General features: G+C 74.6%; 62 protein-coding genes (2 of these 62 running past the window's edge). 25 read left to right on the forward strand and 37 right to left on the reverse strand.

Going from position 1 to position 54929, the window contains the following annotated elements:
* Positions 1–268 carry the start of an aldo/keto reductase family protein gene (locus FHX32_RS26240; RefSeq protein WP_167188626.1) on the reverse strand. Its footprint begins 518 nt before the window's first position, so only the first 268 of its 786 coding nucleotides appear in the window; the start codon lies at positions 266–268; its stop codon lies beyond the left edge, outside the window.
* Between the two features lie 118 nt (positions 269–386).
* On the opposite strand from FHX32_RS26240, the gene FHX32_RS26245 reads away from it, so the two are divergent.
* Positions 387–1436, forward strand: a complete 1050-nt coding sequence (locus tag FHX32_RS26245) for a DNA polymerase ligase N-terminal domain-containing protein (protein WP_167188630.1) — start codon at positions 387–389, stop codon at positions 1434–1436.
* Positions 1437–1452: 16 nt separating this feature from the next.
* Entirely contained in the window at positions 1453–2643 is a 1191-nt protein-coding gene (locus FHX32_RS26250) for a threonine synthase (protein WP_167188633.1), read from the forward strand.
* Here the strand turns inward: FHX32_RS26250 and FHX32_RS26255 are convergent.
* The 5 genes from FHX32_RS26255 to FHX32_RS26275 all read right to left on the reverse strand — a co-directional run bounded on the left by FHX32_RS26255 (position 2576) and on the right by FHX32_RS26275 (position 6486).
* Positions 2576–2971: a hypothetical protein gene (locus FHX32_RS26255; RefSeq protein ID WP_208419204.1), complete on the reverse strand. Its 396-nt coding sequence runs from the start codon at positions 2969–2971 to the stop codon at positions 2576–2578. The two genes, FHX32_RS26250 and FHX32_RS26255, sit on opposite strands and share 68 nt — an antisense overlap.
* A gap of 240 nt (positions 2972–3211) precedes the next feature.
* Positions 3212–5008: a glycoside hydrolase family 15 protein gene (locus FHX32_RS26260; protein WP_167188636.1), complete on the reverse strand. Its 1797-nt coding sequence runs from the start codon at positions 5006–5008 to the stop codon at positions 3212–3214.
* A gap of 99 nt (positions 5009–5107) precedes the next feature.
* A complete protein-coding gene (locus FHX32_RS26265; protein WP_109901079.1) occupies positions 5108–5500 on the reverse strand; it encodes a cupin domain-containing protein in 393 nt (130 codons plus the stop codon).
* Positions 5501–5760: 260 nt separating this feature from the next.
* Positions 5761–6165, reverse strand: coding sequence for a hypothetical protein (locus FHX32_RS26270; protein WP_167188639.1), 405 nt, complete (start codon positions 6163–6165; stop codon positions 5761–5763).
* A 183-nt stretch (positions 6166–6348) separates the two neighbouring features.
* On the reverse strand, positions 6349–6486 hold the full coding sequence (locus FHX32_RS26275; RefSeq protein WP_208419205.1) for a hypothetical protein: 138 nt from the start codon (positions 6484–6486) through the stop codon (positions 6349–6351).
* Between the two features lie 126 nt (positions 6487–6612).
* Between FHX32_RS26275 and FHX32_RS26280 the strand changes: the two genes are divergently transcribed.
* Positions 6613–7755: a beta family protein gene (locus FHX32_RS26280; RefSeq protein WP_208419206.1), complete on the forward strand. Its 1143-nt coding sequence runs from the start codon at positions 6613–6615 to the stop codon at positions 7753–7755.
* Here FHX32_RS26280 and FHX32_RS26285 read toward each other — a convergent pair.
* Together FHX32_RS26285 and FHX32_RS26290 are read right to left on the reverse strand one after the other, a co-directional pair.
* Positions 7739–8020, reverse strand: a complete 282-nt coding sequence (locus tag FHX32_RS26285) for an iron-sulfur cluster assembly accessory protein (protein WP_167188641.1) — start codon at positions 8018–8020, stop codon at positions 7739–7741. The genes FHX32_RS26280 and FHX32_RS26285 overlap by 17 nt on opposite strands.
* Positions 8021–8194: 174 nt before the next feature.
* Positions 8195–9268 (reverse strand): flavin-containing monooxygenase, encoded by a 1074-nt coding sequence (locus tag FHX32_RS26290; protein ID WP_167188644.1) that lies wholly within the window; start codon positions 9266–9268, stop codon positions 8195–8197.
* Positions 9269–9467: 199 nt separating this feature from the next.
* Between FHX32_RS26290 and FHX32_RS26295 the strand changes: the two genes are divergently transcribed.
* Positions 9468–9905 (forward strand): hypothetical protein, encoded by a 438-nt coding sequence (locus FHX32_RS26295; RefSeq protein ID WP_167188647.1) that lies wholly within the window; start codon positions 9468–9470, stop codon positions 9903–9905.
* 175 nt (positions 9906–10080) lie between these two features.
* On the forward strand, positions 10081–11664 hold the full coding sequence (gene dacB / locus FHX32_RS26300; protein WP_167188650.1) for a D-alanyl-D-alanine carboxypeptidase/D-alanyl-D-alanine endopeptidase: 1584 nt from the start codon (positions 10081–10083) through the stop codon (positions 11662–11664).
* 39 nt (positions 11665–11703) lie between these two features.
* Here the strand turns inward: dacB and FHX32_RS26305 are convergent, their stop codons facing one another.
* The 5 genes from FHX32_RS26305 to FHX32_RS26325 form a co-directional block, all read right to left on the reverse strand.
* Positions 11704–12024: a hypothetical protein gene (locus FHX32_RS26305; protein ID WP_088995736.1), complete on the reverse strand. Its 321-nt coding sequence runs from the start codon at positions 12022–12024 to the stop codon at positions 11704–11706.
* A gap of 42 nt (positions 12025–12066) precedes the next feature.
* On the reverse strand, positions 12067–12462 hold the full coding sequence (locus tag FHX32_RS26310; RefSeq protein WP_167188652.1) for a hypothetical protein: 396 nt from the start codon (positions 12460–12462) through the stop codon (positions 12067–12069).
* A 100-nt stretch (positions 12463–12562) separates the two neighbouring features.
* Positions 12563–13516 (reverse strand): hypothetical protein, encoded by a 954-nt coding sequence (locus FHX32_RS26315; protein ID WP_486481324.1) that lies wholly within the window; start codon positions 13514–13516, stop codon positions 12563–12565.
* Between the two features lie 236 nt (positions 13517–13752).
* Positions 13753–14202: a pyridoxamine 5'-phosphate oxidase family protein gene (locus FHX32_RS26320; protein ID WP_167188654.1), complete on the reverse strand. Its 450-nt coding sequence runs from the start codon at positions 14200–14202 to the stop codon at positions 13753–13755.
* Positions 14203–14247: 45 nt separating this feature from the next.
* On the reverse strand, positions 14248–14832 hold the full coding sequence (locus FHX32_RS26325) for a pentapeptide repeat-containing protein (protein ID WP_167188656.1): 585 nt from the start codon (positions 14830–14832) through the stop codon (positions 14248–14250).
* An 82-nt stretch (positions 14833–14914) separates the two neighbouring features.
* On the opposite strand from FHX32_RS26325, the gene FHX32_RS26330 reads away from it, so the two are divergent.
* Positions 14915–16147: a serine hydrolase domain-containing protein gene (locus FHX32_RS26330; protein WP_167188658.1), complete on the forward strand. Its 1233-nt coding sequence runs from the start codon at positions 14915–14917 to the stop codon at positions 16145–16147.
* Between the two features lie 4 nt (positions 16148–16151).
* On the opposite strand, the gene FHX32_RS26335 is transcribed toward FHX32_RS26330, so the two are convergent.
* Complete coding sequence (locus tag FHX32_RS26335; RefSeq protein WP_167188660.1) at positions 16152–17018, reverse strand: hypothetical protein; 867 nt, start codon at positions 17016–17018, stop codon at positions 16152–16154.
* A gap of 189 nt (positions 17019–17207) precedes the next feature.
* On the opposite strand from FHX32_RS26335, the gene FHX32_RS26340 reads away from it, so the two are divergent.
* Positions 17208–17849 carry an NAD(P)H-binding protein gene (locus tag FHX32_RS26340; protein WP_167188662.1) on the forward strand — a complete coding sequence of 214 codons (642 nt, stop codon included), beginning with the start codon at positions 17208–17210 and terminating at the stop codon, positions 17847–17849.
* Positions 17850–17883: 34 nt separating this feature from the next.
* On the opposite strand, the gene FHX32_RS26345 is transcribed toward FHX32_RS26340, so the two are convergent.
* Together FHX32_RS26345 and FHX32_RS26350 are read right to left on the reverse strand one after the other, a co-directional pair.
* A complete protein-coding gene (locus tag FHX32_RS26345; RefSeq protein WP_167188664.1) occupies positions 17884–18348 on the reverse strand; it encodes a PPOX class F420-dependent oxidoreductase in 465 nt (154 codons plus the stop codon).
* A gap of 56 nt (positions 18349–18404) precedes the next feature.
* Positions 18405–19046: a DUF6642 family protein gene (locus tag FHX32_RS26350; protein ID WP_167188667.1), complete on the reverse strand. Its 642-nt coding sequence runs from the start codon at positions 19044–19046 to the stop codon at positions 18405–18407.
* Between the two features lie 306 nt (positions 19047–19352).
* On the opposite strand from FHX32_RS26350, the gene FHX32_RS26355 reads away from it, so the two are divergent.
* A complete protein-coding gene (locus FHX32_RS26355) occupies positions 19353–20141 on the forward strand; it encodes a M15 family metallopeptidase (protein WP_167188670.1) in 789 nt (262 codons plus the stop codon).
* 95 nt (positions 20142–20236) lie between these two features.
* Here the strand turns inward: FHX32_RS26355 and FHX32_RS26360 are convergent, their stop codons facing one another.
* From FHX32_RS26360 to FHX32_RS26375, 4 genes are all read right to left on the reverse strand, one after another.
* Positions 20237–20704 carry a hypothetical protein gene (locus FHX32_RS26360; RefSeq protein ID WP_167188673.1) on the reverse strand — a complete coding sequence of 156 codons (468 nt, stop codon included), beginning with the start codon at positions 20702–20704 and terminating at the stop codon, positions 20237–20239.
* Positions 20705–20859: 155 nt separating this feature from the next.
* On the reverse strand, positions 20860–21069 hold the full coding sequence (locus FHX32_RS35435; RefSeq protein WP_167189275.1) for a DUF234 domain-containing protein: 210 nt from the start codon (positions 21067–21069) through the stop codon (positions 20860–20862).
* Positions 21070–21404: 335 nt separating this feature from the next.
* On the reverse strand, positions 21405–22151 hold the full coding sequence (locus FHX32_RS26370) for a response regulator transcription factor (RefSeq protein WP_167189278.1): 747 nt from the start codon (positions 22149–22151) through the stop codon (positions 21405–21407).
* The gene (locus tag FHX32_RS26375; RefSeq protein WP_167188676.1) at positions 22130–23371 is read right to left on the reverse strand and encodes a histidine kinase; all 1242 of its coding nucleotides are present in this window, start codon (positions 23369–23371) and stop codon (positions 22130–22132) included. Before FHX32_RS26375 ends, FHX32_RS26370 begins: the two co-directional genes overlap by 22 nt.
* 133 nt (positions 23372–23504) lie before the next feature.
* On the opposite strand from FHX32_RS26375, the gene FHX32_RS26380 reads away from it, so the two are divergent.
* The 5 genes from FHX32_RS26380 to FHX32_RS26400 all read left to right on the forward strand — a co-directional run bounded on the left by FHX32_RS26380 (position 23505) and on the right by FHX32_RS26400 (position 28184).
* Entirely contained in the window at positions 23505–24458 is a 954-nt protein-coding gene (locus FHX32_RS26380) for an ATP-binding cassette domain-containing protein (protein WP_167188679.1), read from the forward strand.
* Complete coding sequence (locus FHX32_RS26385; RefSeq protein WP_167188682.1) at positions 24455–25249, forward strand: ABC transporter permease; 795 nt, start codon at positions 24455–24457, stop codon at positions 25247–25249. The genes FHX32_RS26380 and FHX32_RS26385 overlap by 4 nt, the downstream gene beginning before the upstream one ends.
* 2 nt (positions 25250–25251) lie before the next feature.
* Complete coding sequence (locus FHX32_RS26390) at positions 25252–25992, forward strand: YqeB family protein (RefSeq protein ID WP_167188685.1); 741 nt, start codon at positions 25252–25254, stop codon at positions 25990–25992.
* Positions 25993–26031: 39 nt separating this feature from the next.
* Positions 26032–26580: an SOUL family heme-binding protein gene (locus FHX32_RS26395; protein WP_167188689.1), complete on the forward strand. Its 549-nt coding sequence runs from the start codon at positions 26032–26034 to the stop codon at positions 26578–26580.
* A 110-nt stretch (positions 26581–26690) separates the two neighbouring features.
* Positions 26691–28184, forward strand: coding sequence for an amino acid permease (locus FHX32_RS26400; RefSeq protein ID WP_167188692.1), 1494 nt, complete (start codon positions 26691–26693; stop codon positions 28182–28184).
* Here the strand turns inward: FHX32_RS26400 and FHX32_RS26405 are convergent.
* From FHX32_RS26405 to FHX32_RS26445, 9 genes are all read right to left on the reverse strand, one after another.
* A complete protein-coding gene (locus FHX32_RS26405) occupies positions 28076–29140 on the reverse strand; it encodes a hypothetical protein (RefSeq protein WP_167188696.1) in 1065 nt (354 codons plus the stop codon). The genes FHX32_RS26400 and FHX32_RS26405 overlap by 109 nt on opposite strands.
* Positions 29141–29246: 106 nt before the next feature.
* Positions 29247–29879: a 4Fe-4S single cluster domain-containing protein gene (locus FHX32_RS26410; RefSeq protein ID WP_486481325.1), complete on the reverse strand. Its 633-nt coding sequence runs from the start codon at positions 29877–29879 to the stop codon at positions 29247–29249.
* A 34-nt stretch (positions 29880–29913) separates the two neighbouring features.
* Positions 29914–30777, reverse strand: coding sequence for a helix-hairpin-helix domain-containing protein (locus FHX32_RS26415; protein ID WP_167188703.1), 864 nt, complete (start codon positions 30775–30777; stop codon positions 29914–29916).
* The gene (locus tag FHX32_RS26420; protein WP_167188706.1) at positions 30761–30973 is read right to left on the reverse strand and encodes a DUF2997 domain-containing protein; all 213 of its coding nucleotides are present in this window, start codon (positions 30971–30973) and stop codon (positions 30761–30763) included. The genes FHX32_RS26415 and FHX32_RS26420 overlap by 17 nt, the downstream gene beginning before the upstream one ends.
* Complete coding sequence (locus FHX32_RS26425; RefSeq protein WP_167188709.1) at positions 30973–31425, reverse strand: hypothetical protein; 453 nt, start codon at positions 31423–31425, stop codon at positions 30973–30975. The genes FHX32_RS26420 and FHX32_RS26425 overlap by 1 nt, the downstream gene beginning before the upstream one ends.
* Before the next feature lie 31 nt (positions 31426–31456).
* Positions 31457–33097: an AAA family ATPase gene (locus FHX32_RS26430; RefSeq protein ID WP_167188712.1), complete on the reverse strand. Its 1641-nt coding sequence runs from the start codon at positions 33095–33097 to the stop codon at positions 31457–31459.
* 131 nt (positions 33098–33228) lie between these two features.
* A complete protein-coding gene (locus FHX32_RS26435) occupies positions 33229–35358 on the reverse strand; it encodes a M6 family metallopeptidase (RefSeq protein WP_167188715.1) in 2130 nt (709 codons plus the stop codon).
* Positions 35359–35544: 186 nt separating this feature from the next.
* On the reverse strand, positions 35545–37986 hold the full coding sequence (locus FHX32_RS26440) for an FtsX-like permease family protein (protein ID WP_167188718.1): 2442 nt from the start codon (positions 37984–37986) through the stop codon (positions 35545–35547).
* Positions 37980–38723, reverse strand: a complete 744-nt coding sequence (locus FHX32_RS26445) for an ABC transporter ATP-binding protein (RefSeq protein WP_167188721.1) — start codon at positions 38721–38723, stop codon at positions 37980–37982. The genes FHX32_RS26440 and FHX32_RS26445 overlap by 7 nt, the downstream gene beginning before the upstream one ends.
* A gap of 168 nt (positions 38724–38891) precedes the next feature.
* Here FHX32_RS26445 and FHX32_RS26450 point away from each other — a divergent pair, with 168 nt between their 5' ends.
* Both FHX32_RS26450 and FHX32_RS26455 read left to right on the forward strand, forming a co-directional pair.
* Positions 38892–40049 carry a sensor histidine kinase gene (locus FHX32_RS26450; protein ID WP_486481326.1) on the forward strand — a complete coding sequence of 386 codons (1158 nt, stop codon included), beginning with the start codon at positions 38892–38894 and terminating at the stop codon, positions 40047–40049.
* Entirely contained in the window at positions 40046–40720 is a 675-nt protein-coding gene (locus FHX32_RS26455; protein ID WP_167188727.1) for a response regulator transcription factor, read from the forward strand. The genes FHX32_RS26450 and FHX32_RS26455 overlap by 4 nt, the downstream gene beginning before the upstream one ends.
* A 46-nt stretch (positions 40721–40766) precedes the next feature.
* On the opposite strand, the gene FHX32_RS26460 is transcribed toward FHX32_RS26455, so the two are convergent.
* Together FHX32_RS26460 and FHX32_RS26465 are read right to left on the reverse strand one after the other, a co-directional pair.
* Entirely contained in the window at positions 40767–42236 is a 1470-nt protein-coding gene (locus FHX32_RS26460) for a serine hydrolase domain-containing protein (RefSeq protein ID WP_167188730.1), read from the reverse strand.
* A 114-nt stretch (positions 42237–42350) separates the two neighbouring features.
* Positions 42351–42857, reverse strand: a complete 507-nt coding sequence (locus tag FHX32_RS26465) for a helix-turn-helix domain-containing protein (protein ID WP_167188733.1) — start codon at positions 42855–42857, stop codon at positions 42351–42353.
* 123 nt (positions 42858–42980) lie between these two features.
* Between FHX32_RS26465 and FHX32_RS26470 the strand changes: the two genes are divergently transcribed.
* Positions 42981–43520 (forward strand): DUF1697 domain-containing protein, encoded by a 540-nt coding sequence (locus FHX32_RS26470; RefSeq protein WP_167188736.1) that lies wholly within the window; start codon positions 42981–42983, stop codon positions 43518–43520.
* A gap of 31 nt (positions 43521–43551) precedes the next feature.
* Here FHX32_RS26470 and FHX32_RS26475 read toward each other — a convergent pair whose 3' ends face one another.
* The 4 genes from FHX32_RS26475 to FHX32_RS26490 all read right to left on the reverse strand — a co-directional run bounded on the left by FHX32_RS26475 (position 43552) and on the right by FHX32_RS26490 (position 46519).
* The gene (locus FHX32_RS26475) at positions 43552–43938 is read right to left on the reverse strand and encodes a DUF4180 domain-containing protein (RefSeq protein WP_167188739.1); all 387 of its coding nucleotides are present in this window, start codon (positions 43936–43938) and stop codon (positions 43552–43554) included.
* Positions 43931–44380 carry a helix-turn-helix domain-containing protein gene (locus tag FHX32_RS26480; protein ID WP_486481327.1) on the reverse strand — a complete coding sequence of 150 codons (450 nt, stop codon included), beginning with the start codon at positions 44378–44380 and terminating at the stop codon, positions 43931–43933. Before FHX32_RS26480 ends, FHX32_RS26475 begins: the two co-directional genes overlap by 8 nt.
* A gap of 86 nt (positions 44381–44466) precedes the next feature.
* Positions 44467–45456, reverse strand: coding sequence for an MBL fold metallo-hydrolase (locus tag FHX32_RS26485; RefSeq protein ID WP_167188742.1), 990 nt, complete (start codon positions 45454–45456; stop codon positions 44467–44469).
* A gap of 154 nt (positions 45457–45610) precedes the next feature.
* Complete coding sequence (locus FHX32_RS26490; protein ID WP_167188745.1) at positions 45611–46519, reverse strand: serine hydrolase; 909 nt, start codon at positions 46517–46519, stop codon at positions 45611–45613.
* Positions 46520–46591: 72 nt separating this feature from the next.
* Between FHX32_RS26490 and FHX32_RS26495 the strand changes: the two genes are divergently transcribed.
* Positions 46592–47545, forward strand: coding sequence for a LysR family transcriptional regulator (locus FHX32_RS26495; protein WP_167188748.1), 954 nt, complete (start codon positions 46592–46594; stop codon positions 47543–47545).
* Between the two features lie 150 nt (positions 47546–47695).
* Entirely contained in the window at positions 47696–48394 is a 699-nt protein-coding gene (locus FHX32_RS26500) for a hypothetical protein (protein WP_167188751.1), read from the forward strand.
* A 57-nt stretch (positions 48395–48451) separates the two neighbouring features.
* On the opposite strand, the gene FHX32_RS26505 is transcribed toward FHX32_RS26500, so the two are convergent.
* Entirely contained in the window at positions 48452–49291 is an 840-nt protein-coding gene (locus tag FHX32_RS26505; RefSeq protein ID WP_167188755.1) for an MmyB family transcriptional regulator, read from the reverse strand.
* Between the two features lie 103 nt (positions 49292–49394).
* Here FHX32_RS26505 and FHX32_RS26510 point away from each other — a divergent pair, with 103 nt between their 5' ends.
* The 4 genes from FHX32_RS26510 to FHX32_RS26525 all read left to right on the forward strand — a co-directional run bounded on the left by FHX32_RS26510 (position 49395) and on the right by FHX32_RS26525 (position 52399).
* Entirely contained in the window at positions 49395–50147 is a 753-nt protein-coding gene (locus tag FHX32_RS26510; protein ID WP_167188758.1) for an SDR family oxidoreductase, read from the forward strand.
* Between the two features lie 80 nt (positions 50148–50227).
* Complete coding sequence (locus FHX32_RS26515) at positions 50228–51214, forward strand: aldo/keto reductase (protein ID WP_167188761.1); 987 nt, start codon at positions 50228–50230, stop codon at positions 51212–51214.
* A gap of 70 nt (positions 51215–51284) precedes the next feature.
* Positions 51285–51752 carry a MarR family transcriptional regulator gene (locus FHX32_RS26520; protein WP_167188764.1) on the forward strand — a complete coding sequence of 156 codons (468 nt, stop codon included), beginning with the start codon at positions 51285–51287 and terminating at the stop codon, positions 51750–51752.
* Positions 51749–52399: a hypothetical protein gene (locus FHX32_RS26525; RefSeq protein WP_167188767.1), complete on the forward strand. Its 651-nt coding sequence runs from the start codon at positions 51749–51751 to the stop codon at positions 52397–52399. The genes FHX32_RS26520 and FHX32_RS26525 overlap by 4 nt, the downstream gene beginning before the upstream one ends.
* 52 nt (positions 52400–52451) lie before the next feature.
* Here FHX32_RS26525 and FHX32_RS26530 read toward each other — a convergent pair whose 3' ends face one another.
* Positions 52452–52952 (reverse strand): GNAT family N-acetyltransferase, encoded by a 501-nt coding sequence (locus FHX32_RS26530; protein WP_167188771.1) that lies wholly within the window; start codon positions 52950–52952, stop codon positions 52452–52454.
* A 160-nt stretch (positions 52953–53112) separates the two neighbouring features.
* On the opposite strand from FHX32_RS26530, the gene FHX32_RS26535 reads away from it, so the two are divergent.
* The 3 genes in view from FHX32_RS26535 to FHX32_RS26545 are tightly spaced (at most 31 nt apart) and all read left to right on the forward strand, a layout consistent with a single transcriptional unit that may run on beyond the window.
* On the forward strand, positions 53113–53667 hold the full coding sequence (locus tag FHX32_RS26535) for an NADPH-dependent FMN reductase (protein ID WP_486481328.1): 555 nt from the start codon (positions 53113–53115) through the stop codon (positions 53665–53667).
* A gap of 31 nt (positions 53668–53698) precedes the next feature.
* Positions 53699–54712, forward strand: a complete 1014-nt coding sequence (locus tag FHX32_RS26540; RefSeq protein ID WP_167188777.1) for an ATP-binding cassette domain-containing protein — start codon at positions 53699–53701, stop codon at positions 54710–54712.
* On the forward strand, positions 54709–54929 hold the beginning of the coding sequence (locus FHX32_RS26545; RefSeq protein ID WP_167188781.1) for an ABC transporter permease. Its footprint extends 637 nt past the window's final position; only the first 221 of its 858 coding nucleotides appear in the window; it begins with the start codon at positions 54709–54711; the stop codon falls past the right edge of the window. The genes FHX32_RS26540 and FHX32_RS26545 overlap by 4 nt, the downstream gene beginning before the upstream one ends.

Consider the following 54929-nt stretch of genomic DNA (forward strand, 5'->3'; position numbering starts at 1 on the left):
TGGTCTCCCGCTCCCGGCCCACCCGCTCCGGCGGGAGCTTCGTGGTGAGGAAGACGTCCTCGCGGCGTAGCCCGCTCTCCTGCACCGCCCGGCCGACCTCCTCCTCGTTGCCGTACATGGTGGCGGTGTCGACGTGCCGGTAGCCGGCGTCCAGCGCGGCCAGCACAGCGTCGTAGCCGGCCTTGCCGGTGGCCTGCCAGGTGCCGAAGCCGAGCAGCGGCATCCGCACCTCGCCGGGCAGCAGAACGGTGGGCTGGTCCAAGTCCATGCCGACGGTTCTACCCCTGATCGCCCCCGACATGCCCGGAAACCGGGCATCCGGGTCGTCGGCGGCGGGTCGGTGCCGGCACCCGGCGTCCCGGGCCGGATTGCCGGAGAATGCGGGTGTGGCCGACCGGCTGGAGGAGTACCGGCGCAAGCGGGACGCGGCACGCACCCCGGAGCCGGTGCCGCGGCGCGCCCCCCGCCGGAGAAAGCCGGCGGACGGCACCGCCCGGTTCGTCATCCAGCAGCACCACGCCCGGAGCCTGCACTGGGACCTGCGGCTCGAACACGAGGGCGTGCTCGCCTCCTGGGCGGTGCCGCGCGGCCTGCCCCGCGAGCCCGGCCGCAACCACCTCGCCGTGCACACCGAGGACCACCCGATGGAATACCTCACCTTCCACGGTGAGATCCCGGCCGGCGAGTACGGCGGCGGCCGGATGACCATCCACGACCGGGGCACCTACCGCGCGGAGAAGTGGCGCGACGACGAGGTGATCGTCGTGCTCGACGGCGAGCGGACCAGCGGCCGGTACGTCCTGTTCGCCACCGGCGGCAAGGAGGGCCGCGACTGGATGGTCCGGCGCACCGACCCGGCCCCGGAGGGCTGGACCGGCATGCCCGAACTGGTCCGCCCGATGCATCCGAGCCCCGGCGGGAAGCTGCCCCGGGACGAGCGCCACTGGGGCTACGAGCTGCGCTGGGACGGGGTGCGCGCGGTCGCGTACGTCTCCGGCGGGCGGCTGCGGCTGCTGGCCGAGACCGACGAGGAGATCACCGGGTCGTACCCATGGCTGCGGGACATGGCCGAGGGGCTGGCCCCCACCGAGGCCGTGCTGGACGGGGTGCTGGTGCGGATCGACCGCGCCGGCCGGGTGCGGCCGGCGCGCGGCGGCCGGGCCACCACGGACGCCCAGTACCTGATCTTCGACCTGCTCTGGCTGGAGGGGGTGACCAGCGTCGAGCTGCCGTACGCGCAGCGCCGGGAGCTGCTCGACGGTCTGGCGCTGACCGGACCGCACTGGCAGACTCCGCCCTGGTTTCCCGGCACCGGCGCCGAGGCCCTGCGGACCGCGCGCGAGCAGGGGCTGCCCGGGGTGGTGGCCAAGCGACTCGACTCGGTCTACGAGCCGGGCCGACGCAGCCGGCGCTGGCTGAGCATCGACACCGGCTGAGACGGCGAGGAGCGACGTGTACCTGACCCACCTGGAGTGCCCACGCTGCGGCCGGGAACACGACGCCGACGAGCCGCGCAACCTCTGTGACTGCGGGTCCCCGCTGCTGGCCCGCTACGACCTGGCCGCGGTGGCCGAGGTGGTCACCCCGGAACGGTTCGGGCTGCGCCCGGCCGACCTGTGGCGCTACCGGGAGCTGCTGCCGGTGGCCGACCCGCGGCACGTGACCACGCTGGGCGAGGGCTGGACGCCGCTGCTGCGCGCCCCGGCGTACGGTGCGGAGATCGGCATTCCCGAGCTGCTGGTCAAGGACGAGGGGCTGACCCCGACCGGGTCGTTCAAGGCGCGCGGCGCGGCGGTCGGCGTGAGCCGGGCCCGGGAGTTGGGCGTGGAACGGATCGCGATGCCGACCAACGGCAACGCGGGCGCCGCCTGGGCGACCTACGCCGCCCGGGCCGGGCTGGGCGCGACGGTGGTCATGCCGGTGGACGCCCCGGGCATCTGCCGGCGGGAGTGCGTGGCGGCCGGCGCCGACCTGCGCCTGGTCGACGGGCTGATCGGCGACGCCGGCCGGCTGGTCGCCGAGCTGGTGGCCGGCTCGGCGGGCGCGGTCTTCGACGCGGGCACGCTGCGCGAGCCGTACCGGCTCGAGGGCAAGAAGACCATGGGGTACGAGATCGTCGAGCAGCTCGGCTGGCAGGTGCCCGACGTGATCATCTACCCGACCGGCGGCGGGGTGGGGCTGATCGGCATCCACAAGGCGCTGCAGGAGCTGCGTGAGCTGGGCTGGATCGGCGACCGGCCGCCCCGGCTGGTGGCCGTCCAGTCGACCGGGTGCGCCCCGATCGTCCGGGCGTTCGCCGCCGGTGAGGACCGCGCCCGACCCTGGACGGACGCGCACACCGTGGCGTTCGGCATCACCGTGCCGGCGCCGCTCGGCGACGAACTGATCCTGGCCGCGCTGCGGGCCAGCGGTGGCACCGCGGTGGCGGTCGAGGACGCCGAGATCCTGGCCGACCTGCGCGACTTCGCCGCCCGGGAGGGACTGCTGCTCTGCCCGGAGGGGGCCGCCTGCCTCACCGCCGCCCGACAGCTGCGGGCGGGCGGGTGGATCCGGGCCGGCGAACGGGTGGTGGTGCTCAACACCGGCACCGGCCTGAAGTACCCGGAGACGGTGGACGTGGCCGGGGTGCCGGTGCTGTCCTGATCCGCCGGGCCGGGCGGCCAGCCGCGCTGGACGAGCCGAAGCCGCCCGGCCGCACCCGGGCCTGCACCTGGTAGTCGGTCCAGCCGGTCTGGCCGGCGAAGAGGCGGGCCGGTTCGCTGCCCGCGTTGGACTGGTTCACGGCGCCGTCGGTCACCGCCCAGCTACCGCCGGACTTGGACCAGCTGGCGGTGTCGCCGTCGCTGAAGGTGTCGGTGAAGACGGTGGCTGCGAAAGCCGAGGTGGTCATGCCGGCGGCGAGGGCGACCACGGTCGCCGCGGCGCCCACGGCGAGCAGCAGCGCGCCGGCGGTGCGGTGTCTGGATCGCACGGGTGTCCTCCTGGGTGCAGGTGGTGGTGCCCCACCCGGTGGCACGGCGCAGGGGGAGCCGGCGCACGGTGCTGCGGCCTGGGGATCGACGGGTCCCGCCGGAGGCCCGGACTCCGGAGGGGACGAACGGGATCAAAAGCTGCCTTAAAGGACTTCCCGTACTCGAAAGGCTAGGACCGGTCACATACGAGCGTCAATGGATTGCGCTTGCAGGTCTGTTGCAGGATCTCCGGCCCGGCGTCACTCGCCGGTCGGCTCGGTGAGCCGCCAGGCCGCGTTGATCAGGCCGATGTGCGAGAGCGCCTGCGGGATGTTGCCCAGCTGCGCGCCGTCGCGCAGGTCGATCTGCTCGCTGAGCAGGCCCACGTCGTTGGCGTGCTTGACCACCCGCTCGAACAGCCGCCGGGCGCGGTCCCGCGCACCGGCCATCGCCAGGCACTCCACCAGCCAGAACGAGCAGAGCAGGAAACCCGCCGGCTCGCTGGCCCAGCGCCGGACCAGCCCGTCGGGGGTGCCGAGTTCCCGCTCGACCGCCTCGATGGTGGCGCGCATCCGCGGGTCGGTCGCCGGCAGGAAGCGCACCACTGGCAGGTAGAGCGCCGAGGCACCCAGCTCGGGCGAGCCGAAGAAGGCGGTGTAAGCGCCGACCTGGTCGTTCCAGCCCTCGCGCAGCACGGTGGCCCGGATCTCGTCCCGGACCGCGGCCCACCGCCGCGGGTCGGCGCGCTCGCCGAGCCGGGGCGCCAACGCCACCGCCTTGTCCATCGCCGCCCAGCAGAGCACCTTCGACGACAGGTAGTGCCGCGCGTCCTCCCGGGCCTCCCACATCCCCCGGTCGGGCAGGTGCCAGGTGGCGGCCACCTGCTCGGCCAGCCCGAGCACCATCTCGCGCAGCTCCTTCTCGAAGCTGGTGCCGAGGTAGTCGCGCAGCTGCCAGGTCGCCAGGATCACCTCGCCCGGGACGTCGAGCTGGCGTTGCCGCCAGGCGTCGTTGCCGACGCTCACCGGCCGGCTGCCGGCGTAGCCGGGCAGGTGGGTGAGTTCGTGCTCGGAGAGGTCCCGCTCCCCCGCCAGGCCGAACATCACCGGCACCGGCATCTCACCGACCTGGCCGATCGAGCGGGCCACCCAGGCGAAGAGGCGGGACGTCTCGTACGGGCAGGCGGCCACCCAGAAGGCGCGCAGGGTCATCGCGAAGTCGCGCAGCCAGGAGAGGCGGTAGTCGTAGTTGCGATCGCCGCCGAGCTCCTCCGGGAGCGACGTGGTGAGCGCCGCGGCCACCGCGCCGCTGCGGCTGTACGTGAGCCCGGTCAGCACGGTGGCGCTGTGCCGGACCAGGTCGGCGTACTCGCCGGGGTAGTGGTGCGACTCCCGGTACGCCTCCCACGCCTGCACGGTCTCGGCGAGCGCGACGACCGGGTCCAGCCGGGCCGGCGGGTCACCGTACGCGGGCCCGTAGGCCAGGTCGAAGCCGATGACGTCGCCGGCGGAGACCGCGAACTCGTGCCGGACCCGGTCCTGCCCGGCGCGCAGCGGCAGGCCCTGGCCGTGCAGCGTCAGCGTCACCGAGCCGCACGCCGCCAGCACCCCGCCGTCCGGCTGGTCGTGCAGGTACGGAAGCAGCAGCCCGTAATCCGGCCGGGGGCAGAAGTCCAGCTCCATCGGCACCCGGCCGCTGAGCCCCTCGACCACCCGCAGCAGCACCGCCGGCGAGTTCCTGCCCAGCTCGTGCCCCCGGGCGCCAAGTTCGGCGGCCAGCGCGTCGGTCACCGCCACGCTGCCCTCCGGCGTGTGGTGCACGGTACGCAGCACCAGGGTGTCCGGCTGGTAGGAGCGCTCCACCCGGTGCCCGGGCCGGCCGGCGGCGACGGGGGCCAGGAGCCAGTGCCCGGCCTTGGGGCCCAGGATCCGGCCGAACACCGAGGGGGCGTCGAACCGGTCCGGGCACCACCAGTCGATCGAGCCGTCCCGGCCGACCAGCACACCGGAGCGGCAGTCGGACAGGAAGCCGTAGTCGGAGATCGCCGGCTCGTCCACCCGCTGCGGGTACCCGGATCGGCCCGCCTCAGACCGGGGTCGCCGGCACGACCGTGGCCGGACCGGTTCGCCGGCCCGGTCGGTGCCGCCGGCACCGGGTCAGGAGGTGGGCGGCTCGTCCTCGCCGGCGGCCTCCGCCGCGTCCGCCTCCTCCTTGGTGCGGTGCACCGCCTGGTCGGCGTGCTCCGGCGGGCCGTAGACGGTGTAGAGGACCAGCGGGTTCGGCCCGGTGTTGACGAAGTTGTGCTTCGTGCCGGCCGGCACCACCACCAGGTCGCCCTGGACGACCTCGCGCTTCTCCCCGGCGACCCGGGCCTCGCCGGTGCCGCTGACGAAGGTCAGGATCTGGTCGATGTCCTCGTGGACCTCCTCGCCGATCTCACCGCCCGGCGGGATCGTCATGATCACCAACTGGGTGTGCGTTCCGGTCCACAGCACCCGCCGGAAGTCCGGGCTCTTCTCGGCGACGGTCGCGATCGTGAAATGCTCCATGCCGGGCTCATACCCGGTCCGGCCCCGCGTCACGCCGGGCCTGGCAGACGGTGGAATTTGCCACCTCTTCGAGGTTTGGCTCCATCCAGGACGGGGATCGACACCTCGACCGGTGCAGCGCGGCCGGTCGAGCCAGGTCCCCGCTGACGTACCGCCGTACGGCTGCGGTGGTGGGAGACGGCCCGAGCGCGGCGACGCTTCGACCCAGGTCGAGCGGCGCCGTGCGCTCTTTTGCTCACGGCGGCGGACCGACGGTGCGGTCAGGAGAGCACCGTCAGGTGGAACGGCCGGTCGGCGACGCTGCCGTCGCCGGCGAAGGTGGAGACGAAGACGCCGTTCGGGATGCCGGTGCGGCCGGCCACGGCCACCTGACCGGGCGGGGCGACGCCCGCGCTGCCGGGGAGCCCGATCGTTCCCACGTACCCGGCGGCCGTCACGTCCTGGTCGAAGATGACCTGGTACTTGCCCCGGGCGAGGCGGGTCGCCTGCGCGACGCCGAGCCCGCGGACCAGGTTGCCGTCGGCGGTCACCACCGCGAAGAGCACCCGAGCCGTCGTCGGCAGGCCGACGGTGGCGCAGGTGGTGACCTGCGCGTCGGCACGGGCGGCGTCGTCGTCCCCCGGATCGGGCTGGGCCGGCCCACGCCGGGTCCTGGAACTGGACATCGGTGCCCTCCCGGGCCGCCTGGAGGGCGGCGATGAGGCAGTTGTCGCGGCAGGGGCGGGATCATCGCCGATCGCACCCTTTGTCATCGAACGTAGGTCGTGACCGTTCCGGCAACCAGGTCGGCGGTTGTCCGATCACGGACACTGTCACCGCTCCGCCGCAGGTCAGGGCCGTTGTCGCGGTCAGGCGTCGGGGACGGCCACCGGTTCCCTGCCCACGCAGCGCACCTTCAGCTCGTACTCGCCGGCCGAGCCCTCGAACGTGACCTCGACGTCGTCGTCGGGCCCCCGGTCATCGAGATCGAGGCGGAGCGGGGGCACGCCCGTCCGGTGTGGAGCGTCGAGATCGTCGCCGGGCGGACCGCGTCGACGGCCCGGACCGGCGGTACGCGCGCCGCGGCCGGCTCGACCCGATGACGATCGACGATGTCTGACATAGGCTGAGGTATGGAGCCCGCCCACGGGGGTCGGGCGGCGGAACCGGTCTACCGCCCCGTCCTCGCCTGCCGGCGGGGTGAGCTGGAGGCGCTCAGCCACCTCGACGGCGTCGTCGTTTCCCTGCTCGCCCCGATCCTCCAGGTGTCTACTGCGGACGCGAATTCGATGGACGTCCTCGGCCGGCTGCCGGAGGGTCTGGTGCCGGCCGTCGACGTCGGCGCCCTGCCCGATCTGCCGGAGACCGAACCGGTCCGCTGGGGCGTACCGCTGGTGCCGGTGGTGGGGCTCGCGGACAGCGACCGGCGGCTGGTCGCGCACGGCCTGACCGCCCGGGCGTACGCCCACCGCGCGGTGGTGCGGCTGCGGGTGGCCCAGGACCGGGCCGGGCCGGACGCCACCACCGCCGCCGTGGAGCGGGTGTGGCGGTTCACCCGGCTGGTGCCCGAGCAGTGCGACCTGCTGGTCGACGCCGGTGACGTGTGCTGCCCGGCGGACGTGCGGTCGGCCGAACCCCGGGTCCGCCGGCTGCTCGACTGGGCGCGCCGGCACGCCTGGCGGTCGGTGACCGTGGCGGCCGGCGGGATGCCGCCGAGCCTGTCCCGGCTGCCCACCGACGAACCGGTCCGTCTGGACCGCTGGGACTGGCTGCTCTGGCAGCGCCTGGCCGATCTCGGCGTCGGGTACGGCGACTACGGGGTGGCCTCCGCGGTGCCCGTCGCGGACCAGCCGGCCGACCGGCTGCCCACCATGCGCTACACGGCCGACGGCGCCTGGTGGGTCTACCGGTGGTCGCGGCGCGGCGGGCGGGGCGACGACCGGTTCGCCGACCTGTGTCGCGCGCTGGTCTCGGCCCCGCACTGGCCCACCGCCGGGGCGGCCTACTCATGGGGCGACCACGAGATCCTCCGGCGAGCCCGGCGGGTAGCCGGTGCCGGGTCGGCGAGCAACTGGGCGGCGTGGAGCACCTCGCACCACCTGGCGCACGTGCTGGCCACCCTGCTGCGCCCGGACGCCCGGCCGGGGCGGCCCGGCGCACCCGGCCGGGCGGCCCGGCGCACCCGGCCGGGCGGCCCGGCCTCGGGGCGAGCAGACCCGCCGGGCCGGTTGACCGGGCCCGGCGGCGGATCGCCGGCTGCTACTGCTTCTCTGTGAACCCGAACTGGATGATGCCCTCGTCGTCGACGGTCGCGTCCACCGAGGCGTCGCCGAGCAGTTCGGCGGCGTCCGCGTCGAGGAAGATCCGGGCGCCCTGGTTGTCCACCACCTGGTCGCCCTGCGCCGGCTGGGCCGCCAGTTCGACGGTGAGCGAACCGGCCTGCGTGTCGGCGGCGATGCGCACCCCGCCCTCTTCGGCGACGTCCTGCTGGTTGGCGAGGTCGCGGATGACCAGGACGGCGTTGTCGGTCATGGTGAGCATGGCGGAACTCCTCGTGGATTTCTCGGATTCACGGCGCGGGCCGGACCGGCCCACGGGCGAGCACACGTGGGAGGCGATTGCCGGGGCCTCGATCGCCCCGTCGCGTCGGGGCAGCTGAGGCCCCTTCACGGCCTACGGTGCCCGCTGCCGGCGGATCCGTCAAATCGAGCCCGGTCAGTGCGCGAGGGTCGCCGGGGCGAGCAGCGCGCGGATGTCGCGTACCGCCGCGCGGCCGGCCCGGTTGGCGCCGATCGTGCTCGCCGACGGCCCGTACCCGATCAGGTGAATCCGCTCGTCGGCCACCACCCGGGTGCCGTCCATGGCGACACCCCCGCCCGGGCCGCGTAGCCGCAGCGGGGCGAGGTGGTCCAGCGCGGCCCGGAAGCCGGTGCACCAGAGGATCACGTCGGCGGCGACGAACCGCCCGTCGGCCCAGGCCACGCCGTCGGGCGTGATCCGGTCGAAGACGGGTAACCGGTCGAGGACGCCACGCTCGCGCAACCCGAGCAGCTCGGCGGTGAGCGGCAGCCCGGTCACCCCGACCACGCTCGACGGCGGGCGGCCGGCGCGGACCGCCTGCTCGACCAGGGCCACCGCGGCCCGGCCGCGATCGGGTCCGAACTCACCGGCCCGGAAGTCGGGCGGCCGCCGGGTCACCCAGGTCGTCTCCGCGGCGACCGTGGAGACCTCGCCGAGCAGTTGTACGGCGGAGGTGCCCCCGCCCACCACCACGACCCGCTTCCCGGCGAACTCGTCCGGCCCCCGGTAGTCGGCGGTGTGCAGTTGGCGGCCGCGGAACAGCGACCGACCCGGGTAGTACGGCCAGAACGGCCGGGTCCAGGTGCCGGTGGCGTTGATCAGCGCCCGGGTGGACCAGGTTCCCCGATCGGTGGCGACGTCGAGCCGGCCGTCGGGGCGCGAGGTGACCGCCCGCACGTGCACCGGCCGGCGTACCGGCAGGTCGAACTCGCGCTCGTACGCGGCGAAGTAGGCGCTGACCACCTCGGCCGCCGGACGGTCGGGGTCGGCCGCCGGGAAGGGCATCCCGGGCAGCTCGTGGAAGCCGTGCACCCGGTCCAGCCGCAGGGTCGGCCAGCGGTGCCGCCACGCCCCGCCCGGGCCGTCGTCGGCGTCCAGGATGACGAAGCCCGTCGCCGGGGTGAAACCGGTGCGGCGCAGGTGGTAGCCGGCGGAGAGGCCGGCCTGGCCGGCGCCGATCACCAGCACGTCGACGTCGCGGGCGTCCATGCGTGGTGCAACAACGCCGGCCGCCGCGGGCTGCCCGCCGGGAACGTCGTCCCGCTCACACCGCACCGGCCGCCCGGCCCGGTGGAACCGGTGCGGGGTGAGCCCGGCGCGGATAAAACCGGCGGCGCGGGGCGCGGGTTGGAACCGGTGCCCCGCGGCCGGGGTCTGATCGGGCAGGATCGGCGTCGCGGAGGGTGGGATGGGCGGACGGGTCGGGTGGCGGGCCCTGCTTCCGGCGGTGGTGCTGGGGCTGCTGCTGACCGGGTGCGAGGGCGTGGGCGTGGCCGACGCGCCGGACGAGGGTCGGGCGTCATATCAGGCGTGGGGGCTCAACGAGGCGTCCAGCGACCTCGACGGCGAGGACCGGACGGTGGTGCTCAGCGGCGACCTGGAGCGGGACAGCGACGCGTTCTTCACGGTGGACGGGCGGTGGGACGCCGCGGGGTTCGTGCTCGACGACGCCTCCGCCGAGCGGGTCCGCGCTCTGGCCGGGCGGCTGCCCGAGCGGACCGGCGACCCGGCGTGCCACCGGCTGGTGCTGGTGAGCGACGGCCTGGTGGACCGGGCGGTCGCCGTCGTCGCCCCGGACGAGCAGCCGCCGGACGGCCCGGTGACCGCCCGCCGGCTGGACGGCTGAACCGGGCACCGGCGTGACGGCCACCGCACCGCCCGACCACCGCACTGCCGCACCGCTTCACCACCGCACCGCCGGGCCGGGGCACCACCGCGCGCCGCCGCGCCCGCGCCATCGGCGGCAATTTCTTTCGGCTCGGAGATTTTGCCGGCAGATATCTCCATGACAGCATCGACGCATGCATCGACGTCTCTTCCCCCGGACGCTCGCGCTGGTCGCGCTGGTCGCCGCCGCGGCCACCGCCGGCGCGCCCACCGCCACCGCCGAATCGCCGACACCCGCGGCGACCCGCCTCAACGCCACCATCGACGCGATCCTGGCCGATTCCCGGCTGGCCGGAGCCCAGGCCTCGGTGGTGGTGGTCGACGCCGCCAGCGGAGAGACCGTCTACAACCGCAACGGCGACCGCCGGCTGATCCCCGCCTCCAACACCAAGCTGCTCACCTCGGCCGCCGCCCTGGAACTGCTCGGCGCCGGGCACCGGTTCCGCACCGACGTGCTGACCAGCGGCACCCGCCGGGCCGGGGTGGTCTCCGGCAACCTGCACCTGCGCGGCGGCGGCGACCCGACCATGCTGGCCGCCGACTACGACGCGCTCGCCGCCCAGGTGGCCGCCGCCGGCGTCCGGCTGGTCACCGGGAACCTGGTGGCCGACGACACCCGCTACGACCGCACCCGGCTGGGCCCGGACTGGACCTGGGACGACGAGCCGTACTACTACGCCGCGCAGGTGTCCGCGCTGACCGTGGCACCGGACACCGACTACGACGCCGGCACGGTGATCGTGCACGCGGCGCCGGGAGCCGCCGCCGGCCACCGGCCGGTGCTGACCACCACGCCGGCCACCGGCTACCTCCGGTTCGACAACCGGGCCGAGACGGTGGCCAGCGGCGAGACCTCGATCTCCTTCGAACGCGAGCACGGCAGCAACACCGTCGTGGTCACCGGCCAGATCGTCGTCGGCGACGAGCCGGAGAGCGACTGGGTGACGGTGTGGGAGCCCACCGGGTACGCCGCCGACGTCTTCCGGGCGGCACTGCGCAAGCACGGCGTACGGGTGCTCGGCCGGACCGTCCTCGGGCAGCCCACCCCGGAGGCGGCCGCCACCGTGGCCCGGCACGACTCGATGACCCTCGCGGAGCTGATGGTGCCCTTCCTCAAGCTCTCCAACAACGGCCACGCCGAGGTGCTCACCAAGGAGATCGGGCGGATGCGCTCCGGCTCCGGCACCTGGTCGGCCGGGCTTTCGGCGATCGCCGGGTACGTGGCCGACGCCGGGCTGGACACCGGCACGCTGCGCCAGCGGGACGGCTCCGGGTTGTCCCGGCGGAACCTGGTGCCGGCCGACGAGTTCGTCCGGCTGCTCGCCGCGGTCCGCGCCGAACCCTGGTTCGACGCCTGGTACGCGGCGCTGCCGATCGCCGGCGAACCCGAGCGGTTCGTCGGCGGCACCCTGCGCAGCCGGATGCGGGGCACCGCGGCGGCCGGCAACGTGCACGCCAAGACCGGCAGCCTGACCGGCGTCTCCAGCCTCTCCGGCTACGTCACCGACGCCGACGGCCGGGTGCTGGCGTTCTCGGTCCTGCTGAACAACTACCTCGCCTCGTCGGTGAAGGGGCTGGAGGACCAGATCGCCATCGCGCTGGCCACGTACCGCGAGGAGGGCGTGGGCGCGGCGCGGGTGGCGCCGCCGGCGGCCCCCGACGCACCCCGGGTGCCCGACGGCCGGGAGTGCTCCTGGGTCAAGCCGATCGTCTGCTGACACCGGTGCGGGGCCCCCGGGCCGGGGGCCCGCACCGGCTCAGGCGCCCGGCCGGCGCGGCGGCGGCACCGCGGCGGTCGGGTCGCCCCGCTCGATCAGCGCGGCGATGTCGGCGGCGTGCAGGCCGCGCAGCGCCAGCACCCGGGTGCCCCACCGGTGCAGCCGGCACGGGTGCGGGCTGGCGTCGTTGCGGCAGACCGTCCCGCCCGACCAGCGCCGCGGCGCGTGCACCACCACCGCCCGTACGGCGAACTGGGCGTCCTCCCCGGTCACGTACGGCGGCAGGGGGATCTCCCGGAGCACCTCCCCGGCCGGTTCCCGCGCGGCGGTCGGTCGGGCGGTGCGGGTGGCGCTGCTCATCGGGACCCTCCACACAGGATCGTCGGACCGGACAGCAGAACGCTACGACGCCCCGGACCCGGCGCGACGGACAAACTGTCCCGGCAGACCGGAGTCACCGCCCGCACGCCCGGCAGGCGCGGCGGGTGCGCCGGTGGTAGTCGACGGCGCCGCGCAGACCGCCCAGCCGGCCGCGACCAGCGCGGGATGCCAGGTGCGGGCGCGGCCCAGCGCCGCGCCGAGCAGCGCCGTGGCGGCGCAGAGCCCCACCGCCCACCACCCGGTGAAGACCATCAGGTCGGTGTCCAGCGGCGAGAACGCGGGGGCGCCGGCGACCGCCCAGCACAGTCGCAGCGCGCCGTAGGTCAGGGCCCAGCCGAGCACGGCGTACGGCAGGACCGGGCGACGGGTCTGGGTCGGTGGGGCGGGCGGTGCCGGCGGCGGCAGGGTGCGGATCATGCCGTCCACCCTGCTCGGCCGCCGGCCGGCGCCACTCCCGCCGCGGGGTGGAGCGACTCCCCCGCTCGGGGAACCGGTGGCTCAGCCGGCGGACCGACGGTCAGCGCAGCGCGAGCGCCTGGAGGCTCACACTGCCGCACTCACCGGTGAACACCTCCTCGGCCACCCAGGTCAGCACCACCCGGGTCCCCTTCGGAGCCTGGAACCGGACGGTGAACTCGGCGGACCGGAGCGTGTGCGGGTCCTCCATCCGCAGCGTCCGGCTCAGGTCGCCGAGCCGCACCTCGAGCCGTCCCCGAGCCATCCAGACCCCGGCGTACAGCCGTACCGTGCGCGCCTCGCCGGCGCCGGCCACGGTCAGCGTGAACCCGCTGCCGGCCCCGCAGGTGTAGACCCCGGTCGCGGTGCCGTCGACCGAGCGGACCGGTGCGCCGTCGCGCCAACTGACCGTCTCCTGGTTGGCGTCCCAGCCGCCCCGGACGCCGCGGCCGCCGGCGTCGACCAGTTCGCCGGAGCCGTCGCGCTTGCGCACCGTCGAGTCGCCGCCGCGCAGTCCCCAGTGGATCCAGTCGCGGCTGCCCGACGCGGTCAGGTCCACCTGCGCGGGCACCTCCCGCTGCTCGACGGTGAGGGTGGGGCGGACCGGCGGGCCGGAGGTCGCCGACCCGGACGGGGTGGGGCTCGGTGGCCGCTGGCGTGGCTGCAACCCTGGTGAGGCCGGCCCGGTGGCCGGGCGGTGCAGTTCGGCGCCGGGGAACGCGCTGGGTCGGCCGATGCCGGCCGGCAGTCCGTCCGGGCCGCCGCCTCGTTCGCCCGGCGCCGGATCCGGCTGGGCGGCCAGGTACGACACCAGCGCGGCCAGGCAGGCGAATGCCGCGAACCCCTCCAGCACCCAGCGGCGGCGCTGCCGGAGGCGGGCCAACCACCGCAGCGCCGCACGGACCCGGGCCGGCAATGGCAGGGTCGAGCGGTGCCGGGCCGGTGTGCCGGACGCGCGATGGCTGGCCGGACCGGTCGCACCGGCGCGCGCTCGGGTGAGGTCTTCCTCCGCCACCGACCCTCCACTCCCCACCGCCCGGCCCGGCCCCGATGGCGCGCGCGCCGCCGGGGTGAGCCGTCCCAACGTTCGCACCGGGTCGCCCGTTCCGCAACGTGGACGGTCGGGTTACCCGGTTCGTCACCGGAAGGTAGCGGATACGCCGGAAAATCGGGAATCCCGGTCCGAGCCACCACGACGACGCCCGCGCCGGGTCGGCGGCGCGGGCGGGGCCGAGCGCGGTGGGGGCGGCCTCAGCGCCGCTCGCGCCGCCGCAGGCCCCGGCCCGGATGCCAGCTCTCGATGAGCAGATGGTCCGCCGGATCGCCGACCCGGGTCAGCACCACCTCGGTCAGCTCGATCCGGAACCGGTGCGAGCCGTCCTCGCCTGCCGGCTCCTCGTGGGCGATCCCGGCGATCTTCGCGTCGCCGCCCCAGACCCGCGGGTCGTCCTCGGGCGCGTCCTCGGTCGGGCAGTGCAGCGCCACCCGGGGGTCGCGGCGCAGGTCGAGAGCCTTGAGCGCGCCGGCCATGCTGCCCAGCCGCAGGTGTTCGGGGCCGAAGTCGAACTCGGTGCCGCTGATCCGCGGCGAGCCGTCGCGGCGCAGCGTCGCCATCGTGCCGTGCTTGCGCACCGTGAAGCGGGCGCGTACCCGCTCGGCGAACTCGGGTTGCTCAGCTACCAGGTCGGACCACCATGCCATGCCACCCACCCTGGCAGGGAAACCTGACAACCGGCGTCGGCTTTTTCAGCGGATCTCGAAGCCGAGCGCCTGGGCGATCACCACGGTCTGCTCGGTGTCGACGATCGCGCCGGCCCGCTCCACCACCGTCGGGTCGAGCGCGGTCAGGTCGCTGCCCCGCAGGTCGGCGCCGGCGAGCCGGGAACTGTGCAGCTGGGCGGCGGACAGGTCGACGCCGGTGACGGTGGCCCCGGTCAGGTCGGCCCCGGTCAGGTCGACCTCCCGCATCCGCACGTCGGTGATCCGGACCCCGCGCAGGTCGGCGCCCGGGAGCGCGACGAACGACCAGTCACCGCCGGCGATCGTCAACGGCCGCAGGTCGCACTGGGCGAAGGTGCTGCCGACCAGCTTGCAGCCGGTGAACTCGGCCTCGAAGAGGTTGCACCGCGTGAAGGTGCACCGGGTGAAGGCCGAGTCGGTGTGCCGGGAGGCGTTGAACTTCACGTTGCCGAAAGTGCACCCGTCGAAGACCGCGCCCCGGCTGACCGCCTCGGTCAGGTCGACGTGGAGGAACGAGCAGCGGACGAAGTGCCGGTCGACCAGCTCCTCGCCGTACCAGTCCTCGTTGCGGAAGGTCGCGTCCTCGGGCATCGGGCCAGGCTACCGACGACCACCGACATGTGTGGTCGTCCGCCCTTCCGGCCGAGCGGTACCGCCGAGTAGGTTCGGCGGCGTGAGTGTGGCACGCAGCATCGACCCGGACCAGATCGGCTTCGACCCGGCGCGGCTGGCGCGGATCGACGATCACTTCGGCAGGTACGTCGACGCCGGCCAGCTGGCCGGCTGGCAGGTGGTGGTCACCCGCCGCGGCGAGGTGGCGCACGCCTCGACGTACGGGCTGCGGGACGTGGAGGCCGGCCGGCCGGTGCGGCCGGACACGCTGTGGCGGATCTACTCGATGACCAAGCCGGTCACCTCGGTCGCCGCGATGATGCTCTGGGAGGAGGGCCGCTTCGAGCTGACCGACGAGATCAGCCGCTGGCTGCCCGAGTTCGCCGACCTGCGGGTCTACTCGAAGGGCTCGACGCTCAAGCCGTACACGGTGCCGGCGATCGAGCCGATCCGGGTCTGGCACCTGCTCACCCACACCGCCGGCCTGACGTACGGCTTCATGCAGACCTCGGTGGTCGACGGCCTCTACCGGGCCGCCGGCTACGACCTCCACCCGCCGGCCGACGTCGACCTGGCCACCGCCTGCCGAGCCTTCGGCGAGCTGCCGCTGCTGTTCCAGCCCGGCACCGCGTGGGGCTACTCGGTCGCCACCGACGTGCTCGGCCGGCTGGTCGAGGTGGTTTCCGGGCAGAGCCTGGACGCCTTCTTCGCCGACCGGATCTTCCGCCCGCTCGGCATGACCGACACCCACTGGTGGGTCGACGGCGACGCCGCCGACCGGCTCGCCACGCTCTACGCGCCCGACCCGCGCACCGGCCGCGCGTTCCGCTACGACAAGCTGGGCGCCCTGGCGTACGAGAAGCCGGCGTTCCTGTCCGGCGGCGGCGGCCTGATCTCCAGCGCCGCCGACTACCACCGGTTCACCCAGATGCTGCTGCGCGGCGGCGAACTGGACGGGGTGCGCCTGCTGGGCCCCCGCACGGTGCGCTTCATGACCCGCAACCACCTGCCCGGCGGGCAGGACCTGGGCACCCTGTCCACCGGCGGCTTCGCCGAGACCACCCTCGACGGGATCGGCTTCGGGCTCGGCTTCGCGGTGGTCGAGGACCCGATCCCGAGCCGGGTGCCGAGCAGCGTCGGCGAGTACTACTGGGGCGGCGTGGCGAGCACCGCGTTCTGGGTGGACCCGGTCGAGGAGATCACCGCGCTGCTCTTCACCCAGCTGCTGCCGTCCAGCACCTACCCGCTCCGGCCGCAGCTGCGCCAGCTGGTCTACTCCGCCCTGGTCGACTGACCGGTCACCGCGGCCGGCACTCCTCGATGTCGTCCGGGAAGGTGTAGCAGGCGGTGTGCGCGCCGGCGGTGCCGGTGACCCGGAAGGGGCGTCCGGCGTCGTCGATGGTGACGGTACCGGTGCGCCCCTGCGACGCCCAGTCCAGCTCGACCCGCCACTCGCAGTCGCACCGCTCGGTGTGGCCGACGACGAGGAACGTCTCGGCGTCGGTCAGCGACACCCGGTACGGGAAGCGGATCTCCCTCCGCTCGTGCGCCGGGACGCCGCCCTCGCCCTCGACGAACATGCCGGCGCGGAGCGCCGGCGGATCCTCGTCCAGGTCGGCGTCCACCCACCGGTAGGCGCTCGGCCCGCCACCGCCCGGCACGGCGAACACCCCCCGCACGGCGGGGCGCCGCGTCGCCACCCGTACGCGCAGGTCGGTGAGCGTCACCTGGGCCTCGCTGACGCCCTGGACGGTGAAGGACACGCCGAGGCGGGAGGCCGGCACCGCGTTGGCCTCCCGGGCCCACGGCGACCAGTCGTCGCGCCAGCCCGGCCGGGCCGGGATCTCCGCGAGTGGCGCGACGACCACCCAGCCGTCCGTCTCGTCGTGCTCGCTGCGGACCGCGACCGTGAAGGGCAGCGCGTCCGGGTCGCCCGGCGGCGGCGGGTCGCCCGGGAGCAGGCCCCAGGCGAGGAGCCAGGCGGTCACCGCCGCGGTGACGACGGCGGCGAGGACCCCGGCGAGCCACCGCCCGGCCGGCGGGCCGACCGGCTTCAGCCGGCGCAGCCAGGCCCGCGCCCGATCAGGCCAGCGCTGCCGCGGCTCGTCCTCCGGCGCCGGACCGGCAGGCTCGGCGCCGTCGGCCGCGTCCTGTACCTCGGTCATGGCACCTCCGCGCCGGCCGTTCCCGTACCAGTTCATCGGAGTGCCGGCGCGCACACAAGGGGTCACTGGCGATGGCGTGGGGATCCCGGTCCGCCAGCGCGCGCCGGCAGCGGTCAATAGCCTGGAGAGGGCTACGTCCCGGAGGCCGGCTCCGCCGGGCCGGACCGGGACGCGGGGCGGGAGGCGGTCGTGAGCAACATCGTCGTGTTCGGGGCGGGCGGCACCGCGGGATCGCGGGTCACCGCCGAGGCGGTCAACCGGGGGCACCGGGTCATCGCGGCGGTGCGGCGCCCGGAGGCCACCTCCTACCTGCCCGCCGGCGTACACGTGGTGACCGGCGACGCCACCAGCGAGCGGAGCGTCCGGGAGTTGGCGCCGGACGCGGACGCGATGGTGCTGGCGATCGGCGGCGGCGAGCACGGACTCTGGCTGGCCGCGGCGCGGAACCTGGTGACCACGCTGCGCGGGATGCCGGACGCGCCCCGGATCATCCACCTGGGTGGTGGCTCCACCCTGCTCACCTCGCGCGGCACCCGGTACCTCGACGAGCCGGACTTTCCCGAGGAGTACCGCCCCTCGGCGTTGGGCCAGGCCGAGGCGCTCGACTACTACCGGTCCTCGGCCGACGGGGTCCGCTGGACGTACGTGTCACCGCCGCCGCTGGAGTTTCACCCGGGCGAGCGCACCGGGCACTACCGCACCGGCGGCGACCAGCCGGTCACCGACGACCAGGGTCGCTCGGTGCTCAGCTACGAGGACCTGGCGGTGGCGATCGTGGACGAGATCGAGAACCCGCGGCACGAGAACACCCGCTTCACCGCCGCGTACTGACCCCGGCGGGCCCGTGCGGCGGGTGGGGGCACCGTCAGTCGGCCAGGCGGGCGGGGAAGCCGCCGGTGGCGATCGGACCCCAGGCGTCGATGGTGACCCGGATCAGCGACTTGCCCTGGCGCACCATCGCCTGCCGGTACTCGTCCCAGTCCGGGTGCTCGCCGGAGATGCAGCGGAAGTACTCCACCAGCGGCTCCAGCGCCTCGGGCAGGTCCAGCACCTCGGCGGTGCCGTCGAGGTGCACCCACGGGCCGTTCCAGTCGTCGGAGAGCACGCACGCCGACACCCGGGGGTCGCGGCGGATGTTGGTGACCTTGGCGCGCTCCGGGTAGGTGGAGACGACCAGCCGGCCGGCCGGGTCCACCCCGGCGGCGACCGGCGACGACTGCGGCCGGCCGTCGGCCCGGGTGGTCATCAGGATGACCCGGTGCCGGGGCCGGATGAAGTCGAGCAGGGCATCCCGGTCGACCCGGGTGTTCGTCGCGATGCTTCGTGCCACCGCTCGTTTCTACCAGCACCCTGGGCCGGGCACGGCCCGGGCGGGCCCCGCCGGGGTCAGCGGGGCGGGACCGGGGCCCGCCCGCCGGCCGGTTGCGCCGGGACCCGGGGGCGCACGGTCGGCCGCCACGCCCGGCCGTTGGCGTAGATCACCCGGAAACCGAGGTACGACGCCAGCGGCGCCCAGTGCGCCGAGCCCATCCGCAGTTCGGCGGCGTTGTGCCGCTGCCCGTTGGCCAGTACGTCGAGCAGCACGGTCTCGAAGGCCGCCGATTCGACCCAGTCCACTTCCCGGGTGTATCCGCAGATCAACGCAGCCCCGGTGACCTGCAGGAACTCGCGCAGCGCGGCGTCGGAGGCGCGGAGCACCGAGCAGCTGCCGAAATAGAGCCGGCGGCCCTCGCAGCGGCCGGACATCAGTTCCGCGACGTCGGCCAGTTCGACGGAGTTCCAGTCGGTCAGGCAGAGCCGGCTCGGCTCGCCGTGCATGGCGAAGAAGCCGACCCGGTAGTCGGCGTACTGCTTGAGCAGCCAGCGGTCGAGGAAGTAGAAGAGCTCGTCGCGGGTGGCCGCGTCCCGGTGGATGAACCGGATCTTCCCGAGCCGCTCCAGCAGTTCCAGCGTCGGCAGCACGGAACCCCGCTCGTTGAGGTCTCGGTGCCACTGCCCCTCGACGCAGAAGACGCCACCGCGTGCCACGCCCACCTCCGCCAGTCCGCCGCCCGGGCTGACGTTACCGGCCGCCCCGGCCAGGAGAACATCACCCTCGGTGTGACCGATTGTGACGTCCGGTGCGGTTCTGCGATTCCTGCGCCTCGTCGGCGGTGAATGGGTGATTCGCGAATGACCCTAATTCCCAGCCAAGACCCAGGAACCGCGAATCATGAGGACAATTCTCGTTAACCCTCTCCTAAGCCCCGGATCAGTGTCAGGGTGGAAATCACGGGACGTCCCGGTCGATGTCCTGAAGGCCACCCCAATCGCACTCCTATCGGGAGGACTTCTGTGCGCGTAAACACCTTGAAGCGGGCTGTCGTCGCGTTCGCCCTGGCGGTGCCCGGGGCCGCGATCGCCACGGTGGTCGCCGCGCCAGCGGCCCATGCCGACGGCTGCTACACCTGGCAACGGAACCTCTACCAGGGGCGCTCCGGCGACGACGTACGCCAGCTCCAACTCCGGGTCGCCGGCTGGGCCGGCAACCGGGACATCGTCGAGCTCGACGGCCGGTTCGGCCCGAAGACCGCCGCCGCGGTCCGCCGCTTCCAGGCCGCGTACGGGCTGCGGGTGGACGGCATCGCCGGTCCGCAGACGTACGGCAAGCTCTACCAGCTCCAGGACAACGACTGCACGCCCCGGCACTTCAGCTACGCCGAGATGGACGACGGCTGCGGCCGGGGCGGGTGGAGCGGGGGCCCGCTCTCGGCCGCCCAGACCCGACAGAACGCGCTGCGCACCATGTGGAAGCTGGAGGCGTTGCGGCGCAGCACGGGCGACAAGCCGATCTACGTGAGCAGCGGCTTCCGCAGCCGCGCCTGCAACGACCAGGTCGGCGGCGCGTCGGACAGCCAGCACCTCTACGGCACCGCCGCCGACATCACCTCACGTACCAGCTCGCTCTGCCAGCTGGCCCGGGACGCCCGCACCCGGGGCTTCAGCGGGATCTTCGGACCCGGCTACCCCGACCACGACGACCACGTGCACGTCGACTCCCGGCGGGAGAACAACCGGGACCGGACCGCGAACACCACCAGCTGGTCCGCGCCGGACTGCGGGATCGGCGCCGGCAACGACTGAGCCACGACGGCGACGCCGGCCCAGGCGGGAGGGGAATCCCGAGCCCGGGCCGGCGTCGTCCTGCCCCGGCGGGCGCTGACGGCCGTACCCTCCGCTCAGCTCGCCCGGGGCCAGCGCGGCGCGGTGGCGGGGGGAGCCACCGGCCGGCCGGAGCTGGCGGGCCGGACCGCCGGCCGCGCCCCCGGCGTGGCGGCCCGGACGGCCTGGCCGTGCAGCGGATAACCGGGGCGCGGCGCGGCCGTGGCGGTACGTGCCGGCGCGGGACCGGTCACCGTGAACGGGAACGGCACGTGCACGAACGGGTTGCCGTGCCGGATCAGGGCGTCGATCTGCCGCTCGTTGAGCCCGTGCTCCGTCAGCACCCGGCGTCCCCAGCGGTGCAGCCGGCACGGGTACGTCGCGCCGTCGTTGCGGCACAGCGGCCCCGACGGCCACTCCTCGGCGGTGTGCACCACCACCGCCCGCACCGCGAGCCGGACATCCTCCGGGGTCAGCGGGGCCGGAACCGGCACCTCGCCCAGTACCTGATCGATGGGATCCGTCGACTGCTCACCAACTCGCACGGTAGGCCTCCCGCGGCTCCGGCAGCGGTGCGGCCGACCCGCCGCACCGCATCCTCGGCCAGTGGTACGGCCCCCGCCCCCCGAAAGTTCAATCCCGGTACGCGACGAGCAGGTCCTCGGGTGACAGCACGAGGACGCCCGCGGCGGTCGCCCCGCTACGGGAGACCCACCAGGTCGATTTCCGGATCGTTCGTCCGCGTCCAGTAGCCGCCCACGACCGAGGTTCCCTCGGGTAGGTAGCCGTCGGGCAGCCGGCGCAACGCCTCCCGCACCACGGGTTCGATCGCCCTGCCGCGCCAGGACGTCCAGGACGAGGAGATCCGCCTCAGCGTCAGGTCGCCCCGTCCCCGTTCGATCTCGGGCAGGTACGTCGGCGAGGTAGTCGCTCAGGGTGGCACCAACGGGCCACTCGTCGAGGATCAGCGGTAGCCCGCCGGAGACGAGGTAGGCATCGAACGCCTCCGCAGCCGACAGATTGAGCATGTCCCGCGACAGTTCCCGGTCGAAGACCTTCTGCAGCGTGCCCTCGAAGCCGGGGTCGGTGGCGATCAGGTATGGCATCTCATCCAAGACGACCACGCTGGGCCGACCGGTGGGCAGGGCGGCGGCGAGCAGCGTGAGGGCGGCATCCCAGGTGGCCGGCTGCTGGGCCTGGATGAGGTGTATTCCAAGCGGCGCCTCGGGTCGGGGATTGGACGAGTCAGACCAGGCCGGCGTCGTGCACCAGCAGGGCCACCTGCACCCGGTTGTTCAGGTCGAGCCGGGTCAGCAGCCGGGACACGTACGCCTTGACCGTCGCCACGCTCATGTACAGCTCGGCCGCGATCTCGGCGTTGGTGCGGCCCTGCCCGAGCGCGACCGCGACCTCCCGCTCCCGCTCGCTGAGCCCGGCCAGCAGCCGCAGCGCCCGCTCCCGGCGCGGATCCGGCCCGGCCGCCGGGCCCGAACCGGTGACGTGGTCGATCAGCCGGCGGGTCACCGTCGGGGAGAGGGTGGCCTCCCCCGCCGCCACCCGGTGCACCGCCCGCACGATCTCGGCCGGTGGGGTGTCCTTGAGCAGGAACCCGCCCGCCCCGGCCCGCAACGCGCGCAGCACCTGGTCGTCGGCGTCGAAGGTGGTGAGCACCAGCACCTCCGGCGGCCGGGGCAGCGCGCGCAGCGCCTCGGTGGCGGCCAGCCCGTCGAGCCGGGGCATCCGGATGTCCATCAGCACCACGTCCGGCGCGTACGCGGCGACCGCGGCGGGCACCTCGCTGCCGTCCGCGGCCTCGCCGACCACCAGCAGGTCGGGCACCCCGCCGAGGATCATCGACAGGCCGGCCCGGACCAGCGGATCGTCGTCGACGATCAGCACCCGTACCGGCCCTTCGACGGCCGGCCGCGGCTGGTCGGCGGCCGGGCCGGGCCCGCCCGGCGCGGGCCCGGTCACGCCGGCCACGGCAGCCAGGCGGCCAGCCGGAAGTCGCCGCTGTCGTCGCGGCCGTACTCCAGCCGCCCGCCGGCCAGGTGGACCCGTTCGGCGATGCCGACCAGGCCGGTGCCGGCACCGGGGATCTCCGGATCGGCCACCCCGCCGACCGGCCACCGGTTGCGGATCTCCACGGTCAGCCCGTCGCCGGGCGCGCCGGCCAGGTCGACGGTGACAGCGGCGCCGGCGGCGTGCTTGCGGGCGTTGGTCAGCCCCTCCTGCACGATCCGGTAGACGCTGCGCCCCACCGCCGCCGGCAGCCGCTCCGCCGCACCGACCAGGTCGCGCACGCTGACCCGGACCCCGGCGGCCCGGGACTCCTCGACCAGCGCGGGCAGGTCGGCCAGGGTGGGTTGCGGGCGTTCCGGCGCCTGCCCGGCGCCGGTCTCCGCGCGGAGCACCCCGATCACCTCGCGCAGGTCCTGCAACGCGGCGTGCGCACTGCCCCGGATCACCCCGGCCGCCCGCGCCACCTCCTCCGGCGGGGCGTCCGGGCGGAACTCCAGCGCCCCGGCGTGCAGACTGAGCAACGAGATCCGGTGCGCCAGCACATCGTGCATCTCCCGGGCGATCCGGGTGCGCTCCAGCTGGCGGGCCTGCGCCACCCGCAACTGCTGCTCCGCCTCGGCCCGCTCGGCACGTTCCCGCAGCGACACCACCAGTTGGCGGCGGGCCCGGACGAACATCCCCCAGGCGAGCACGGCGACCAGGACCAGCACCGTCCAGATCATCGCCGGCCAGAACGCCATGCCAGGGTCGGGACGCAGCTCGTAGTAGGCGAAGGCGGTCAGCAGGTGCACGCCGGTCACCCCGGCCGCCAGCGGGATGGGCCGGTGCACGGTGAGCGTGAAGATGATGATCAGCAACGCCGCCGAGGCGGTCACGGAGAAGATGGAGAGCGGCAGCGTGGCCACCGCCAGCCCCACCGGCCAGCGCCGACGGACCCAGAGCCCGGCCGCCGCGGCCAGGCCGCAGACGACGTCCAGCTCCTCCAGCCAGGACGGGCCGGTGTTCAGCGCGTAGCTCGGCTCGGACGAGGCCGCGTCGACGGCCGAGAACAGGACCCAGACCACCGCGATCAGGAAGCAGAGGCTGTCGATGATCCAGTCGCGGGTGGTCCGCCGCGGGCGCCCGGCCGCCTCGGTCAACGCGCCCGGCAGCAGCCAGGGGTGGTCCGGTGCGGCGGCGGTGCTGGTCACCCGGCCATGCTAGGCAGCCGTACCGAGCGCCGACCAGCTACCAAAGTCGAGACCTCGACCTCGACCAAGGTAGCCGCGAGGCGAGACCGCCGGCCGCTGCGGGGGACCGACCGGCTCCGGCAGGGTCGTCGGCATGATCACCGTCGAACACCTCAGCAAGCGGTACGGGCGGCACACCGCCGTCGACGACGTGTCGTTCCGCTGCGAGCCGGGCACGGTCACCGGCTTCCTCGGCCCGAACGGCGCCGGCAAGTCCACCACCATGCGAATGATCTGCGGGCTCACCCCGCCGACCGCCGGCGGCAGCACGGTCAGCGGACGCCCCTACCGGCAGCTGCCCAACCCCGGGCGCGAGGTGGGCGTGCTGCTGGACGCCTCGGCCCAGCACGCCGGGCGGACCGGCCGGGAGGCGCTGACCGTCGCCGCCCAGCTGATGGGCGTGGACCGCGGCGAGGTGGCCGCCAAGCTCGACCTGGTCGGCTTGGACGGGGCCGCCGCGAAGCGCCGGGTGCGGGCGTACTCGCTGGGCATGCGGCAGCGGCTGGGCCTGGCGCACGCGCTGCTGGGCGATCCCCGGGTGCTGATCCTCGACGAGCCGGCCAACGGCCTCGACCCCGAGGGCATCTTCTGGATGCGCGGCCTGCTGCGCGACTTCGCCGACCGGGGCGGCACCGTGCTGCTCTCCTCCCACCTGCTGCGCGAGGTGGAGGCGGTGGCCGACCGGCTGGTGGTGATCGGCGGCGGCCGGATCGTGGCCCAGGGCGACAAGGCCGAGCTGCTGGCCGGCGCCGGCACCCGGGTGCGTGCCCGGGACCAGCAGGCCCTGCGCCGGGCACTCGACGCGGCCGGCCTCGACGTGACCGGTGGCGCCGACGGGGGGCTGCTGGTGCACGCCGAGGCCGAGGCCGTCGGCCAGGCCGCCGCCGACGCCGGCGTCGCGCTCACCGAGCTGCGCCCCGCCGACGGCGGCGGCCTGGAGCAACTCTTCCTCACCCTCACCGCCGGCGAACCGAACGGTGCCGGCGCGAACCCCGGTGCCGGCGACAGCCGCACCACCGGCCAGCCGACCAGGGAGATCGTCCGATGACCACCAGCACCGTCGCCACCGCACCCGCCGCCACCTCCCGGCGCCACCCGGGCGTACGCCGGCCGTCCCTGCTCCGGCTCACCGGGGTGGAGCTGCGCAAGCTCGTGGACACCCGGGCCGGGTTCTGGCTGCTGGTCACCATCGGGCTGGTCGCCGCCGCCATCGTCGTCCTCCAGTTGATCTACGCCGAGGACGCGGACCAGACCTTCACCAACTTCTTCGTCCCCTCGCTGCTGCCGGTCGGCATCCTGCTGCCGGTGCTCGGCATCCTGTCGATCACCGGCGAGTGGTCGCAGCGCACCGCGCTCACCACGTACGCCCTGGTGCCCCGGCGGGAGCGGGTGATCGCCGCGAAGCTGGCCGCGGTGGTGCTGGCCGCGCTGGCGTCGGTGCTGGCCAGCCTGGCGGTGGCCGCCGCCGGCACGCTGGTCGCCGGGGCCACCGGCGGCGTCGGCACCTGGCGGATCGAGGGGTCGCTGCTGCTGAACGCGGTGGTGCTCCAGGTGGCCGGCGTGCTGATGGGCGCCGGCTTCGGCCTGCTGCTGCTGAACACCCCGCTGGCCATCGTCACCTACCTGGTGCTGCCGACGCTCTGGTCGATCCTCGGTGAACTGGTCCGGCCGCTGCGCGGGCCGGCCGGCTGGCTGGACACCGGGCGCACCATGGAGCCGCTGCTGACCCCGGACGTCACCGGCGAGCAGTGGGGCCGGCTCGGGGTGTCGCTGCTGGTCTGGCTGGTCGTGCCGCTGGTCGCCGGCCTGGTCCGTACGCTGCGCCGCGAGGTGTCCTGAGCATGGCGGGCTACGGCGCGCCCACCCGGGTCGACGGCGGCGCGAGCGAGCTGGCGGTCCTCTGGGTGGGCCTGCCGGCGGCCGGCGCCGGGGCCGGCGCGCTGCTCGCCCGGTTCGCCGGCTGGATCGCCGACCTGCCCTGGGCACCGGCGCAGCAACTGTTCGGCGTCGTCGACCGGCTGCCCGACCCGCAGGCCGGCGTCGGCGGGCTGGCGGTCGGCGCGCTGGGCGGGTTGGTGCTCGGCGCCGTCGGCGCCGCGGAACGGCTGGTCGTCACCGTCGACGTGGAACGGGTCCGGCTGCGCCGCGGCGGCGCGGAGCGGGACGTCGAGCGACGGGCGACCCGGGCGGTCTTCGTCGACGGCAAGGACCTCGTGCTGCTCGGCGTCGACGACGAGGACCTGGCCCGGGAGCGGTCGGACCTGTCCGCCGGGCGGCTGTCCGCCGCGTTCCGCGGGCACGGCTGGCCGTGGACCGACGGCGACCCGTACCGGGACGCGTACCGGCGGTGGGTGCCGGGGCTGCCGGGTCTGCCGACCGGGGCGGACGCGCTGCTGCGGGCCCGCCAGCGCGCCCTGGACGACGACAAGGGTGGCGAGATCCGGGAGCTGCGCGGGGAACTGGCCCGGCTGGGGGTGGTGATCCGCGACGACGGCAAGCGCCAGTACTGGCGGCTGACCCGATCGGCGGTACCCGGGCCGGACCCGGCGACTTCCGGTGAGCGGGAGGTCGACGAACGGTAGCGTTGCTGACGACGGGGCCCTGGGCGCGGGGAGCGCACGATGACCGAGCAGCAGCCGTACCGGGTGGTGGCGCGGCAACCCGGCTTCGAGCTGCGCCGCTATCCGGCCCACCTGGTGGCCGAGATGCAGGTCGAGGGGACCTTCGAACGGGTCGCCGCCGAGGCGTTCCGGCCGCTGGCCGCGTACCTCGGCGGCGCCAACCGGCCCCGCGCGGGCGCTCCGGGCGCGCAGCGGGCCGGGGCGCAGACGATCGCGATGACGGCGCCGGTGGTGCAGGAGGAGGGGGACCGCCCGGGCAGTTGGCTGGTGCGGTTCGTGCTGCCGGCCCGGTTCACCGCGGCCACCCTGCCCGAGCCCGCCGATCCCCGGGTGCGGACCCGGGAGATCCCCGAGCAGCTCGCCGCCGCCGTCCGGTTCGCCGGCCGGTGGACGGCGCGGGAGTTCGACCGGCGGGCCACCGCGCTGGGCCGGGCGGTCACCGCCGCCGGGCTGCGCCCGGCCGGCGCCGTCCGCTACGCCCGCTTCGATCCGCCCTGGAAACCCTGGTTCCTGCGCCGCAACGAGGTGGTGCTCCCGGTCGCCGAGTGAGCCGGGCGCACACCTCGCCGGCCACGCTCCTCGTTGGAGATTTGCACGGGCCGGGTGCGGGTACCGCAGGACGCGTCCCGCGCCGGGCGGGACCGGGAAGGGGGACGACGATGACCTCCGGAAGCGGCGTCGCGGGCGGTGGCAGCGGCATCTTCCGGCGCAAGCCGGTCGAGGAGATCGCCGACACCAGCGGGGAGCAGCTGTCCCGGTCCCTCGGGCTGTGGCAGCTCACCGCGATCGGCGTCGGCGGCATCATCGGCGCGGGCATCTTCGCCCTGGCCGGCGCGGTGGCCAGCGAGACGGCCGGCCCGGCGGTGCTGGTGTCCTTCCTGATCGCCGGCCTGGCCAGCGCGGCCGCCGCGCTGTCGTGCGCGGAGTTCGCCGGCATGATCCCGAAGGCCGGCTCGGCCTACACCTACGGCTACGCGGTGCTCGGCGAGGCGGTGGGCTGGTTCATCGGCTGGGACCTGCTGCTGGAGTACACCGCGATCGTGGCGGTGGTGGCGATCGGCATCTCCGGCTACTTCAGCTTCCTCGTCGGCGAGCTGGGACTGGAGCTGCCGGCCTGGATGCTCGGCGCGCCGGGCACCGGCGACGGGCACGTGGTCGACCTCTTCGCGGTGGTGCTCTGCCTGCTGATCGCCTACCTGCTCAACCGGGGCATCAAGACGGCCGCCCAGTTCGAGACGTTCGTCGTCGGGCTGAAGGTCGCCGTGGTGCTGCTGGTGATCGTGGTCGGCTTCTTCTACGTCAGGACGGCGAACTACTCGCCGTTCTTCCCGTTCGGGCTGAGCGGGGCGTTCACCGGCGCGGCCACCGTCTTCTTCGCGGTCTTCGGCTACGACGCGATGAGCACCGCCGCCGAGGAGTCCCGGGACGCCCGCCGGCACATGCCGAAGGCGATCATCTACTCGCTGGCCATCTCGATGGTCCTGTACGTGCTGGCCACCCTGGTGCTGACCGGCATGCAGAACTACCGGGACATCGACCCGGAGAGCGGCTTCTCCTCCGCCTTCGCCTCGGTGGGCCTGTCCGGGCTGGCCAGCGTGATCGCGGTCGGCGCGATCATCGGCATCCTGACGGTGATGTTCACCTTCATGCTCGGCGTGACCCGGGTGTGGTTCTCGATGAGCCGGGACGGCCTGCTGCCCGCGTGGTTCGGCAAGCTGCACCCGGTACGCCGGGTGCCCACCCGGGTGACCTGGATCGTCGGGATCGGCTCGGCGTTGATCGCCGGATTCCTGCCGATCCGCGAGGCGGCGGAGCTGACCAACATCGGCATCCTGCTGGCCTTCGTGGTGGTCTGCGTCGCGGTGATCGTGCTGCGCTACCGCCGCCCCGACGCGCCGCGCACGTTCCGGCTGCCGGGCATGCCGGTGGTGCCGGCGATCGGCGCGCTCTTCTCGGTCTGGCTGATCACCTTCCTGGCGCCGGAGACCTGGCTGCGGTTCGCTGTCTGGTTCGTGATCGGTGCGTTGATCTACGCCGGCTACGGCTACCGCCGGTCGGTGCTGGCCCGGCGCAGCGCGTCCGGCCCGTCCGGCCCTTCCGGCCCGTCCGGTCCAGCGGGGCCGGCGGGACGTGCCGGGCCGGCCGGGCGGTAGCCGAGGGCGGGCGGGAAGGCCAGCAGCAGCGCCATCCCGAGGCCGGCGAGCACGCCGGACAGCGAGTAGAGCACGTCGGAGTCGGCGCTGTTGATGGCGGTGTTGCCGGCCAGCGCGGTCAGCGGCGCGCCCGGGTTGAGCGGCAGCGTGCCGATGATCACGATAAGCAGCATCGCGTACGGGCCGAGCAGGGCGGCCAGGGCGGCGAGGGCGTGCCACCGCCAGACCGGGCGCCCGTCCGGCCAGTCCCAGGCCAGCAGGGTCACCCCGGTCAGCAGCACCGCGCCGAGCAGCACTCCCGGCAGGAACCGCGGGCCGGGCGGAACCGCCCGCACCAGCAGGACACCGGCGGCCGCCGCCGCACCGATCCCGACCGCCAGCCGCTGCCGGGCCGGATGCCACCCCGGGGCCGCCGCCAACGCGCAGCCGAGGGTCAGTGCGAGCAGCAGCAGGCTGGTGACGACCGCCGCCCGGTTCAGTTCCGGCTCCCGGTCGGTCGGTGACTCGATGCCGGCGGCGATCAGCACCGACATCCCGGTTACGCAGGCGGTGGCGACCAGCGCCCGCCGATCGCGGCCACCGCGCTGCCGGCGTACGGCGAGAGCGGCGGTGCCGGCGACGGCCGCGCACCCGGCGGCGGCGAGCAGCACGCTGAAACCCGCTCCGGTGGGGTCGGCCCGGTCGACGGCCACGTCGGCGGCCAGCCACCCGCCGCCCAGCAGCACCGCCGGAACCGTCCACCGCCGGTTTCCGCCGCCGGCCAGCACGAGCCCCGCCACCGCCCCGACGATCGCCACGAAGCGCAGGTCGCGGGCCCAGTAGGCGTTGTTGCCGCGCAGCGCCTCGGGCCACGGCCCGACCTGCTCGGTCAGCGGTTGCAGGACGGTCATGCCGAGCGCCCAGAGCACCGCCGCGACGGCGGCGAGGAGGAGACCGGCGGGGCGTACCGTGCGCATGCCGGGACGGTAGCCGCTCAGCGGGTGCCTTGTCGTCCCGACCGACCCCCGGTGCGGCGCGCCCACCCCACGCGGCCCGAAGACCGCGGCCACCGGCCTTCCGCGACTAGCGGCGGTCCGCGCGTGCCCGCCCGGCCTGGGGGCGGCCCACCGAGGCCAGCAACTCGTCGAGGACGTCCATCTCGGCCCAGCCGTTGACGGCGAGCCCTCCGCCGGCGTCGACGGTGATCTCCACCCGGTCCGGGCTGGTCGCCACCGCGTCGAGCAGGCCCGGGAAGCGGTCGTTCAACAGGACGAACTCCTGGTTGGTCGAGCCCACCCAGGGTCGCGCGGCGTCGATCCGGTCGCGCCGGAACGGCCCGGCGACGAGCAGGTCCGTCTGGTCGAGCAGGGCCGCCAGATCGTCGCGGCCGGCGTCGACGGCGTGCCGCAGTTGCTCCCGCGTGTAGCCGGTGAAGGTCATCACCGACCGGCCGGCGGCGCGAACTCCCGCTGCGACCGTGGCCAGCGCTGCCGCCTGGTCGAAAGGTTCGCCGCCGAGCAGCGTGAGCCCCTCGGTGTCGGCGTCGAGCACCCGGCGGACCAGGTCACCCGGGATGACCTGCTCCCCACCACGGAAGGTCCACATGTGCGGGTTGAAGCACCCGGGGCAGCGGATGGTGCAGCCCTGCACCCAGACGGCGGTGCGCTCGCCCGGTCCCTCGGCCCGGGTGCGGGCGAGGAACCGGGCCAGCGACACGGTCCCGGCTCGGGACCGTCGGGGTTCCGGGCGATCAGACATCGAGTACGCGGCCGTGCCGTGGTTGCCCGGGCGGGGGTCCGGGGGGCGGGGCGCAGACCAGGAGGTCCCGCAGTCGCGCGTACTCGTGGGGTGCCAGGTTGGCGGCGGCAGCGAACTCGGCCAGACTGCCGAACCCGCCACGCCGGCCGCGTTCGGCCAGTACGTGCCCGGCCCGGTGCGGGTCGAAGCCCGGCAGCGCGGCCAACTCGTCCGCCCCGGCGGTGTTGACGTCGATCGGCCGGCCGGGCGGCTGCTCCGACACCGGCGGGGCGGGTTGCGGCACGGCCGCCTGACCGGGTTGCGGCACAGCCGCGACCGGGCCCGCGCCGTAGTAGGCGTCGTGCGGCCCGAAGCTCGTGCCGGGCGCGGGCGGGTGCGCCGGCGAGGTGGGCCCGGCGACCGGCACGACCGGGTGAGCCGGTGGGGCGCCGGGCGGCGGGGCCAGGGTGCCGGGCGGATACGGGCCGCCGCGCCACGCCGCCGCCGGCTGGGCGTACCAGGGACGGTAGCCGGCCCGCCAGCGCAACCACGACGAGTTGATCAGCGCGGCGTGCAGGATGCTGCCCATCCAGACCGCCAGCACCAACCCGACGCTCCAGTTGTTGGTGGCGCTGCCCTGCTCGGCTTCACCGACCAGTATGAAGGCCGTCCAACCCAGCACCGTGTAGACGATGCCCGGGATCCACCACGCCGGGCGCCGGGCACGCAGTCCCACGTAGATGAACCCGAAGCCGCCGAGGCAGCTGAACCCGAGCACGGGCAGGAGCAGCCACCAACTGTGCAGCACCCGCCACTTGAGGCTCACCCCCGGGCCCGCGGGGGGCGGCGGCCAGCCCGGACTAGGCACGCTCGACATCGCGTTCCTCCTCTCGGGCGGCCACCGGGGCGCGGTCGCGGTCGGCGGTGTAGGCGCTGCTCACCGCGCGGGCGGCGAGCAGGTCCTCCAGCACGGCGACGTAGTCGAGGCACCGGTCGCCGAGCAGGCCCTTCGTCTCGGCGCTCACCACGCCCTCGCTGTTCACGGTGACCACGATCCGCTGCGGCTCGCTCATCACGACCTGCCCTCCACGGCGAACACCAGGCGGACGGCGGCGTCCTCGGTGACCTCCTCGGACTCCAGCCGGAGGCCGGCGGCGGGAGCCTGCTGCCGCAGCCGCTCCAGCACGGCCCGCTGCACCTGCCGGCCGTAGGCGGCGTCGATCGCCCGGACGACCTCGACCGCCCGCCGCTCGTCGACCTCGCCGGTGAAGTGCGCCGACCAGACGCCGTCCTCGCCGCGCTGGAAGACCGCTCGCACGCCGGCCCAGTCCGCGGTGAGCCCGCCGTGGTCGGTGGCCACCACCGCGTCGGTGTCCCGGAGCGCGGCGGCGAGCAGGGTCTCGTCCCGCATCCGGGTCTGCACCTGGCAGACCACCCGGCCGTCCTGGTTCCGCCCGGCGGTGACACCGTGGGCGGTGGCGACGGCGGCGACGGCCAGCGGCAGCAGTATCAACGAGACGCTCATCCGGCCCCTCCCCCTCCTGAGGACGTACACACTAGAACTCGACCGCCCGTCCGCCGTGGCCACGCTGCGGGGGAGCGCCGGGGCGGTCGGCGCCCGGGCCGCCGCGACGGCCGCCGAGGTCCCAGTCCTCGGCCGCGGTCGCGGCGACGGCGCGGGTGTCGGCCCAGGAGCGTACGGCGTCGATCCGCTCGGCCTGGGTGACGCTGAGCGGCACCATGGCGCCCAGGGCGCGGACCAGGTCCTCCCGGCGCAGCGGGCGCCGTTCGGAGAACGCGTCGAAGAGCCCGCCGACGACGGCCTGCTCGATCTCGGCTCCCGAGTAGCCCTCGCTGAACTCGGCGAGCTCACCGAGCAGGGCGTCGTCCACGGTCAGGACGCCGGCCACGGCCGGATTTCGCAGCCGCCGGGTCAGGTGGACCCGCCAGATCGACGCCCGCTCCGCGCGGGTCGGCAGATCCACGAAGAAGACCTCGTCGAACCGCCCCTTGCGGAGCAGTTCGGGGGGCAGCCCCTCGAAGTCGTTGGCGGTGGCGATGACGAAGACCGGGCGGCTCTTCTCCTGCATCCAGGTCAGGAACGAGCCGAAGACGCGCGCGGACGTGCCGGAGTCGCCGGCGCCGCCGGCGAAGCCCTTCTCGATCTCGTCCACCCAGAGCACGCAGGGTGCGGTGGCCTCGGCGGTCCGGATGGCCGTGCGCATGTTCTGCTCGCTGGAGCCGACCAGCCCGGCGAAGACCCGGCCGACGTCCAGCCGCAGCAGCGGCAGCCCCCAGGCGGCGGCGATCGCCTTCGCGGTCAGCGACTTGCCGCAGCCCGGCACACCGGTGATCAGGACGCCGCGCGGCGCGGGCAGCCCGTACGCCGCCGCCTCGGCCAGCCAGGAGCCGTTCCGCTTGGCCAGCCACCGCTTCAGGTTCTCCAAGCCGCCGACGTCACCGAGGTTGACCGACACGTCGACGAACTCCAGCAGCCCCGACTTGCGGACCGTCTGCCGCTTCTCCTCGTGCACCACCGCGAGGTCGCGGCCGTCGAGCACTCCGTCGTTGACCATGGCTCGGGCGAAGGCGTTCTCCGCCTCGTGCAGGGTCAGTCCGAGAGCGGCCTTGGCGAACCGCTCCCGCCCGAGATCGTCCAGGGCCATCCGGATCCGGCCGCTGGCGGAGTTCGCGCCGATGATCCCGTCCAACACCTGCCGGATCTCCGCCTCGGTGGGGAGCGGGAAGTCGACGATCGTCACGTCCTTCTCCAGCTCCGCCGGGAGGTGCAGCACCGGTGAGATCAGCACCAGCGTGCGCGGCACCGGACCGGACTTGAAGGCCGCCACCAGGTCCCGTAGCCGGCGGACCACGCCGGGAGTGCCCGGCCGGTCACCGCCGCCGTGCGCCGGGTGCAGGTCCTTGAAGATCAGTACGCTCGGCTGGTCGATCCGCAGCGCCGCGTCGAGCGCGTCCGTCGGGTCGGTGGTGCCCTTGCGTGCGGCCCCGTCGGGTTGCACGAGCCCGGTGGTCGCCGACCAGGTCCAGATGGCGCGGGGCGTCCGGACGAGCGTGGCGTCGCGCGCCACCGCGCACACCTCGGCGATGACCCGCTGTTCCTCGAACGACTCGACGTAGAGGATGGGGAAACGTGCCTTGAGTAGTTGTGACAGTGCGTCGCGGAATCCCACCGCCACCGGCGGTCCCTCCCCGGAAGTGCGTGCGAGCTGCGCAGACCCTAGCAGTCCAAGATCGAGGAGGGGGTCCCCGGAACGGCCGGTGGGCCCGCGCCGACCTGCGGCACGGGCCCACCGGTTATGGGGTGGTGCTATCGGTTGTTGCCGGTGTTGCCGACCCGGAAGGTGTAGTCCGCGTCGAGGTAGGTCAGGTCGCCGGTGGGCAGGTTGGAGATCAGGACGGCGAAGTCGTCCTGGTTGCCGTTGGCGCACCTGGTCTGCAGGCCGGCGGCGGTGAACCGGTCACCGATGGAGCGGTAGACCCAGGTGCCCGCGCCGTCGGTGCTCTCCCCCGCCGACGTGGTGCCCGGGGTCAGGTCGCAGCCGGCGACCACCTGCACGGTCCAGTTGTTGTCCTGCACGCCGGAAGTGGCGAACCACTCGCCGGCCGCCGAGGTGACCGTGGCGGCGGCCCCGTTGACCCGGACGTCGTCGACGAACCAACCGGTGTCCAGGTAGGCGGCGTCGGTGGAGTAGCGGAACCGCACGTCCGTCGTGCCGGCCGGCAGGTCGGCGGTGAGGTGCACGTAGACCGGGTCGTCCACGAAGTACGCGCCACCGGAGGTGCCGGTCAGGCCGTTGCCCTCGGTGTTGTTGCCGTGCGGGTCGGTGTCGGTGGTGACCACGGTGCCCGCGTCGTTGCGCACCGGCACGGTCACCCACTCGCCGCCGACGAGCGCCTCGACGAAGCCGTAGTCCCAGCCCTCCTCGATGAAGTACCAGCTCCAGAAGTCCAGCGAGGTGACCGGGCCGGAGGTGGTGACGTCGAGGATGTTGTCGGACTGGCTCTCGTAGCCGGCGTACCAGTGGGTGGTGCCGGTGTGCGGGGCGATGACGGTCTCGTCGTCGCCGTCGAAGGCCAGCTCGACGGTGGGGCCGGGGTTGCGGAACCGCTCGACCGACAGGCCGAACGGCACGGCGGTGGTGTCGGGCCGGTTCTTCAGCCGCGCCCACTTGGCCTCTGGCGTGGCGCCCTGGTAGCTGCCGCGGCCCGCCCAGAACACGTCGTCGGCGATGTCGATGGTCCACGAGGTGTCGGCCGGGTCACCGAAGTCGAAGGCCTTGATGTCGTAGACCGGCGAGTCCTCGTCGTCCAGGTAGACGGCGACGGACCAGTCCCGGAACAGGGCCTCGGCGCTGCGCAGGTTGGCACCGGTGGCGGCGTTGAACGCGTCGATGGCGTTCTGCACGCCGGTCATCCCGTCGGCCTGCTCCTCGAAGATCGTCTTGATCAGCAGGTCGCCGCCGGCGCCGTCGTACTGCTTGTCCGGGGTGAAGGTGCCGTCGCCATTGCCGCCGGCCTGCTCCCAGAGGTACTGGAAGTAGGTGAAAGCGGCGCCGTAGTTGGCCAGCGTGCCGCCCCAGCGGGTCAGCGAGGTCTCCTCGTAGAAGACCTGGTGGTTGCTCAGGTGCGAACCGCCGGCGTCCAGGCCGTTGAGGAAGATGGCGAAGTCGGCCAGGCCCTCGTCCACCCAGGACAGCTCGCCCGGGTCGCTGTAGTTGTGCAGCAGGTGCTCCAGCTCGTGGGCGACGGTGCCCTCGTACAGCTCGGGGCGGTCGTTGGCCGGGTTGGCGTCCCGCCAGGGGGCGTCGTTCGGCCCGACCCGGTTGGCCCAGTCGAGGGCGTCGACCACGATGACGTTCATCCCGCTGCTGTCGATGAAGTCCGGGGCGAAGTAGCCGGCGGTGTACGAGGTGACGGCGCAGTCGTAGTAGGCGTCGTCCTGGACGTTGTAGACGACCATCACGAGCGAGTCGCTGGCCGGCTCGTCCGGGTCGGCGGCGTCCATCGGACCGAAGTGTTCCTCGTCCACCGCGACGATCTGGTTGGCCAGCTTGTCGCCGACGTAGTCGATCTGCGCCTGGGTGAGGGTGAACTGCGCCGCGGTGGCGGTGGCGCACGGGGTGAACCCGTCGGCCGGGTTGTGGTCGAACTGCGGGTCCAGGCTGGCCACGCCGGCCGGCGCGGTGCCGTCCAGCGGGGTGCCGGCCGGGACGTAGATGTAGACCGGGGTGCCGTCGGGGGTGGTGTTGGCGTACGCCCGGGTGAAGTTCTGGTTGTAGGTGCCGCCCGCCGCGCTGTCGTTGATCGGCAGCGTGATGGTCGGCTCGCCGGGAAGATTCTCGTGGTCGTTCGCCTGTGCCGGTACGGACACGGTGAAGGCGAGCGTGGTGACGCCCGCCGCCGCGACCGCGATCCGACTCAGTCGTCTCGTTCGCACGCGGGTTGCCTCCTGCCGGTGCTGACCGGGCCGGATCGGGCCGCCCGGTCGTCGATCCAACGATTCCGATGTAACGTTTCCAGGTCGTCTGACGCTGCGACGAACCCGCCCCTGACCTGGGCTTTTCGCCTCTCAGAAGACCACTTGGGACGCGCGAACACGAGGACCTGTCAGGTCACATCTGCGTCACGAACGGTGGTCCCCGACGGTCCGCACAACGGACCCCCGGCGCAGCAGCCGCCAGGCGGGTACGACGCTCGCCGCGAGGGCGAGCAGGAGGCACAGCCCGACGACGCCGCCGACCACCGGCCACGGGACGACGAGGTCGACCGGCGCGCCGACCTGCTCGGCGAGGCCGGCCCGGATGCTGACCAGGCCGGCGAACGCGACCGCCCCGCCGAGCAGCGCGCCGAGCGTCACCACCAGCGTCGACTCCGCGGTGACCAGCCGCAGCACCTGGCGCCGGGTCGCCCCGGCCAGCCGGATCAGCCGCAGGTCGGCGGCCCGGCCGGCGGCGGCCGCCAGCAGCGTGTTGACCACCGCGATCCCCCCGTAGCCGGCCGTCACCGCGATCAGCAGCAGAGTGGCCAGCCAGACCAACCGGTCCTCCGCCTGGTCCGCCTCGGCGGCCCAGGTGGCGACGTCGACCACCCGGGCGCCGGCGGGTGGGTCGACCGGCGCCGTCAGGTACACCGCGGAGGTCAGCGCCGACGGATCGTGCGCCCGGACGGCGGAGCGGGACAGGAGCAGGTCGCCGGGGAGCGAGTCGTCGGTCACCACGGCGACGACCCGCAGCGGCACCCGTTCCCCGTCGGCGAAGACCACCGGGAAGGGCCGGGCGGGCAGCGCGGTCGTCCCGGCCGCCGAGGCGCTGAGCACCACGGCGTCGTCGCCGCGCAGGTCGGCCAGGGAGCCGGCGAGGACGGTGAGGGCCCGGTTCGCCGTGCCGAACGCCGCCGGTTCGACGCCGAGCGCGGTCAGCGGGCGGATCCCGTCCGCCGGTGGGTCCGCGGGTACGAACACCGTGGTCGGCAGGACCGACGCGCCGCCAGCCGCGGCGACCGCCGGGTCGGCGAGGCCGGGGGCCCGGTCCGGCAGGAGCACCCAGTCGGCGTTCACGACGCTCATCCGGCCGGCCGCGTACACGGCGGTGGAGGTCTGCACCATTCCGGACACCAGCACGGCGAAGGCGACGGTGAGCAGGACCGGGGCGGCGGTTGACGCGGTGCGCCGGGTGGCGGTCGAGGCCCCGGCGCGTACCAGCAGCCCGATGGCGCCGGCACGCCGCCACGCCGGCGGATGCAGCAGCCGGACGAGCGGCCCGACGAACACCGGGGCGAGCGCGGCCGCACCGGTGACCAGCGCCATCACCGCGAGCAGCGCCGACGACGCCCCCTCCTGCGCGTCGGCGCTGGTGGCGGTCGCGACCCCGAGCGCCGCACCGGCGGCGACGAGCAGCCCGCCGGCCACCGCCCGCACCCGCCCGATCGGCCGCTGCTCCACGGCCGCCCCGCGCAGCGCCTCCAGCGGCCGTACCCGCGCGGCCCGCCGGGACGCCGCCCACACGGCCAGCAGCGCGATCACCGGCCCGGCCACCAACGAGACCGCGACCGGCCAGAGGGTGTACCGGAGGCGGAAGGTCGCCGGCTCGAAGCCGACGTCGACCAGCAGCCGGCCCACCGTCGGGGCGAGCGCGGCCCCGACCAGCAACCCGACGACCGCCCCGCCGGCGCCCACCACCAGGGCGTGCCGGTGCAGCATCCGGCGGACCTGGCGAGGGGTGGCTCCGACAGCGCGCAGCAGCGCCAGGTCCCGGCGGCGCTGCGCGACGGCGTAGGCGAACGCGGCGGCGACCACGAAGACCGTGACGAAGCCGGCGAGCGCGGCGGTGGCGGTGAGCACCTGCATGCCGATCCACCGGGTACGCGCGTCCGCCCGCGGTTCCAGCCGGCCCCGCTCGTCGCCGGTGAGGACCCGGCCGTCACCGGCCACGACGCCGCGCGCGGCGGCGGCGACCCGGTCGGGGTCGGCGCCCGGCGCCAGCAGGAGACCGATGACGCCGACCCCGGGGGCGAGGGTGGCGGCCACCTCGTCGGCCACGTGCACGCCCGGCGCGTCGAGCAGGCCGGTGACGGTGTACGCCCGCGGCCCGCGCGCGGTCAGCAGGGTGACCGGGTCACCGGGGCGCAGGCCGAGCGCGGCGTCGACGACCACTTCGTCCGGCTGTCGGGGCGGCGCGCCCGCCGTCAACCCCGGCCCGCCGAGGCGGGTGCTGGACCAGCCGTGTCCCTGGTGGGCGTCCTGCCGCTGGCCGTCGGTGGCCGGGGGACGGCCGGCCACGAGCGGCTGGGCGTAGAACGTCCGGTCCGGCACGGCCGCCGCGACGCCGGGCAGCCCGGCCAGCCGCGTCACGAGTTCGCTCGCGCGCGCCGACGACCAGGGCCGGGTGGGCGGGAAGGGGTCGGCGGGTGAGTGCGCCTCCGGACTGGCGATCATCACGGCGGCCCCGGCCAGCCGCTCCGGCGTCCGCGGCCGCCCGGATGCCAGCAGCAGCGTGCTCGCGAAGACCAGCGCGACACCGACGGCGACGGCCACGAACGCGCCGGCCGAGCGCCGGGCGGTCAGCACGACGGCTCCGGGATCGCGTCGGCGATCCGGGCGGCGACGGACGCGGCGGTGAGCGGGCCGGTCAGCTCGTCGGCGAGGCGGCCGTCGGCGAGCAGCAGCACCCGGTCGGCGTACGCGGCGGCCGCGGGGTCGTGGGTGACCATGACGACCGTCTGCCCGTGCTCGTCGACCAGCGCCCGCAGCAGCCGCAGCACCTGCCGGGACGCGGCGCTGTCCAGCGCGCCGGTGGGCTCGTCGGCGAAGACCACCGCCGGCCGGGTGACCAGGGCCCGGGCGATGGCGACCCGCTGCTGCTCGCCGCCGGAGAGTTCGCTGGGCCGGTGCCCGGCCCGGTCGATCAGCCCGACGGCGGCGAGCCCGGCCGTGACGTCGCGGTCCGCCGGGCGTCGGCCGGCCAGCCGCAGCGGCAGTTCGACGTTCTGCGCGGCGGTCAGCGAGGAGATCAGGTTGACCGCCTGGAAGACGAAGCCGATCCGGTCCCGGCGCAGCCGGGTCAGCTCGTCCTCGCCCAGGTCGTCCAGGCGGATACCGTCGACGGTGACGGTCCCCGCCACCGGTCGGTCCAGCCCTGCGGCGCAGTGCAGCAGGGTCGACTTGCCGGAGCCGGACGGTCCCATCACCGCCGTGAACGTGCCGTTCGCGAAGCTGGTCGTCACCCCGTCCAGCGCCGTCACCCGTCGGGTGCCCGAGCCGTACACCGCCCGGAGCCCGGTCAGCGTCACCGTGTCTGTCGTCATGCCGCCCACGGTGCCGGGGCAGCCGGGTCGCGCGCGTCGTGCCGGGGCCGGCACTTTCCGGCCCTCCCGCGGCGGTACCCGGGCGCCGTCGCGGTCGGCGGGTCATCCCCGAGGATGACCTGCCTCGGGTGGACGCGCCGCCCCCGGCCGGCGGTTACCGTCTGTCCCGTGGGCACGCTGCTTGCCCGGCGACTGCGGCCGGTGGACCTGTACCTGGTGGACGGTGTGCTGGCCGTGGTGGTCGGTGCGGCGCTCTGCGCGTACGCGGCCCTGGAGTCCCCGCTGCGCGGCGGGATCCGGGAACCGGTGTGGGCGTCGGTGCTCACCGGGCTGGTCATCGGGCTGCCGGTGGCGGTGCGGCGGCGCTGGCCGGTCGGCGTGGCCCTGCTGGTGAGCCTGGCCGCCGCGGCGGCGCTGGCGACCGGGGTGATCCCCGACTTCGCTGCCGCAGCCCCGGCGTTCGCCATCGGGCTGGCCTTCTACACGTTGGCCGTCGCCACGCCGCCGCTGCGGTCGCTGGTGTGCGCGGTGGCCTGCCTGGCGGTGGTGAGCGCCGCGCTGGCGGCGACCGCCGGTGACCTGTGGTCCCGCACCGGCGCGGTCGGCTACGCCGCTGTCATGATCACGCCGGGGTGGTTGGTGGGCTGGTCGGTCCGGGAGCGGCGGTCGCTGGCCGCCCGGCAGAGCGAGCAGCTGGTGCGCCAGGCGGTCACCGAGGAACGGCTGCGGGTGGCCCGCGAGCTGCATGACGTGGTGGCCCACACGATGAGCCTGATCGTGGTGAAGGCGGCCGTGGCCAACCACGTCGCCGACGCCGAACCGGGCGAGGCCCGGGACGCGCTGCGGGTGATCGAGGAGGCCGGCCGGGCGGCGCTGACCGACATCCGCCGGGTGCTCGGCGCGCTCCGCGAGGGCGCCGGGTACGCTCCGGCGCCCGGCCTGGACGAACTGCCCGGGCTGGCCGAACGCGCGGCGATCGGCGGGGTGGACGTGCACGTCGACGTCCGCCGGGACGGCCCGGACGTTGGCGCGGTGCCGGAGTCGGTGGGCCTGGCGGCGTACCGGATCGTGCAGGAGGCGGTCACCAACGTGGTGAAGCACGCCGCGCCGGCCGCCTGCCGGGCCACGATCGTCGTCGCGCCCGGCGAGGTACGCGTCGAGGTGGTCGACGACGGCCGGCGCCCGGTGCGGATGACCGGGCACGGCCACGGGCTGACCGGCATGCGGGAGCGGGTGACGCTGCACGGCGGCGAGTTCTCCGCCGGCCCGCGCTCAGGTGGCGGGTTCGCGGTGAGCGCCCGCCTGCCGTACCGGGCCGTCGCATGATCCGGGTGCTCATCGCCGACGACCAGGCGCTGCTGCGCGGCAGCTTCCGGGTGCTGGTCGACCTCGACCGGGGCTGCACCACCGTCGGCGAGGCGGGAACCGGTGCCGAGGCGGTGGCCCTGGCCGCCCGACACCGTCCGGACGTGGTGCTGATGGACGTCCGGATGCCGGAGATGGACGGCATCGAGGCGACCCGGCGGATCTGCGCCGATCCCGCCACGGCGGGCTGCCGGGTGCTCATCCTGACCACGTTCGACCTGGACGAGTACGTGTACGGCGCGCTGCGCGCCGGGGCCAGCGGGTTCCTGCTCAAGGACACCCCACCGGCCGAGCTGCTGGCCGGCATCCGGGTGGTGGCGGCGGGCGAGGGGCTGCTCGCGCCGACGGTCACCCGCCGGCTCATCGACGAGTTCGCCCGGCGCGCGGAGCCGTCCCGACCGCTGCCCCGCCGGCTCGACGGGGTGACCGAACGCGAACGCGAGGTGCTCACTCTGATCGCCCGCGGGCTGTCCAACGTGGAGCTGGCCGCGCACCTGCAGCTGAGCCTGGCGACGGTCAAGACGCACGTGGGTCGGCTGCTCACCAAACTCGCCGTCCGCGACCGCGCCCAGTTGGTCATCGTCGCCTACGAGACCGGGCTGGTGGGCCCGGCCGGGCGGGAACCCGGCTGAGCCGTGCCCCCCGGGGTGGACGACGAGCCGGGTGTGCCGTCCCCGGTCAGCTGACGACGGCCACGAGCGGCGGCACGGCGATGAGCGCCGACCCGGCGAGGGAGGCCAGCCGCTTCCCCGGTCGCGCGCCGGCGAGCGTCGGCAGCTCCCGCCAGCGGTACGCGGCCGCGATCAGCCCGGCAGCCGACAGCCCGACGCCGAACGGCCAGAGCCAGCCGGGCACCACCGACCAGTCGCCCAGCCGGTGACCGAGGGCGGGGTAGAGCACCGCCCAGCCAACGGCCGGCGCCAGGCTGAGCCGGTCCGGCACCCGTCGGAGCGCCGACAGCAGGGTGAGCCCACCGAGCACGGTGAAGGCGACCGCGAGGCCCGCGCCGACCCAGCCGGGGAGGCCGAGGCTCTCCTCGCCGTCGGTGGCCGCCGGCGGTACGCCGAGCAGCCGCAGCCCGATCGGGTCGACGTCGCGGTCGGTGTTGCCCAGCACCACCACGCCCCGGCCGGTGGCCCGTTCGAAACCCACGTACGCCCGGAAGCCGCCGGTGCCGCCGTTGTGCCAGACGACCTCGCGGTCGTCGTACCGGGTGGTGAACCAGCCGTAGCCGACCCGGTTGCGGTCGTCCTCGGTGAACCGGGCGGTGGTGGCGTCGGCGCCCGGGGCGGTGCCGGCGAGCAGCGCCCCGACCAGCCGGGCCAGGTCCTCCGCGGTCGACCACACGCCGGTGCCGGCCGGTGCGTAGCCGCTGCCCAGCCAGGGGTCGGCGGCGCGGCCGCCGGCCCTGGTGCCCGCCGCTCGCGCCGCCGGCAGCCCGTCCGGGTCGGTGACCGCCACGGTTCGGCTCATTCCCAGCGGGCGCAGCACCTCGCGGTCGAGCAGCTCCGGGTAGCCGGTACCGGCCTGCGCGGCCAGCGCCTGGCCGAGCAGCGCCACCCCGAGGTTGGAGTAGTCCACCCGCCCGCGCCCGTCCCCCGGCGTCTCGTCGCCGGCCGCGGCGACGATCCGATCGACGTCCCACCGGCCGTACGGGTTGCCGGCGGTGAGGTTGGCCCACCACATGCCGGCCAGGTCGGTGGGGGCGAGCGCCAGCCGGGGCAGGCCGGAGCGGTGGCTGGCCAGCTCGGCGAGGGTGACCTGGGTGGTCGGGCCGTCGAGGCGGGGCAGCGCGGTGCCCAGCGGGTCGTCGGGGCGGACCGCGCCGGCGGCGATCCGCTGGGCCAGCAGCATGCCGGTGAGGCCCTTGGTGACCGAGCCGATCTCGAAGGGGGTGCCCGGCTCGACGGGCGCGCCACCGGGCTCCCGGTCGCCGAGCCCGGCGACCCGGACCCGGCCGTCCGCCACGATGGCGACGGCGAGGCCGCGTAGGCCCGTCGGGTCGGCCACCGCCGCGCGGACGGTGGCGGCCAGTTCGGCGTCGCCGGTGTGCTGCCCGGTCAGTCGCGGTACGGGGGGTCGCAGGCCGAACCCGGCGAGGGTGGCGACGAGCCCGGCGACGAGGGCGAGGACGGTCGGCTTACGCATGAGCGGTTGCTCCTTCCGTCGGGCGCCGGGGAGCCGGCCGGCGGTTCCGATGGGGTGGCGGGTGCTCCGGCCGCGGGGGTGCCTGGCGTGGCGGGTGCTCCGCCTGCGGGACGCTCAGTCGCGGGCGGCGGTGAGGATGGCGAGCAGCGGCACCACCCGGTCGCCGGGGACGGCGTACTGGCCGCGACCGGTGCTGCGCAGCCAACCGGCGGCGGTCAGCTGGCGCAGGTGGTGGTGGAGCTGCCCGGTGGTGCCCAGCCCCTCGATCTCGGCCAGCGCGGCGGTGGTGTGCCGGCCGCCGAGGATCTCGCGCAGCAGCCGCAGTCGCACCGGATGCGCCAGGGCGGTCAGCGTGCCGGCCAGCTCCGTCCAGTCGGCGTCGAGCACGGTGTCGACGGGGAGGCCGTACTGCCAGTCGTAGTGCTGGCCGGCGAGCCGGACGGTGCCGGTGTAGAGCACCGCACCCGGGCTGTCCTCCGGCACCAGCCGCTTGAGCCCGTGCAGCGCCCAGAAGGTGTCACCTGACGGTTCGGCCGCCGGCGAGCCGGCCGCCGGCTGGCGCTCGACCAGCGCGGCGACCTGCGCCTCCAGCGCGCTGACCCGGTCCTCCAGCTCCCTCATGGCTCGATAATACGAAGTTACGTAATTGCGTGCAACCGCGCCGGGTTCCGCGCCGTGTCGCGGGCAGCCGGGCGGCGCCGGGTCCGCCTAGGCTGGCGGCGCCGGGCCGTGGAGGAGGTCGTCATGCATCAGTACGTCGCCCTGCTGCGCGGGGTCAACGTCGGCGGGGCGAAGGTCGCGATGGCCGACCTGCGCCGACTCGTCACCGACCTCGGGCACGCGGACGTGCGGACGTACCTGCAGAGCGGCAACGTCGTCTTCGGCAGCGACGTACGCGACGCCGGGAAGCTGGCCCGCGGCATCGAACAGGCGATCGCCGACCGGTTGGGGCTGACCGTGCCGGTGCTGGTCCGCAGCGGCCGGGAGCTGGCGGCGGTGGCCGGCGGCAACCCGTACGCCGGGCGGGAGGACGACCCGACGCATCTGCTGGTGGCCTTCCTCGCCACCGCGCCGAAGCCGTCCGCCGTGGACGCGCTGGCCGTGCCCGGCGGCGAGAACGTGGCGTTCACCGTCACCGGGCGCGAGGTGTACCTGCACTTCCCCGACGGCGGCTACGGCCGGTCGAAGTTCACCAACACGTACCTGGAGAAGAAGCTCGGCGTGGTGGCGACCACCCGCAACTGGCGGTCGGTCCGGGCCCTGGCCGAGCTGGCGGCGGCGTAGCGGGCCGCCGCCAGCTCGGCCGGCGGGCCGCTCAGGCCGTGCGACGACCCTCGGCGTCGCCGCGGAGCCGGGCGTCGAGCGCGTCGAGGTCGGGCAGGAACCAGATGTGCCCGGCCCGGTTCGACTCCGCCACCAGGGCGCGCAGGGCCGAGCTGGCGGCCAGGTGCCGGGAGATGTCGCCGATCACGGCCAGCCGTAGCCGGTAGTTGACGAACTTCTGCATGACGTCGCCGGCGAACCGGGTGCCCAGCGCGAAGAAGCGCTCGTCCAGCCGGCTCGCGGGGACGGCCACCACCTGCGCGCCGAGGAAGGCCGCACCGATCAGGTCCAGCGCGTCCTGCTCGGTGACCACCGGGGGGCCGGCCGGGTCGCAGACCAGCACCGGCACGCCGGCCCGCTGCTCGATCACGTCAGGCACCGTCGACCTCCCCCGCGAGCAGGCCGTCGTCGCCGTCGAGCACGGCGTCGACCAGGCGCAGCAGCTCGGCGGTGGCGGCCGCGCCACCGAGTATCACGATCTTCATGCGGTTCCGTTCCTCGTCGTGGACGGTCTGGACGCGCAGCGGCTGCGCGCCGCCGCTGCCGGTGTTCGCCGCGGCCAGCACGAACGTGCCCAGCCGGTCGGCCGCGGCCCGGTCGACGCCGTCGACCTGCACGATGCTCGACACCTCGACCGGCGCGACGGCGGTGGGCCGGGCCGGCTGCCCGGTGAGTGCGTCGAGGTCGGCGCTGGCGATCCGGTACTGCTTGCCGATCCGCACCGCCCTGAGCCGGCCGGAGCGGATGTAGCCGCGCACGGTCCGCACGTGCAGGCCGAGCCGGTCAGCCACCTGCTCGACGGAGTACATTTCTTCACCCATTGTTCCCTACCCTACATCGGATAGGGAGTGATAGGTAATCGCATCGCCGAGGGGCGGACGGCGACCGCCGTCCGCCCCTCGGCCGGTCAGAAGTGGTACGCGGTGCCGTACTCCGGCACCAGCACGCGGCTGCGCGGCGACACCCGGCGGATGGTGGCGATGAACTCGTCGAGACGCTTGCGGTCGTTCGGGGCCACCGGCACCGGGTTGCGCAGCTCGGTCTCGAAGTTGTCGAAGTGCACCGGCACCACCAGCTTCGGGTGGTCCAGCGCGGCCAGCAGCCGGGCCGCGTAGTCGGCGGTGGCGGTGCTGCTCGGCAGCGCCACCATCGCCACGTCCGGGGCGAGACCGGTCAGGTTCCGCTCGACGAAGTCGCTGGCGCCCATGAAGAACACCGCCGGGCCGTCGTCGACCCGCAGCTGGTAGGACAGCGTGTCGCCCTCGGGCAGGTCGGCGATGGTCGCCGGCTTCGGCGGCGGGCTGACCCGTACGCCCGGGAAGGCCATCGAGTACGACCCGTTGCGGCTGTGCAGCGAACCGACCACCTCCACCGTGTGGTCGCCGAAGTCCAGCACCTCCCCACCCTTGACCGGGCTGAGCTGCCCGGACGGCACCCCGTACGCCAACCCGAGCTGGTACGCGGTCAGCGTGCCGAACACCCGGGCGCCGGTGCGGCCGGCGATGTACGGGACGTCCATGTAGTGGTCCCAGTGGGTGTGCGTGACGAACACCGTCGCGGCCCGGTCCACCAGCGCGTCGACCACCGAGGTGTCGACCTCCAGCGACGTCGCCTGGTTGAAGGCGCCCTTGAACAGCCCGGTGTCGATGCGGCTCAGGTAGGGGTCGACCAGGACGGTCCGGTCGCCGATGTCGACCCGCCATCCGGACGTACCCCACCAGCGGAAGCTGACCGGGCCGCGGCGCCGGCCGGTCGGGGCGGCCGCGACCGGCGCGGCGGCCGGCGGCGCGGCCTGCGCCGGTGCGGCCAGGGTGGCGCCGGCGAGCCCGGCGGTGGAGACCAGGGCGGTGCCGGCGGCGGCGTCGCGGAGGAAGCGGCGGCGGTCCAGGTTGGGCATGCGGAACTCTCCCCGTCGTGGTGCTGATCGGTCGGCCCCGAGCCAACCAGCGCCACCCGCGCCAGGTCCAAGATCGACGGCCGACACGGCCGATATCCGTCCGGATATCGGGCCAGGTCACCGCCAGGACGACCGGGCGGCGGCCGCCGGAAAATCACCCCGCGCGCAGCGCCTCCACGGCCGTCCGGGCGGCCTCCCCCATGGCCAGGTCCACGTCGATCCGCCGGGTGGCCAGGTCGGCCATCCGGGCGAAGACGGCGATCGCGTACCGGCCGCCGTCGGGGTACTCGGCGACGCCCGCCTCCAGGTGCAGCCCGGGCAGGGTGCCGGTCTTGCCGGCGACCCGCACGCCGGGCGGGAAACCCGAGGCCAGCCGGGTCCAGAACAGCTGCCGCGACATCCACTCCCGGACCATCGCGCACGCCTCGGCCGGGCCGGCCTCGTCCCGCCAGATCAGGCCCAGCAGCCGGGTGATCTCCCGCGCCGTGCTGGAGGTGGTCTGCGCGGGATCGAAGACCCGCATCGCCCGGACCCGCTCGACCGGCAGGGTCGGGAAGATCCGGGCGAAATCCGCCTCGGTCCGCGCGCCGACGTCGGCCAGCATCGACTCGGCGAGCTGCCGGGGGCCACCCACGATCCGGGTGCGGGACAGCCCCAGCTCGGCGGCGAGCATCGGCAGCAGGTCCGGGCCGACCCGGCGCAGCAGCAGGTCGGCGGCGGTGTTGTCGCTCACCGACATGGCGAAGTACGCGAGGTCGCGCAGCGACACCTCGGCGTCGTCGGCGCAGCCGGCGATCCCCCAGCCGCCGAGCCGGTCGTCGGCGGTCACCAGCACCCGCTCGCGCGGGTCGAGCTGACCGGCGACCACCTGCCGGGCGAACTCCAGCACCAGCAGGATCTTGAAGATCGAGACGATCACCACCTGCTCGTCGGCCCGGACCGCCACCTCCCGGCCGCCGTCCGGGGCCGACCCACCCCGGCCGCCGGCCAGCTCCACCACGTGCAGGCTGGCGGTGATGCCGACCCGGCCGAAGATCCCGTCGATCCGCTCCCGCACCGTCACCCCTGGCACGCTAGCGGGCACCCGGGCCGGGACGCGGCGACGGGTGCGCCGCCGCTGGCGTAGCCTGCGGCGGTGGACCTGCTCCGACATCTGCGGCACTTCGTGGTGGTCGCCGAGGAGCTGCACTTCGGGCGCGCGGCCGAGCTGCTGGGCATGGCGCAGCCGCCGCTGAGCCAGTCGATCCAGCGGCTGGAGCGAGAGCTGGCGGTCGAGCTGTTCGACCGGTCCCGCCGGCAGGTGCGGCTGACCACCGCCGGCGAACTGCTGCTCGCCGAGGCCGAGGAGCTGCTCGCCGGCGAACGCCGGCTGCGCAACCTGCTGCGCCAGGTACGCGACGGCGCGCTCGGCGTGCTGCGGGCCGGCGTGCCGCCGGAGACCCCGGCGGTGAGCCTGCGGGCACTGCTGGACCGGCTGGCCGACCGGGCGCCCGGGCTGGACGTCGAGCTGCACGAGCTGACCAGCGGTGAACAGGAGCGGATGCTCGCCGAGGGGCGGCTGGACGTGGGGCTGCTGCACCACCCGGTCGCCACCGACGGGCTGCGCTTCGGCGCGGCGGTGGACGTACCGCTGGGGGTGCTGCTGCCGCGGACCTCGCCACTGGCCCGCGACCGGGAGGTCGAGCTGGCCGCGCTGGCCGGCCTGGACCTGGTGGCCGCGCCCCGGGCCACCGCGCCGGGCTGGCACGACCACCTGCTCGACGTGTGCCGCCGGCACGGCTTCACGCCGGCTCGGGTGCGCCCGGCCCGCAACCCGGAGTTCCTCTTCGGGCTGGTGCTGGCCGGCGGCGGGGTGGCCGTGGAGCCGGCGGCGCTGGGCCGCCGGGAGCCGCGGATCGCCTGGCGGCCGGTGGCCGGCGCTCCGCTGGTCAAACGGACCTCGGCGGCGTGGCCGCGGCGGGCCGCGCACCCGGCCGCGCCCATGGTCGGGCAGCTCGCCGCCGAGGTGCTGGCCGCCGCCGACCCGCCGGCGCCACCGGCGGCGCCGGCGCCGCGGCCGTGGCGGGTGCTCTTCGACACCGCCGGCTGAGGCACGGATCACCGGGGAAAACCGGGGCCCCGGGGTACGCGGAAGGCACCTTCGACCACGTCCTCGCGTAACGGGCCGGGCCGCGGCGGCGCTACTGGAAGGGGGTCCGGCCGGGCCCCTCTTGCCGTACGAAAGGACCGCGCCCCCGCGATGATGCGCCGCCGTACCCCGCTGCTGCTCCTGTCGATGCTGGCGCTGCTCGCCCCGACCGCCTGCGGGCCGGCCGAAGCCGAGACACCCCGCTGGTCCGCACCGGCGGAGTCGTCGGCCTCGCCGAGCGCCCCGGCGCCGCGTCCGGCGCCGACCTCCACGGCCGAGGTCCGCAGCCGGGTGAAGGCGGCGATGCTGGACCTGGACAGCGGCTTCCACCCGGAGACGGCGGAGTTCACCGAGGAGAACAGCGAGGCGTGGAAGCTGATCTCGCTGTGCCGGGACAGCCTGCCCTCGGACCGCAAGCGCACCGCCTACCGGGAGCGGGTCTGGGACGGCGAGACGGTCTGGATCCGGCAGTACGTGGTCGGCTACCTGAAGGTGCCCGGGCGCAAACTCGCCGACGAACTGCGGTCCGTGCTCAAGACCTGCGAGAAGTACGAGGTGCCCGACGACGGGCGGACGTCGGTGATTGTCCGGCCGACGCCCCCGCCGGTGGCCGAGGGCCCGGACACCATCACCTTCTGCGAGAAGCTGATCGGCCAGGCCACCCGGCACCAGTGCACGCTGCTGCTGGTCCGGGGCAACTTCGTGCTCCAGGTGGACGCCTCGGCGAACGAGGGCGACCTGGCCGCCGGCAGCGAGCTGCTGGCCAAGCTGGCCCCGCTGGCCACCGCCGCCCTGGAGCGGGCCACCTGAGCCAGCGTGCGCTACCGCCGGCCCGCCCCGCCGAGGTCCGGTAAACGGCCGAGCGGGTCAGCTGGCGACCCGCTCGGCGAGCCGGCGGAAGGTGGCCGCGGTGGGCGAGCCCGGTTCCGGGACGTAGACGATCAACCGCTGGTCGGTCTCCGGCACGTGCAGCACCCGGCACTCGAACTCCAGCAGCCCGAGGTCGGGGTGCGGCACCCGCTTGACGATCAGGCGGCGTTCCGCCACGTCGTGCTCGGCCCAGAGCCGCGCGAACCGGGGCGAGGTGCCGAGCAGCTCGGTGACCAGCTCGGCGAGCCCCCGGTCGCGGGGGTAGCGGCCGTAGGCGGCGCGCAGGTCGGCGACCGTGGTGCGGGCGAAGTGCACCAGCTCGGGGTCGGCCCAGTGCGCCTCGCCGGAGGCCCGGAACATCCAGCGAACCATGTTGCGGTCGGCCGCGGGCACCGCCGCGAGATCCCCGACGAAGTGCGTGGCCAGCCGGTTCCAGGCCAGGATCTGGTAGCTGGCGTCGACCAGGTACGCCGGGGTCTCGGTCATCGCGTCCATCAGGTGCCGCAGGCCGGCGGGAACCTCCCGGCTGGGCCCGGCGGCCGGGGGCGGGGCCTCCCCGGCCACCCGGAACAGGTACTCCCGCTCGTCCCGGGTGAGCAGCAGCGCCCGGGCCAGCGCGGACAGCACCTGCCGGGACGGGTGCGGGCCGCGGCCCTGCTCCAACCGGATGTAGTAGTCGACCGACATGCCGGCCAGCTGGGCCACCTCCTGCCGGCGCAGCCCCGGGGTGCGGCGGCGTACCCCGTCGGGGAGGCCCACCTCGGCGGGGCGCAGCCGCTCCCGGCGGCTGCGCAGGAACGCCGCCAGCTCCTCCCGGCGCAGGCAGTTTCTGGTCATGCCGTCAAGCTTGCCTCAGCCGGCGGCGCCGAAGGTGGTACCGCCGGTCCCAGCCTCGGCCGGTCTCTCCCGCCGGCCCGTCCGGCCGGGCACCGTCGAGGGCATGACGAACATGATCGCCCTGGTCACCGGGGCCAACAAGGGAATCGGCTTCGAGACCGCGCGGCAGCTCGCCGCGCGCGGGATGACCGTGCTGGTGGGCGCGCGGGACGCCGAGCGGGGCCGGGCCGCCGAGCGGCAACTGCGCGACGGCGGCGCGGACGCCCGGTTCGTGCCGCTGGACGTCACCGACGCCGAGTCGGTGGCGTCCGCCGCGAAGCTGGTGGACGAGGAGTACGGCCGGCTCGACGTGCTGGTCAACAACGCCGGCATCGTGCTCGGCGACGGCGAGCGGGCGCTGCCCAGCGAGACCACCCTGGCCACGCTGCGCCGGGTGTTCGAGACGAACGTGTTCGGTGTGGTGGCGGTCACCAACGCGCTGCTGCCGCTGCTGCTCCGGGCCCCGGCGGCGCGGATCGTGAACGTCTCCAGCGAGGTCGGCTCGATCGGCACGATCACCGACCCGGAGAGCTTCATCTGGCGGTTGACCTCGGTGCCGTACCCGTCGTCGAAGGCGGCGCTGAACATGGTCACCGCGATGTACGCCAAGGAGCTGCGGGACACCCCGGTCAAGGTGAACGCGGCCAACCCCGGCTACTGCGCCACCGACTTCAACGGGCACACCGGTTTCCGCAGCCCCGAGCAGGGCGCCGAGGTGAGCGTGCACCTCGCGACGCTGCCGGCGGACGGCCCGTCCGGCCAGCTCTGGGGGCACCTCGCGGACAGCGGCGGCGGGTACGGCGTACTGCCCTGGTGAGGGGTTGACTTCGAGTGCGCTCCAGCAGCCAGGCTCGTCCCCGACCGCCCGGAAGACGGGCCGCGTGAGAGGGGACGCCCGTGAGGTACCGCACCATCGGCACCGACCCGAAGACCCGCCGCGAGGTGAGCGTGCTGAGCCTCGGCGCCATGCTGTTCGGCACCGCCACCGACGAGGCGACGTCGTTCGCCATCCTGGACCGGTACGTCGAGGCCGGCGGCACCTTCATCGACACCTCGGACAACTACGCCTTCTGGCTGACCGGCGGGCAGGGCGGGGAGAGCGAGGGGCTGCTCGGCCGGTGGCGGCGCAGCCGCGGGGCCGGCGACGAGATCGTCGTCGCCACCAAGCTCGGCGCGCGGCCACTGGCCCCCGGCACCAGCTACGTCGACAACCCGGAGGGACTGTCGGCCAAGGTGATCCGGGAGTCCGCCGAGCGCAGCCGGGAGCGGCTCGGCATGGCGAAGCTGGACCTGCTGTACGCGCACATCGAGGACCACCGGGTGCCGGTGCGGGAGACCGTGGCGGGCTTCGCCGAGCTGGTCGCCGAGGGCACGGTCGGCCTGCTCGGGGTGAGCAACCACCGGGCGTGGCGGGTGGAGCGGGCGCGCAACGTGGCGGCCGCCGCCGGGCTGCCCGGCTACGAGGTGCTCCAGTACCACCACACCTACCTGCACCGGCGTACCGACCTGCCGAGCGAGTTGGACCGGGACGGCGACGTCGGCTCGGCCGGCCCGGACCTGATCTCCTACCTGCGGGCCGAGCCGGAGCTGGCGCTGGTGGCGTACTCGCCGCTGGTGCGGGGCGCCTACACCCGCCCGGACAAGCCGCTGGGCGCCGGGTACGACCTGCCGAGCGTCCCCGGCCGGCTGGCGGCGCTGGAGGCGGTGGCGAAGGAGACCGGGGCGACGGTGAACCAGGTGGTGCTGGCCTGGCTGATCGACGCCGAGGTGCCGGCGATCCCGCTGGTGGGGGCGTCCTCGGTGGCGCAGCTGGACGAGTCGCTGGCCGCGGTGGACCTGGAGCTGACCGCCGAGCAGCGGGCCCGCCTGGACGCCGCGCGGTAGGCCGCGTCCCATCGTCCGTTCAGTGACGTGGCATCATAGTGAGGCACGTTCACTATGAAGGCAGGTAACGATGCCGGACACGGACCGGTTGATCACCGCGCTGGACCGGGTGCTCGAACTGGTCGTGGTGCTCAGCGACGACATGAGCCGGGGCCTGGCCCGGGAGGGGTTGACCACCTCCCGGGCCACCCTGCTGTGGGAGCTACGCCGCAGCGGCCCGGTCACCCAACGCGACCTGGCCCGGGCGCTCGGGGTCAGCCCCCGTACCGTCACCGGGCTGGTCGACGGCCTGGTCGACACCGGCTTCGTCACCCGCGAACCGCACCCCACCGACCGGCGCGCGTTCCTGGTCACCTTCACCGAGCACGGCGCCCGCACCATCGCGGCGATGGAGCGGGACCAGCGCGGCTTCGCCGAACTGCTCTTCGGCGGGCTGCCCGCCGAACGCCTGGACTGCTTCGTCGCCGGGCTGGACGACGTGCTGGGGCGGCTGCGCGAGCAGGGCCTCTCCCCCGCGATCCGCGTGGAGGACCAGTGATCGCCACGGCATGGAAGCTGCTGCGCTTCGCCGTCCGCTACGAGATCGGCATGTGGCGCAGCCTCTACCGGTGGATCTTCCGCCGGCCGGAGCGGCTGCGTCCCGGCGACCGGACGTTCGGCTACACCGGCGCGGTGATGACCCTGATGTGGATCTTCATCATCGTCTCCGCGGTGGAGATCCCGATCTTCGAGATGATCCTGCCCTGGGAACTGGTCAGCAACATCGTGCTCGGCCTCGGCATCTACGGCCTGTTCTGGATGTTCGGCCTGCTGGCCAGCCTGAAGGTGCACCCGCACGTGGTCGGCGAGGCGGGCGTCCGGATCCGCAACGGGATCACCCTCGACCTGACCGTGCCCTGGCCGGCCATCGAGCGGGTACGGGTCAACCGGCGCTCGCTGCCGCCGGAGGGCAGCGTCCAGGTGGAACGCAGCGGCGACGACGTGACGGTGAGCCTCGGCATGGCCAACCAGACCAGCGTCGACCTGCTGCTGCGCGAACCGATCGCGGTGCCGACCCGCAAGGCGCGCGGCGAGCGGGTCACCGAGCTGCGCTTCCACGCCGACGACCCGGAGGCGCTGGTCGAGGCGGCCACCGCCCACCTGGTGGCGCACCGCCGGGACCCGTCGGGCCGGGCGGCCGCCTGAGGCCGCGCGCCCGGCGCCCGTACCCCGTTCAGAAACGGGCGCCGGTGCGGGGTCAGGCCGCCAGGTCGAGGCGCCAGTCGTTGGAGCGCATCAGATGCCCGGGCGGGTACTCGAACTCGGTCTCGCCCAGCAGGGTGAAGCCGGCCTTGCGGCAGACCGCGTTCGACGGGGCGTTGTCGACCGACGGGTAGGCGTGCGCGTAGCGGTGGGTGCGCCGGTCGCGGGCCACCGCCACCGCCGCGCGGACCGCCGCGGTCGCCAGCCCCCGGCCCTGGTGCCCGGGCAGGATCGCCCAGCCCAGCTCGTAGACCTGCTGGCCGCGCCACTCGCGTTCCCAGTAGCCGACGCTGCCCACCGTGGCGCCGTCGGGCAGCACCACGGCGTACATGCAGCCCTTGCCGGTGTCGCCGAAGCGCACGTAGCGCTCGTGCCGGGCCACCACCTGCTCGTCGGTCTCCGGGCCGCCGGTGTGCGCCCGGACCTCCGGCGCGTTGAGCTGCCGCAGCAGGTCGAGGTCGCCCTCGCGCCACGGCTCGATCCGTACCTCGGTCATGGTGCCCCCGTTCCTCCGGAGAGCATTCAAACAGCCACCACCGACACCTCGGGGCACGACGAATCCGCCGCCTCGCGGGGCCGCTAGTTCTGATCTAGCGGATCGCCGACCGTCCTCTCGCGCCTGACGGGTGGGACCGGAGCGGCCGGGAGGAGGAACCGTGGACCCACTGCGACTCGCCGTGATCATCGGCAGCACCCGCGAGGGGCGGGCGGGTGACCGGATCGCCCGCTGGTTCGTCGACCAGACGGACCGGCACGACGGGCTGACGGTCACCGTGGTCGACCTGGCCGACTACGACTTCCCCGCCGGCTACCCGGCCGAGCCGACCCCGGCGATGCGCTCGTTCGCCGGGCAGGTCGGCCGGGCGGAGGCGTTCGTGGTGGTCACCCCGGAGTACAACCACAGCTTCCCGGCCTCGTTGAAACAGGCGATCGACTACGCGTACGACGAGTGGCAGGCGAAGCCGGTCGGTTTCGTGTCGTACGGCTGTGGTTCCGTCGGCCTGCACGCGGTCGACCAGCTCCGGACGGTCTTCACCGCCCTGCACGCGGTCACGGTGCGCGACGTCGTCGCCGTCGACCTGCTCTGCGGCGAGCCGTCCCCGCTGGCCACCGACGAGTTGCGCCGGTCCGCCCGCGTCCTGCTCGACCAGCTCTGCTGGTGGGGCCTGGCACTGCGCGACGCCCGCGCCGCGCGCCCGTACGTCTCCTGAAGAGTTCAGTTCGCGAAGGAAGGTAGGGATCATGAGTAGACGCAGCACCGGCCCGGCCATCGAGGCCGAGGGGCTGGCCAAGTCGTTCGGGGACACCCGGGCGCTGGACGGCCTGGACCTCACGGTGCCCGCCGGCACCGTCTACGGGGTGCTCGGCCCGAACGGCGCCGGCAAGACCACCGCGGTACGGGTGCTGGCGACGCTGCTGCGCCCGGACGGCGGGCGGGCGCGGGTGTTCGGTCACGACGTGCTCGCCGAGGCCGACGCGGTCCGCGCCCGGGTCAGCCTGACCGGCCAGTACGCCTCGGTGGACGAGGACCTGACCGGCCTGGAGAACCTGATCCTGCTCGGCCGGCTGCTCGGCCACCGGAAGCCGGCCGCCCGGGAGCGGGCCGACAGCCTGCTCGCCGCGTTCGGGCTGACCGAGGCGGCCGACCGGCAGGTGAAGAAGTACTCCGGCGGCATGCGGCGGCGCATCGACATCGCGGCCAGCATTCTCAACACCCCGGACCTGCTCTTCCTCGACGAGCCGACGACCGGGCTGGACCCGCGCAGCCGCAACCAGGTGTGGGAGATCGTCCGGGCGGTGGTGGCGCACGGCACCACGGTGCTGCTGACCACCCAGTACCTGGACGAGGCCGACCAGCTTGCCGGCCGGATCGCGGTGGTCGACCACGGCCGGGTGATCGCGGAGGGCACCCCGGGCGAGCTGAAGTCCTCGGTCGGCTCCGGCACCGTCCACCTGCGACTGCGCGACGCGCACCAGCGGCCGGAGGCCGAGCGGCTGCTGCGGGCCGCGCTCGACGTGCCGGTGCAGCTCGAACCGGATCCGGTGGCGCTGACCGCCCGGGTCGGCGGCGACGGCAGCGACCTCGACGCCAGCGAGCAGGCCGCCCGGGTGCTCGGTGACCTGGCCCGCGCCGGCATCCTGGTGGACAACTTCTCCCTCGGCCAGCCGAGCCTGGACGAGGTCTTCCTGGCCCTGACCGACCACCCCGCCGTGCCGGCCGACGAGCGGGACGAGCAGCTGGAGGCAGCCCGATGAGCAGCAACGCCACCACCACCGCCGGGCCGGCCCCGACGGTCTACGTACCGTCGGCGGAGGCGCTGTCGACCGTCCTCGCGCCCGGGGCGCGGCCACCGCGACCGAGCCCGCTGTCGGCGTCCCTGACGTTCGGCTGGCGGGCCATGCTGAAGATCAAGCACGTGCCGGAGCAGCTGTTCGACGTGACGGCGTTCCCGATCATCATGGTGCTGATGTT

The sequence above is a fragment of the Micromonospora sp. CNZ280 genome (assembly GCF_011759515.1).

Bases quoted from the DNA above. Each gene is read 5' to 3' on its own strand.
- FHX32_RS26395 (WP_167188689.1), top strand. From the start codon at position 26,032: ATGACCGAGCAGCAGCCGTACCGGGTGGTGGCGCGGCAACCCGGCTTC.
- FHX32_RS26455 (WP_167188727.1), top strand. From the start codon at position 40,046: ATGATCCGGGTGCTCATCGCCGACGACCAGGCGCTGCTGCGCGGCAGC.
- FHX32_RS26295 (WP_167188647.1), top strand. From the start codon at position 9,468: ATGGGCGGACGGGTCGGGTGGCGGGCCCTGCTTCCGGCGGTGGTGCTG.
- FHX32_RS26285 (WP_167188641.1), bottom strand. From the start codon at position 8,020: ATGCTCACCATGACCGACAACGCCGTCCTGGTCATCCGCGACCTCGCC.
- FHX32_RS26400 (WP_167188692.1), top strand. From the start codon at position 26,691: ATGACCTCCGGAAGCGGCGTCGCGGGCGGTGGCAGCGGCATCTTCCGG.
- FHX32_RS26290 (WP_167188644.1), bottom strand. From the start codon at position 9,268: ATGGACGCCCGCGACGTCGACGTGCTGGTGATCGGCGCCGGCCAGGCC.
- FHX32_RS26270 (WP_167188639.1), bottom strand. From the start codon at position 6,165: ATGTCCAGTTCCAGGACCCGGCGTGGGCCGGCCCAGCCCGATCCGGGG.
- FHX32_RS26465 (WP_167188733.1), bottom strand. From the start codon at position 42,857: ATGAGGGAGCTGGAGGACCGGGTCAGCGCGCTGGAGGCGCAGGTCGCC.
- FHX32_RS26505 (WP_167188755.1), bottom strand. From the start codon at position 49,291: ATGACCAGAAACTGCCTGCGCCGGGAGGAGCTGGCGGCGTTCCTGCGC.
- FHX32_RS26500 (WP_167188751.1), top strand. From the start codon at position 47,696: ATGATGCGCCGCCGTACCCCGCTGCTGCTCCTGTCGATGCTGGCGCTG.
- FHX32_RS26390 (WP_167188685.1), top strand. From the start codon at position 25,252: ATGGCGGGCTACGGCGCGCCCACCCGGGTCGACGGCGGCGCGAGCGAG.
- FHX32_RS26265 (WP_109901079.1), bottom strand. From the start codon at position 5,500: ATGGAGCATTTCACGATCGCGACCGTCGCCGAGAAGAGCCCGGACTTC.
- FHX32_RS26520 (WP_167188764.1), top strand. From the start codon at position 51,285: ATGCCGGACACGGACCGGTTGATCACCGCGCTGGACCGGGTGCTCGAA.
- FHX32_RS26510 (WP_167188758.1), top strand. From the start codon at position 49,395: ATGACGAACATGATCGCCCTGGTCACCGGGGCCAACAAGGGAATCGGC.
- FHX32_RS26380 (WP_167188679.1), top strand. From the start codon at position 23,505: ATGATCACCGTCGAACACCTCAGCAAGCGGTACGGGCGGCACACCGCC.
- FHX32_RS26445 (WP_167188721.1), bottom strand. From the start codon at position 38,723: ATGACGACAGACACGGTGACGCTGACCGGGCTCCGGGCGGTGTACGGC.
- FHX32_RS26480 (WP_486481327.1), bottom strand. From the start codon at position 44,380: ATGGGTGAAGAAATGTACTCCGTCGAGCAGGTGGCTGACCGGCTCGGC.
- FHX32_RS26425 (WP_167188709.1), bottom strand. From the start codon at position 31,425: ATGAGCGTCTCGTTGATACTGCTGCCGCTGGCCGTCGCCGCCGTCGCC.
- FHX32_RS26280 (WP_208419206.1), top strand. From the start codon at position 6,613: ATGGAGCCCGCCCACGGGGGTCGGGCGGCGGAACCGGTCTACCGCCCC.
- FHX32_RS26405 (WP_167188696.1), bottom strand. From the start codon at position 29,140: ATGCGCACGGTACGCCCCGCCGGTCTCCTCCTCGCCGCCGTCGCGGCG.
- FHX32_RS26540 (WP_167188777.1), top strand. From the start codon at position 53,699: ATGAGTAGACGCAGCACCGGCCCGGCCATCGAGGCCGAGGGGCTGGCC.
- FHX32_RS26305 (WP_088995736.1), bottom strand. From the start codon at position 12,024: ATGAGCAGCGCCACCCGCACCGCCCGACCGACCGCCGCGCGGGAACCG.
- FHX32_RS26420 (WP_167188706.1), bottom strand. From the start codon at position 30,973: ATGAGCGAGCCGCAGCGGATCGTGGTCACCGTGAACAGCGAGGGCGTG.
- FHX32_RS26470 (WP_167188736.1), top strand. From the start codon at position 42,981: ATGCATCAGTACGTCGCCCTGCTGCGCGGGGTCAACGTCGGCGGGGCG.
- FHX32_RS26320 (WP_167188654.1), bottom strand. From the start codon at position 14,202: ATGGCATGGTGGTCCGACCTGGTAGCTGAGCAACCCGAGTTCGCCGAG.
- FHX32_RS26325 (WP_167188656.1), bottom strand. From the start codon at position 14,832: ATGCCCGAGGACGCGACCTTCCGCAACGAGGACTGGTACGGCGAGGAG.
- dacB (WP_167188650.1), top strand. From the start codon at position 10,081: ATGCATCGACGTCTCTTCCCCCGGACGCTCGCGCTGGTCGCGCTGGTC.
- FHX32_RS26415 (WP_167188703.1), bottom strand. From the start codon at position 30,777: ATGTCGAGCGTGCCTAGTCCGGGCTGGCCGCCGCCCCCCGCGGGCCCG.
- FHX32_RS26485 (WP_167188742.1), bottom strand. From the start codon at position 45,456: ATGCCCAACCTGGACCGCCGCCGCTTCCTCCGCGACGCCGCCGCCGGC.
- FHX32_RS26310 (WP_167188652.1), bottom strand. From the start codon at position 12,462: ATGATCCGCACCCTGCCGCCGCCGGCACCGCCCGCCCCACCGACCCAG.
- FHX32_RS26385 (WP_167188682.1), top strand. From the start codon at position 24,455: ATGACCACCAGCACCGTCGCCACCGCACCCGCCGCCACCTCCCGGCGC.
- FHX32_RS26530 (WP_167188771.1), bottom strand. From the start codon at position 52,952: ATGACCGAGGTACGGATCGAGCCGTGGCGCGAGGGCGACCTCGACCTG.
- FHX32_RS26335 (WP_167188660.1), bottom strand. From the start codon at position 17,018: ATGACCGAGGTACAGGACGCGGCCGACGGCGCCGAGCCTGCCGGTCCG.
- FHX32_RS26460 (WP_167188730.1), bottom strand. From the start codon at position 42,236: ATGCGTAAGCCGACCGTCCTCGCCCTCGTCGCCGGGCTCGTCGCCACC.